This is a genomic window from Oscillospiraceae bacterium (genome assembly GCA_025758045.1).
Taxonomy (GTDB): domain Bacteria; phylum Bacillota; class Clostridia; order Oscillospirales; family Ruminococcaceae; genus Gemmiger.
In genome coordinates, this window is record CP107208.1 from 2,817,348 (window position 1) to 2,872,675 (window position 55,328).

At 57.7% G+C, this 55,328-nt stretch carries 56 protein-coding genes, 9 tRNA genes and 1 pseudogene (1 of these 66 only partly in view); 17 read left to right on the forward strand and 49 right to left on the reverse strand.

Features of this window, described 5'->3' with window-relative positions; genetic code table 11:
• Positions 1–628 carry the 5' portion of a LacI family transcriptional regulator gene (locus OGM81_13235; protein UYJ43275.1) on the reverse strand. The gene continues 404 nt to the left of window position 1, outside the view, so only the first 628 of its 1,032 coding nucleotides appear in the window; it begins with the start codon at positions 626–628; its stop codon lies off the left edge, out of view.
• 225 nt (positions 629–853) lie between these two features.
• On the opposite strand from OGM81_13235, the gene OGM81_13240 reads away from it, so the two are divergent.
• From OGM81_13240 to OGM81_13255, 4 genes and pseudogenes are all read left to right on the forward strand, one after another.
• A complete protein-coding gene (locus tag OGM81_13240) occupies positions 854–2,641 on the forward strand; it encodes a glycoside hydrolase family 125 protein (protein UYJ43276.1) in 1,788 nt (595 codons plus the stop codon).
• Between the two features lie 19 nt (positions 2,642–2,660).
• Positions 2,661–4,799 carry a glycoside hydrolase family 65 protein gene (locus tag OGM81_13245; protein ID UYJ43277.1) on the forward strand — a complete coding sequence of 713 codons (2,139 nt, stop codon included), beginning with the start codon at positions 2,661–2,663 and terminating at the stop codon, positions 4,797–4,799.
• A 276-nt stretch (positions 4,800–5,075) separates the two neighbouring features.
• Positions 5,076–5,984 carry a DUF4300 family protein gene (locus tag OGM81_13250; GenBank protein ID UYJ43278.1) on the forward strand — a complete coding sequence of 303 codons (909 nt, stop codon included), beginning with the start codon at positions 5,076–5,078 and terminating at the stop codon, positions 5,982–5,984.
• Positions 5,985–6,307: 323 nt separating this feature from the next.
• Positions 6,308–6,499: pseudogene (locus OGM81_13255) on the forward strand (IS3 family transposase).
• Positions 6,500–6,798: 299 nt separating this feature from the next.
• On the opposite strand, the gene OGM81_13260 reads toward OGM81_13255, so the two are convergent.
• From OGM81_13260 to OGM81_13310, 11 genes are all read right to left on the reverse strand, one after another.
• A tRNA-Cys gene (locus OGM81_13260) sits at positions 6,799–6,873 on the reverse strand.
• A gap of 47 nt (positions 6,874–6,920) precedes the next feature.
• Positions 6,921–6,996, reverse strand: a tRNA-Gly gene (locus OGM81_13265).
• Positions 6,997–7,034: 38 nt separating this feature from the next.
• Positions 7,035–7,110, reverse strand: a tRNA-Phe gene (locus tag OGM81_13270).
• 4 nt (positions 7,111–7,114) lie between these two features.
• Positions 7,115–7,191, reverse strand: a tRNA-Asp gene (locus OGM81_13275).
• A gap of 4 nt (positions 7,192–7,195) precedes the next feature.
• Positions 7,196–7,271: transfer RNA gene (locus tag OGM81_13280), tRNA-Val, on the reverse strand.
• A gap of 5 nt (positions 7,272–7,276) precedes the next feature.
• Positions 7,277–7,352: transfer RNA gene (locus OGM81_13285), tRNA-Gly, on the reverse strand.
• 105 nt (positions 7,353–7,457) lie between these two features.
• Positions 7,458–8,369 carry an Hsp33 family molecular chaperone HslO gene (hslO, locus tag OGM81_13290; protein ID UYJ43279.1) on the reverse strand — a complete coding sequence of 304 codons (912 nt, stop codon included), beginning with the start codon at positions 8,367–8,369 and terminating at the stop codon, positions 7,458–7,460.
• A complete protein-coding gene (locus OGM81_13295; GenBank protein ID UYJ43280.1) occupies positions 8,353–9,132 on the reverse strand; it encodes a class I SAM-dependent methyltransferase in 780 nt (259 codons plus the stop codon). Before OGM81_13295 ends, hslO begins: the two co-directional genes overlap by 17 nt.
• A gap of 3 nt (positions 9,133–9,135) precedes the next feature.
• Positions 9,136–9,723 (reverse strand): ribosome biogenesis GTP-binding protein YihA/YsxC, encoded by a 588-nt coding sequence (gene yihA, locus OGM81_13300; protein ID UYJ43281.1) that lies wholly within the window; start codon positions 9,721–9,723, stop codon positions 9,136–9,138.
• Positions 9,724–9,733: 10 nt separating this feature from the next.
• Positions 9,734–12,175: an endopeptidase La gene (gene lon, locus OGM81_13305; protein UYJ43282.1), complete on the reverse strand. Its 2,442-nt coding sequence runs from the start codon at positions 12,173–12,175 to the stop codon at positions 9,734–9,736.
• 3 nt (positions 12,176–12,178) lie between these two features.
• Positions 12,179–13,141 (reverse strand): YegS/Rv2252/BmrU family lipid kinase, encoded by a 963-nt coding sequence (locus OGM81_13310; protein UYJ43283.1) that lies wholly within the window; start codon positions 13,139–13,141, stop codon positions 12,179–12,181.
• A gap of 132 nt (positions 13,142–13,273) precedes the next feature.
• On the opposite strand from OGM81_13310, the gene OGM81_13315 reads away from it, so the two are divergent.
• Positions 13,274–13,963: a DUF421 domain-containing protein gene (locus OGM81_13315; GenBank protein UYJ43284.1), complete on the forward strand. Its 690-nt coding sequence runs from the start codon at positions 13,274–13,276 to the stop codon at positions 13,961–13,963.
• Between the two features lie 57 nt (positions 13,964–14,020).
• Here the strand turns inward: OGM81_13315 and OGM81_13320 are convergent, their stop codons facing one another.
• Both OGM81_13320 and OGM81_13325 read right to left on the reverse strand, forming a co-directional pair.
• Positions 14,021–14,557, reverse strand: a complete 537-nt coding sequence (locus OGM81_13320) for an NADH peroxidase (GenBank protein UYJ43285.1) — start codon at positions 14,555–14,557, stop codon at positions 14,021–14,023.
• A 142-nt stretch (positions 14,558–14,699) separates the two neighbouring features.
• Positions 14,700–15,239: a Gx transporter family protein gene (locus OGM81_13325; GenBank protein UYJ43286.1), complete on the reverse strand. Its 540-nt coding sequence runs from the start codon at positions 15,237–15,239 to the stop codon at positions 14,700–14,702.
• Between the two features lie 237 nt (positions 15,240–15,476).
• On the opposite strand from OGM81_13325, the gene OGM81_13330 reads away from it, so the two are divergent.
• The 3 genes from OGM81_13330 to OGM81_13340 all read left to right on the forward strand — a co-directional run bounded on the left by OGM81_13330 (position 15,477) and on the right by OGM81_13340 (position 18,746).
• On the forward strand, positions 15,477–16,073 hold the full coding sequence (locus OGM81_13330; GenBank protein UYJ43287.1) for a DUF4358 domain-containing protein: 597 nt from the start codon (positions 15,477–15,479) through the stop codon (positions 16,071–16,073).
• 80 nt (positions 16,074–16,153) lie between these two features.
• Positions 16,154–17,548, forward strand: a complete 1,395-nt coding sequence (locus tag OGM81_13335; protein UYJ43288.1) for an MBOAT family protein — start codon at positions 16,154–16,156, stop codon at positions 17,546–17,548.
• Positions 17,549–17,564: 16 nt separating this feature from the next.
• Positions 17,565–18,746, forward strand: coding sequence for a DHHW family protein (locus OGM81_13340; protein UYJ43289.1), 1,182 nt, complete (start codon positions 17,565–17,567; stop codon positions 18,744–18,746).
• Positions 18,747–18,812: 66 nt separating this feature from the next.
• Here the strand turns inward: OGM81_13340 and OGM81_13345 are convergent, their stop codons facing one another.
• The 3 genes from OGM81_13345 to OGM81_13355 are packed head-to-tail and all read right to left on the reverse strand — an operon-like array spanning position 18,813 to position 22,154.
• Positions 18,813–19,751, reverse strand: coding sequence for a hypothetical protein (locus OGM81_13345; GenBank protein UYJ43290.1), 939 nt, complete (start codon positions 19,749–19,751; stop codon positions 18,813–18,815).
• Positions 19,718–20,719 (reverse strand): hypothetical protein, encoded by a 1,002-nt coding sequence (locus OGM81_13350; protein UYJ43291.1) that lies wholly within the window; start codon positions 20,717–20,719, stop codon positions 19,718–19,720. The genes OGM81_13345 and OGM81_13350 overlap by 34 nt, the downstream gene beginning before the upstream one ends.
• The gene (locus OGM81_13355; GenBank protein ID UYJ43292.1) at positions 20,709–22,154 is read right to left on the reverse strand and encodes a spore germination protein; all 1,446 of its coding nucleotides are present in this window, start codon (positions 22,152–22,154) and stop codon (positions 20,709–20,711) included. Before OGM81_13355 ends, OGM81_13350 begins: the two co-directional genes overlap by 11 nt.
• A gap of 61 nt (positions 22,155–22,215) precedes the next feature.
• Here OGM81_13355 and OGM81_13360 point away from each other — a divergent pair, with 61 nt between their 5' ends.
• Positions 22,216–22,893 (forward strand): DUF421 domain-containing protein, encoded by a 678-nt coding sequence (locus tag OGM81_13360; GenBank protein UYJ43293.1) that lies wholly within the window; start codon positions 22,216–22,218, stop codon positions 22,891–22,893.
• Positions 22,890–23,258 (forward strand): DUF4363 family protein, encoded by a 369-nt coding sequence (locus OGM81_13365; protein UYJ43294.1) that lies wholly within the window; start codon positions 22,890–22,892, stop codon positions 23,256–23,258. The genes OGM81_13360 and OGM81_13365 overlap by 4 nt, the downstream gene beginning before the upstream one ends.
• Here OGM81_13365 and nrdR read toward each other — a convergent pair.
• The 24 genes from nrdR to OGM81_13485 form a co-directional block, all read right to left on the reverse strand.
• Positions 23,238–23,711: a transcriptional regulator NrdR gene (gene nrdR / locus OGM81_13370; GenBank protein UYJ43295.1), complete on the reverse strand. Its 474-nt coding sequence runs from the start codon at positions 23,709–23,711 to the stop codon at positions 23,238–23,240. The genes OGM81_13365 and nrdR overlap by 21 nt on opposite strands.
• A 27-nt stretch (positions 23,712–23,738) precedes the next feature.
• Positions 23,739–26,054, reverse strand: coding sequence for a protein translocase subunit SecF (gene secF, locus OGM81_13375; GenBank protein UYJ43296.1), 2,316 nt, complete (start codon positions 26,052–26,054; stop codon positions 23,739–23,741).
• Positions 26,055–26,110: 56 nt separating this feature from the next.
• Positions 26,111–27,391, reverse strand: a complete 1,281-nt coding sequence (locus OGM81_13380) for an aminotransferase (GenBank protein UYJ43297.1) — start codon at positions 27,389–27,391, stop codon at positions 26,111–26,113.
• A 335-nt stretch (positions 27,392–27,726) separates the two neighbouring features.
• A tRNA-Leu gene (locus OGM81_13385) sits at positions 27,727–27,810 on the reverse strand.
• Between the two features lie 147 nt (positions 27,811–27,957).
• On the reverse strand, positions 27,958–29,625 hold the full coding sequence (recN, locus tag OGM81_13390; GenBank protein UYJ43298.1) for a DNA repair protein RecN: 1,668 nt from the start codon (positions 29,623–29,625) through the stop codon (positions 27,958–27,960).
• Positions 29,626–29,660: 35 nt separating this feature from the next.
• Positions 29,661–30,122 carry an arginine repressor gene (locus tag OGM81_13395; GenBank protein ID UYJ43299.1) on the reverse strand — a complete coding sequence of 154 codons (462 nt, stop codon included), beginning with the start codon at positions 30,120–30,122 and terminating at the stop codon, positions 29,661–29,663.
• Positions 30,123–30,128: 6 nt separating this feature from the next.
• Complete coding sequence (locus OGM81_13400) at positions 30,129–30,965, reverse strand: NAD(+)/NADH kinase (protein ID UYJ43300.1); 837 nt, start codon at positions 30,963–30,965, stop codon at positions 30,129–30,131.
• A gap of 19 nt (positions 30,966–30,984) precedes the next feature.
• Positions 30,985–31,806, reverse strand: a complete 822-nt coding sequence (locus tag OGM81_13405) for a TlyA family RNA methyltransferase (GenBank protein UYJ43301.1) — start codon at positions 31,804–31,806, stop codon at positions 30,985–30,987.
• A gap of 13 nt (positions 31,807–31,819) precedes the next feature.
• On the reverse strand, positions 31,820–33,682 hold the full coding sequence (dxs, locus tag OGM81_13410; GenBank protein ID UYJ43302.1) for a 1-deoxy-D-xylulose-5-phosphate synthase: 1,863 nt from the start codon (positions 33,680–33,682) through the stop codon (positions 31,820–31,822).
• Positions 33,683–33,712: 30 nt separating this feature from the next.
• Positions 33,713–34,180, reverse strand: coding sequence for a divergent PAP2 family protein (locus tag OGM81_13415; protein ID UYJ43303.1), 468 nt, complete (start codon positions 34,178–34,180; stop codon positions 33,713–33,715).
• A gap of 68 nt (positions 34,181–34,248) precedes the next feature.
• Complete coding sequence (locus OGM81_13420; protein UYJ43304.1) at positions 34,249–35,136, reverse strand: polyprenyl synthetase family protein; 888 nt, start codon at positions 35,134–35,136, stop codon at positions 34,249–34,251.
• A complete protein-coding gene (gene xseB, locus OGM81_13425; GenBank protein UYJ43305.1) occupies positions 35,133–35,348 on the reverse strand; it encodes an exodeoxyribonuclease VII small subunit in 216 nt (71 codons plus the stop codon). Before xseB ends, OGM81_13420 begins: the two co-directional genes overlap by 4 nt.
• Positions 35,345–36,565 carry an exodeoxyribonuclease VII large subunit gene (gene xseA, locus OGM81_13430; GenBank protein ID UYJ43306.1) on the reverse strand — a complete coding sequence of 407 codons (1,221 nt, stop codon included), beginning with the start codon at positions 36,563–36,565 and terminating at the stop codon, positions 35,345–35,347. Before xseA ends, xseB begins: the two co-directional genes overlap by 4 nt.
• Positions 36,544–37,491, reverse strand: coding sequence for a glycoprotease (locus OGM81_13435; GenBank protein ID UYJ43307.1), 948 nt, complete (start codon positions 37,489–37,491; stop codon positions 36,544–36,546). Before OGM81_13435 ends, xseA begins: the two co-directional genes overlap by 22 nt.
• Positions 37,485–37,916 (reverse strand): transcription antitermination factor NusB, encoded by a 432-nt coding sequence (nusB, locus tag OGM81_13440; protein ID UYJ43308.1) that lies wholly within the window; start codon positions 37,914–37,916, stop codon positions 37,485–37,487. Before nusB ends, OGM81_13435 begins: the two co-directional genes overlap by 7 nt.
• Positions 37,917–37,963: 47 nt before the next feature.
• Positions 37,964–38,323: an Asp23/Gls24 family envelope stress response protein gene (locus OGM81_13445; GenBank protein UYJ43309.1), complete on the reverse strand. Its 360-nt coding sequence runs from the start codon at positions 38,321–38,323 to the stop codon at positions 37,964–37,966.
• Between the two features lie 131 nt (positions 38,324–38,454).
• Entirely contained in the window at positions 38,455–39,108 is a 654-nt protein-coding gene (locus OGM81_13450) for a SpoIIIAH-like family protein (GenBank protein ID UYJ43310.1), read from the reverse strand.
• An 18-nt stretch (positions 39,109–39,126) separates the two neighbouring features.
• Positions 39,127–39,675, reverse strand: coding sequence for a stage III sporulation protein AG (locus OGM81_13455; protein ID UYJ43311.1), 549 nt, complete (start codon positions 39,673–39,675; stop codon positions 39,127–39,129).
• Positions 39,672–40,115, reverse strand: coding sequence for a hypothetical protein (locus OGM81_13460; protein ID UYJ43312.1), 444 nt, complete (start codon positions 40,113–40,115; stop codon positions 39,672–39,674). The genes OGM81_13455 and OGM81_13460 overlap by 4 nt, the downstream gene beginning before the upstream one ends.
• A gap of 2 nt (positions 40,116–40,117) precedes the next feature.
• A complete protein-coding gene (locus tag OGM81_13465) occupies positions 40,118–41,158 on the reverse strand; it encodes a stage III sporulation protein AE (GenBank protein UYJ43313.1) in 1,041 nt (346 codons plus the stop codon).
• Positions 41,134–41,514: a hypothetical protein gene (locus OGM81_13470; protein UYJ43314.1), complete on the reverse strand. Its 381-nt coding sequence runs from the start codon at positions 41,512–41,514 to the stop codon at positions 41,134–41,136. The genes OGM81_13465 and OGM81_13470 overlap by 25 nt, the downstream gene beginning before the upstream one ends.
• A 6-nt stretch (positions 41,515–41,520) precedes the next feature.
• A complete protein-coding gene (gene spoIIIAC, locus OGM81_13475; GenBank protein ID UYJ43315.1) occupies positions 41,521–41,715 on the reverse strand; it encodes a stage III sporulation protein AC in 195 nt (64 codons plus the stop codon).
• Between the two features lie 5 nt (positions 41,716–41,720).
• A complete protein-coding gene (locus tag OGM81_13480; GenBank protein UYJ43316.1) occupies positions 41,721–42,191 on the reverse strand; it encodes a hypothetical protein in 471 nt (156 codons plus the stop codon).
• Positions 42,188–43,075, reverse strand: coding sequence for an ATPase, T2SS/T4P/T4SS family (locus OGM81_13485; GenBank protein UYJ43317.1), 888 nt, complete (start codon positions 43,073–43,075; stop codon positions 42,188–42,190). The genes OGM81_13480 and OGM81_13485 overlap by 4 nt, the downstream gene beginning before the upstream one ends.
• A gap of 161 nt (positions 43,076–43,236) precedes the next feature.
• Between OGM81_13485 and OGM81_13490 the strand changes: the two genes are divergently transcribed.
• From OGM81_13490 to OGM81_13505, 4 genes are read left to right on the forward strand one after another with little or no spacing between them, the layout of a single operon-like run.
• A complete protein-coding gene (locus tag OGM81_13490) occupies positions 43,237–43,608 on the forward strand; it encodes a GntR family transcriptional regulator (protein UYJ43318.1) in 372 nt (123 codons plus the stop codon).
• A gap of 3 nt (positions 43,609–43,611) precedes the next feature.
• Positions 43,612–44,514 carry an ABC transporter ATP-binding protein gene (locus OGM81_13495; protein ID UYJ45012.1) on the forward strand — a complete coding sequence of 301 codons (903 nt, stop codon included), beginning with the start codon at positions 43,612–43,614 and terminating at the stop codon, positions 44,512–44,514.
• A 3-nt stretch (positions 44,515–44,517) separates the two neighbouring features.
• The gene (locus OGM81_13500; GenBank protein UYJ43319.1) at positions 44,518–45,168 is read left to right on the forward strand and encodes a hypothetical protein; all 651 of its coding nucleotides are present in this window, start codon (positions 44,518–44,520) and stop codon (positions 45,166–45,168) included.
• Between the two features lie 15 nt (positions 45,169–45,183).
• On the forward strand, positions 45,184–45,834 hold the full coding sequence (locus tag OGM81_13505) for a hypothetical protein (GenBank protein UYJ43320.1): 651 nt from the start codon (positions 45,184–45,186) through the stop codon (positions 45,832–45,834).
• Between the two features lie 121 nt (positions 45,835–45,955).
• Here OGM81_13505 and ligA read toward each other — a convergent pair whose 3' ends face one another.
• Together ligA and OGM81_13515 are read right to left on the reverse strand one after the other, a co-directional pair.
• On the reverse strand, positions 45,956–47,950 hold the full coding sequence (gene ligA / locus OGM81_13510) for an NAD-dependent DNA ligase LigA (protein ID UYJ43321.1): 1,995 nt from the start codon (positions 47,948–47,950) through the stop codon (positions 45,956–45,958).
• A 60-nt stretch (positions 47,951–48,010) separates the two neighbouring features.
• The gene (locus tag OGM81_13515) at positions 48,011–48,646 is read right to left on the reverse strand and encodes a hypothetical protein (GenBank protein UYJ43322.1); all 636 of its coding nucleotides are present in this window, start codon (positions 48,644–48,646) and stop codon (positions 48,011–48,013) included.
• A gap of 133 nt (positions 48,647–48,779) precedes the next feature.
• Here OGM81_13515 and OGM81_13520 point away from each other — a divergent pair.
• Positions 48,780–48,855: transfer RNA gene (locus OGM81_13520), tRNA-Ala, on the forward strand.
• A gap of 281 nt (positions 48,856–49,136) precedes the next feature.
• Positions 49,137–49,212: transfer RNA gene (locus tag OGM81_13525), tRNA-Ala, on the forward strand.
• Between the two features lie 110 nt (positions 49,213–49,322).
• Here OGM81_13525 and OGM81_13530 read toward each other — a convergent pair.
• Genes OGM81_13530 through OGM81_13555 form a run of 6 tightly spaced genes read right to left on the reverse strand, consistent with a single transcriptional unit; the run spans position 49,323 to position 54,256 of the window.
• Complete coding sequence (locus tag OGM81_13530) at positions 49,323–50,714, reverse strand: aminopeptidase (protein ID UYJ43323.1); 1,392 nt, start codon at positions 50,712–50,714, stop codon at positions 49,323–49,325.
• Positions 50,715–50,729: 15 nt separating this feature from the next.
• Positions 50,730–51,326 carry a lytic transglycosylase domain-containing protein gene (locus OGM81_13535; GenBank protein UYJ43324.1) on the reverse strand — a complete coding sequence of 199 codons (597 nt, stop codon included), beginning with the start codon at positions 51,324–51,326 and terminating at the stop codon, positions 50,730–50,732.
• A gap of 10 nt (positions 51,327–51,336) precedes the next feature.
• Positions 51,337–51,924 (reverse strand): dephospho-CoA kinase, encoded by a 588-nt coding sequence (coaE, locus tag OGM81_13540; GenBank protein ID UYJ43325.1) that lies wholly within the window; start codon positions 51,922–51,924, stop codon positions 51,337–51,339.
• The gene (locus OGM81_13545) at positions 51,921–52,940 is read right to left on the reverse strand and encodes an L-threonylcarbamoyladenylate synthase (protein UYJ43326.1); all 1,020 of its coding nucleotides are present in this window, start codon (positions 52,938–52,940) and stop codon (positions 51,921–51,923) included. Before OGM81_13545 ends, coaE begins: the two co-directional genes overlap by 4 nt.
• The gene (prfA, locus tag OGM81_13550; GenBank protein ID UYJ43327.1) at positions 52,940–54,022 is read right to left on the reverse strand and encodes a peptide chain release factor 1; all 1,083 of its coding nucleotides are present in this window, start codon (positions 54,020–54,022) and stop codon (positions 52,940–52,942) included. The genes OGM81_13545 and prfA overlap by 1 nt, the downstream gene beginning before the upstream one ends.
• Positions 54,023–54,067: 45 nt before the next feature.
• Positions 54,068–54,256, reverse strand: a complete 189-nt coding sequence (locus OGM81_13555) for a DUF951 domain-containing protein (protein UYJ43328.1) — start codon at positions 54,254–54,256, stop codon at positions 54,068–54,070.
• Positions 54,257–54,403: 147 nt separating this feature from the next.
• Here OGM81_13555 and OGM81_13560 point away from each other — a divergent pair, with 147 nt between their 5' ends.
• Positions 54,404–55,312, forward strand: coding sequence for a S1 RNA-binding domain-containing protein (locus OGM81_13560; GenBank protein UYJ43329.1), 909 nt, complete (start codon positions 54,404–54,406; stop codon positions 55,310–55,312).
• The last annotated feature ends 16 nt before the right edge of the window (positions 55,313–55,328 follow it).

The following is a 55,328-nucleotide window of genomic DNA, read 5'->3' on the forward strand; positions in this document are numbered from 1 at the left end:
CCAGTGCCTGTTGGTAGCCGCAGAGCCTTTTCTTTATGACACCGTTTTCTTTGATCTGACCGCAGAAAAAAGCAATTTTTTTATGCCCATATCCAATCACATGATTGGTAGCCAGATAACTTCCATAGGCATCATCAATTCGTATGCTATGGTAATAATGATCGTTACAGTAGCTGTCAATCAATACAATGGGGATTTGTGTTTTCTTCATTTGACGGTAAAAGTCATCCGGGTACATACCGATAACAATAATCCCGTCAAGGTTCCGTTCTTTAGCCAAAGTCAAGTAGCTTTCATTTACATCTGTGGCCGAAATAATCACATGATAGCCATGCTGTCTTGCGTGATACTCAATGCTGCCAACGATTTCACTGTAAAAATCATTTTGCAGCATCAGTTTGCTGCCGGGCTCGGTCTGTGGAATGACAATTCCAATCAGCTTTGAATCTCTACTGGACAGGCTTCGCGCACTGAGATCGGGAACATAATTCAAATCCCGAATCGCATCGTACACACGGGTCTTGGTCTGCTCGGAGATTGATTTCTTGTCATTCAAAACATAAGACACCGTAGCCGTACTGACTTGGGCACGCTCTGCCACATCTTTTAGTGTTGCGCGTCTTGCCATATCGACTCCACCAATCTTACGGATTTAGTTTAAGCGTTTAACTCTTTTCTCTGGCATTACAATACCACGCGGGCAGCAAAATGTCAACAGTTAATTAAATTAACCTGTTATTTGTAAAAAAATATTGTTGACTACGCCGAACATTCCTGTTATATTGATGATAGCAACAAGGTTAATCGCTTAATCTTATTTGTGTGCTTATTTCACTTTATAAGGGGATTCACTATGGACAAGTATCTGCCAACCGGCAATGATTTCGTTTCTTTGCCCCGCATCAACGAACGAACAGGCGGGATAGAGGACATAACATTCCTATATATGGCTGCAAAAGGGCTTATAGATATTCGCGGGAGCGAATCCACACCTTTGATTCAGCCTTATGTTCATTTAGATGGCGTCGGTTCCCTCTCTTCGGCTCATCTTGCGTGGACCCGGCTTGATGATTGGCTGCCCCAGTCTACCGCACAGCTTGGCAGCCTTGAACTCAAAACCCTTTACGTGCCTCCTATTGATGAACGCGGTTTCGCAATGCAGATGACGGTTCATAATACTTCTGAAAGCGCACAAGATGTTGTTATAGGGTTAAATGGATGCTGGGCCTCCTCTTGGCACTGTGTAAACGAGGACAAGCCGTTAAGTGGTAAAGCAACTTGTTTCCGCAGTGGCTGGAACAGCAGTTTGATTTTCGAATATCATGCAGGATTCCCGATGTTCTCCTTTGCTCCTATGGCCGATGCACAAACAGATTCTTCTTTTACCTGTTCCGATGATGGCAGTATTACCTACGATTTATCCCATCACTGTACAATTGCTGCCGATGGAACAGCCTCGGTCGTATTTTATTGGGGTCTCGGTTTCGAGGAAGTTGCTGCCGCAACAAGCGCCAAAGAAATGCTCCGGCAGACTTTCGATGCGGAACTCACAAAAACAAGGGCTTGGCTTCAAGAGCGTCGTGTCACCTTTAATGGTGATGCAAAGCTCACACAGCTCTACAATACGAATCTGTTCTTCTGTATGTTCTTCTCAACCGGCATTACACTTGACACCGAAGAGTTGGTGCTCGTTACCAGCAGAAGCCCCCGCTACTATGTAAGTGCCGCTTATTGGGATCGAGACAGTCTGCTTTGGAGTTTCCCGGCTATTTTGGACGCCGATTCCGAACGTGCCAAAGAAATGCTTTCCTATGTATTCGGCCGACAGCGCCGAAATTTTGGCATCCATTCACGATACATTGATGGCACTGTTTTGGAGCCTGGCTTTGAGCTGGACGAACTCGTTGCCCCTCTTCTGGCGCTTGAACGCTACATTAACAAAACCGACGACAAATCCATTTTGAATGATTCCGATATCGCTCAAGGCATAAGCCTCATTTTGAATTGCCTGCGGCAGCATGAAGCCGCATCTTGCAGATTGTATGATACTTTCCTGCAGCCAACAGACGATGAGCACGTTTACCCCTATATTACATACGATAATGTGCTTGTGTGGAAAGCACTCAAAGATTTGGCCCAACTCGCACCTCAATATGCACATCTTGAAAAAACTGCCGATGAAATCAAAGATGCTATTATGACGCATTGTGTCCAAAAGGACGCAGAGGGGAAACCTTATTTCGGATGGTCTATTGATTTGAACGGCAGCCATGATGTTTATGACGAGCCGCCGGGAAGTCTACAACTGCTTCCTTTGTTCGGCTTTTGCAGCCTCACCGATGAGGTATACCGCAATACCGTTGCAATGATTCGTTCGCCGGAATACAAATACAGCTTTGCTAACAGTCCAATCAACGAAATCGGGTGTCCACACGCACCTCACCCTTGGATCTTAAGTTTAGCCAATAGCTTGCTGTGCGGGCGTGTAGAACATTGCCGCGCCATTTTGGAAAAAATCTCTATGGACAATGGCATCGCATGCGAAAGCGTTGATGAAGTGACTGGTTACTGCACCACCGGCGAGGCTTTCGCTACCTGCGCAGGATTCCTTTGCCATTCTATCCGTGAAGCATTACTATAAAAGAAAGAAGGATGCTTTTATGCGTCAAGACACAATTTTGAAGCCTTGGCAAATTGAGCTTACGACAAATAGCACAAATGATAGTTTTGAAGAAAGCACTTTTTTCACCGGGAACGGCCGCATGGGCATCCGTGGATATCTTCCATTCTGGCAGGAGAAACGCACCTTTGAGACAGGTCTGTTCGTTGCCGGTATCTTCGGTGAAATCAAACCCGGCATCACCGATTTCGTGAACCTGCCCACTCCCGTCTGGGGAAATATCGAATGTGATGGACATCCCATTACACTTTCCTCTCCCGTATCCAGCACCCTAGATATGAAAACAGGCGTTCGCTCACAGTCTTTTTTAGCCAAAAGTGGTGAAACCGCTTTAAATATTGAGCATCATGTGTTCTGCAGTATGTCCGATCCCTCACTGCTCGTACAGCGGCTTTCTTTCTCCGCATCACGCACCTCCAATATCTCGGTATATGCAGGAATTCATACTGCTTGCTGCAACTGCCCTGTTCCGGATGATCAGGTAAAAGAAAATCACGAAACCATCAAACTTGCCGAGCCCACCCAGCATGACATGTGCAAGGATTCTGTTGATTGTACTTTCTCCATTTTAGGTACCGGCTTGATTGTAAGAGAACAGATGTCTTTCCATACTTCTTTTTCAGATTCTGAAGACTATATCTCTGATGATGTCCTTGGAAAGCAGTGGTGCGGGATTTTACAAAGCGGTCAAAATGTTGTTTTGGAAATCACCACGCGCATCACCACAAGTCGAGATATCGACCCACTTATTGGGAGCAACAAAATCTCTGACACTTATGATGAACTCTTTGCAAAATCCTCTCTGGCATGGGCCTCTCGGTGGAATGAGTCGGATATCGAAATCGATGGAGCTCCTGATGATCAGTCCGCTGTGCGGTACAACATTTTCCAGCTTATCACCAGCTGTTCTGCCCGCGACAGCAGCGTAAGTATCGGCGCTCGCGGATTGACGCACACACGGTATAAGGGATGCTATTTCTGGGATACCGATCTCTTTATGTTATCCTTCTTCCTGTATAGCCACCCCGAAGCCGCCAAAAACTTAATGGAATATCGCGTAAGAACCCTTCCGCAGGCGAAAGAGAACGCCCAAAAGATGAACAATGCCGGTGCCCGGTATCCTTGGATGACATCCTTTGACGGTTCTGAGCAGTGCGAAAGCTGGGACATTGGTGCCAGTGAGTTGCACATTACCGCGGATATTCCATTCGCTATGCAGCAGTACCTTGATGCAACAGGCGATGAAAGCTTTTACCTGCAGGCCCTGGAAGTCTACATCGAAACTGCTCGTTTCTGGTATAGCCGCTGCATCATTCATCCTGATGGCTCTGCTGACCTCATGTTCTGCAAGGGGCCTGATGAATATTGCGGCATTACCAACAACAATCTCTTTACCAATTGCATGGTAAAGTTTAATCTTGATTTGGCCATCAAGGCAGCGCTGAAACTCAAGGAAACCGATTCCAATCGGTATTCGAAGCTTTCCCTCAGCGATGAGGAAGTCCTTGCCTGGCATTCTCTGCGAGACAATTTGAAAGAATGTCGCGATCCGCAAACTGGCCGATATTTGCCGGATGAGACTTTTACTCGGTTAGAGCCCGTGGACATTAAAACGCTCAAAACCGATGACGGTGCCAGCTATCATCATGTTTGCTTTGACCGTCTGCAAAGGTATCAAGTTATCAAGCAGGCTGACACGTTGCTTCTGATGTCCCGGTTGCCTAAGAAGTTCACTCCCGAAGAGCGTCTGAACGCATGGGAAGATTTCGAGCCGTGCTGCTTGCACGATTCCACTCTGAGCTTCGCTAGCCATGCACTTTTTGCTGCACAAAACGGCCTGCAGGAGGCTGCCGAAAAATATTTCAAAAAAGCGCTGTATCTCGACCTACACGAAATCATGAACAACACCGGAAAAGAAGGTCTTCATCTTGCCTGCTTGGGCGAAACGTGGTCAAGTATCTTCTTTGGCTTCTTGGGAGCGAACTTTAATGGAGATACGCCAGCGTTCTCCCCTGTTTTGCCAACCGGCTGGAAAGCGCTCAGAATGAATTTCTATTGGCAAGGAAGAATCTATCACCTAGCTGTTTCAGATAATCATTACATAGTTACAATAGCCTAAAACATGGCCTATAAGGTTCACAGTGTTTACCTGCCTTGAATCTTATAGGCCTTTCCGTTTTGTTTTATTATACATTACATTCCCTTTTTAAACCCTCATTCCTTTCCCCAAAGTATATACTACAATATTATAATGCTCACACTTGTCAGATATCATTGATTTTCTTCATTTATCTGTGCTATCATTTATTGCGAAGCCAACACGATTATATCTTTCTCATATATTGGCATTTTCGATAGGAAAAATCTTCTCAAAAACACAGCGAGGTGATTATTTTTGAAATTCCGAACCTTTTTTGTCTGCACCGCTGCACTTTTTTGCGGTGCATTTCTGGCAGGATGCAGTAAAACCCCTTCTCTTCCAGTCCTTCAGCAGATTGAATATTCCAACTTAGCAGATGCGGATACGCAGAATCTTCTTTCCGATCTTTTGCAAAACGCCGGCGTATCTGACCTTCGGATACAAACCTTCTTTGAACATGTTCAAAAATTCAATAGCGCTGTAGATCCAGCATGGCTCACCACAGGATTTGAAACCTCAAAGCCTCTGGATTTGAAATATGATCCGTATTCTATGCAGGATGTATGGGCGGAAAAATATGGCACCTTCCCTGGCTGGAACTGTCGAATCACCGCCTGTGGACTTTTCGGTGATTTCATCACCGTCACTGGCGAAGCAGACTTCAATGCAGCCGAGGACACTTTATTTATGGACTATGAAACGCTGGATACTGACCCCGAGGCCCTTTGTGGTGACAACAGGCAGAAATTCGATGCGCTGTTTGCTCCCGTTAAAACTACCAACACAACCGACATTCCCACGCATTTAAAAGCAATTCAGCAGGAATGGAAAAGGCGCGGTCTATCCTTTGTAGAAGATGATAAAATTCGTCTTATCTCCGTAGTTCTACACGATCAGTTTTCTGAAACAGACAATTCCCTTATGATTGGCCATGTCGGCGTTATGCTTCCCACATCGGATGCCGTATATTTCGTGGAAAAGGTCGCTTTTCAGGAGCCATATCGTTTATTAAAATTCAAAAATCGAACTGAGTTGAGCGATTACCTGATGCTGAAATACGACAATTCCTGGGGGCAGGATACGGCTCACACTTTTATTATGGATAATGCGAATTTGATGGACGGCTGGCGCATTCTGGAAGAGCCGACTGCCTCTAACGGATAACGAAAACAAAAGGAGCTGTTGCACAGAGGAGACCCAAGTGCAGCAGCTCCTCGTTTTGTGTTGTTCATACATGTTAGTGATCTTGTATTTGCCGGGGAAACAAGTTTTCTCCAAATCCTCATTGATGATGTCGCCATTGAGGGACCACGTAATGTTCTTCTCCGCAGCCTCATCTAACACCTGCCGTACTGTATGCCGTGAGCAGTGAATCGTTGACTCAATCATCCGTTGCGTATAACCGAGATAATTAAGTCGCAAAATCTCCAAACTATTTGCCATTTTGGAGCCTCCATAATGAATAGTCGCAGAAATTTACTGCGCCAAATGCTGTGATAGAAAATTTCTTCGGGCTGCTCAAAAGTGAGCTGCTGTATTTGCAGGAGTTCCGCTCCATGGAACACTTCAAACTGGAACTGATCGAATATCTAGACTACTACAACAACCGCAGGATCAAGGCAAAGCTAAAGGGCTTGCCGCCTGCAATTCACAGACAGCAAGCCCTTTCGGCTGCTTGAACAATTTTTACTTCAGAATATTGTCTAACTTTTTGGGGTCACTTCAGAAAATTGGCTACGAGGAAATTGAAAACATTCTGAAAGCAGCAGGATTTATTCTGTTTTTTCTCAAAAAAATTGCCCCCTCCCCTGCCAAATTCCAGAAAGCGGCAGAAAAGTGGGAATCAAGGTGGGCAAACCGCCCCAAAATGGTTGGACAACACTGTAAAACCGTGTCCAAAAATTGGTTGGCGAAATCACTGATTTTCGACGCTACAACAAAGAAAAAAGACTGTGACATCTTTTTCATCACAGTCTTATGGAGGTGACGACCAGATTTGAACTGGTGAATGAAGGTTTTGCAGACCTTTGCCTTACCACTTGGCCACGTCACCATAATGAGTGAAAAACCGGCTTTTGGAGCCGGTTTCCACTATTTGTCTGGAGCGGCCGACGAGGCTCGAACTCGCTACCTCCACCTTGGCAAGGTGGCGCTCTACCAGATGAGCTACGGCCGCATAAAAAGTGCATTCTTTGCGAAGAATACACAAGAAAATGGTGCCTCCGATCGGAATCGAACCAATGACACGGGGATTTTCAGTCCCCTGCTCTACCGACTGAGCTACAGAGGCATAATGGCGACCCGAATCAGGCTCGAACTGACGACCTCTAGCGTGACAGGCTAGCGTTCTAACCAACTGAACTACCGGGCCACATTGGTGGAAGTTAACGGGCTCGAACCGCTGACCCTCTGCTTGTAAGGCAGATGCTCTCCCAGCTGAGCTAAACTTCCCCATATGGAGCGGCCGACGAGGCTCGAACTCGCTACCTCCACCTTGGCAAGGTGGCGCTCTACCAGATGAGCTACGGCCGCATGTTGGAGAGGTTTTGCTCAGCCGCTCTCTCCGGGCGACGTATGTTATTATAGCTGACAACGAGCGAAAAGTCAAGCATTTTTTCTAATTTTTTTGCGATTTTTTCAGGTTTTTTCAATTTCCTGCTTTTCATCGCTGGCAGGCCATTTTTTGAGCAGTTCGTTCAGGTCCACCTTATAATTCTTGTTGCAGAACTGGCAATTCACCTCAGCAATGGGGTCTTCATCCCGCAGCTTTTCCACTTCTTTTTTGCCCAGGCTGCGGATCATATTCTCCACACGCTCCTCGCTGCAATCGCAGCGGTAGGTCACGTGGTAGCTGTCGAGAATATCCGGCTGAAAACCTTCCAGCGCCAGCGCCAGCATATCGCGGACAGTCTTGCCCTCCTCCAGCATAGTGGTGACACTGGGCATAGCCTTGATGTTCTTTTCCAGGTGGTTGATTTCGTCCTCGGTAGCGCCGGGCAGCAGCTGCACGATGAAGCCGCCTGCACAGCGCACGCTCAGGTCCTTATCTACCAGTACGCCCAGGGCGCAGACCGTGGGGATCTGTTCGCTGATGGCAAAGTAGGTGGTGACGTCCTCAGCGATCTCACCAGAGGTCAGGGGCACCTGGCCGATGTACGGTTCGCGCATGCCCAGGTCACGGATCACGTCCAGCGTGCCGTCCTTACCCACGGCCGCGCCCACGTTCAGGTGGCCGTCAACCCGCGGAGGAAGCTCTACAACAGGGTTCTCCACATAGCCTTTAACGTTGCCGGTACCATCGGAAACGGCCAGCAGACGACCTGCGGGGCCGCCGCCCTTGATCTGCAGGGTGACAGAATCCTGGGTGCTTTTGAGCATAATGCCCATCATGGAGGCAGCCGTCAGCAGGCGGCCCAACGCGGCCGTGGTGACGGCGCTGGTCTTGTGTAGGCGCTCCATCTCGCACACGATCTCGGTGGAATCCACGCCGTAAAAGACAATGCCGCCGTTCTCGGAGATGCCGCGCAGCATGTTATGATTCTGTTCCATTTATTCTTTTCCCCTCCTGGGTGTATTGTTTGACAGCCGTGATGATCCAGCGCGGGCTGTCGGGCCGCACAAGGCCAAAGTCCTCGCCGTCGGCAACCTTGGCCACGGTGAAGCCATATTTTTCCAGCAGCGACGTTACCAGATCCAGCGGGTAGCTGTACTCGCTGAAGGACTCCTTAAAGTGTTCGCCGGTCTCGTGGTAGTCTATGTCGATGGTAATGTCCACCCGGCCGGTGGCTGCATCAAAATGGTTGGTCCAGTGGCACTCGGCGTCCTCGGCCTCGATGTCGAAGGTCTCCCCCGCCAGAATTTTCTGGTGCTTATACGGAGTGTTCAGGTCAAAGATGAAAACGCCGTCTTTTTCCATAAAGTAGGCCGCTTTGCGGATGGCTTTTTCAAACTGATCCACCGGGCCGATATGGTTGTAGGTATCAAAGGTGGAGACCGCCGCGCGGATGGTGCCGTACAGGTCCAGCGAGAGCAGGTCCTGCCGCAGCAGCAAAATACGGCCAGTCATGTCCAGCTCATCGGCTTTTTCCCGCAGGACGCTGAGCATCTCTTCGGAGCGGTCGATGCCGATGACGTCATAGCCCGCCTGGGCCAGCATCAGGGTCAAATCGCCGGTACCGCAGCCCAGGTCGGCCAGGATGCCGTCGCGGATACCGTGGGCCGCCAGTTCGTCGGTGACATAGCGGTAAAGGGCGTCGTAGTCGGCCTCGCTGTTGAGTTCATCATAAAAATAGGCAAATTCGTTGTAGGCCATGGGTCACTCCGTTACTGCGGCGGCTTCCAGCAGAGTGCGCAGTTCTTCCATGCCCAGGCCATTCTCGGCACTGGTCAGGATGACTTTCTGGCAGCCGTAGGGCGCACAGATCTCCTCAAACTCAGCCTGGCGGGCGGCCATCTCGCTCTTTTTCAGCTTATCGCCCTTCGTCAGGGCGGCCACAAACGGGATACGATGGTAGTGCAAATACTCCAGCATCTGCACGTCGTCGGCACTGGGAGCGTGGCGGCTGTCCAGCAATTGCACCAGCAGGCAGACGCTGCGGTCGTCCTCGAAATAGGTATTGATCAACTCGTCCCAGCGTTCGCGCTCGGCGTTGGAGACCTTGGCGTAGCCGTAGCCGGGCAGGTCCACAAAGTAGGCCTTATCCACTTTATAAAAGTTGATGGTGGCCGTTTTGCCTGGGGTAGCGCTGACGCGGGCCAGTTTGCGGCGGTTGCACAGCTTATTGATGAGGCTGGATTTTCCCACATTGGAGCGGCCGGAAAAAACGATCTCCGGCCGGTCGCTGTCCGGCAACTGGCGGGACAAGCCGTAGGATGCGAGAAATTCGCAGTTATTGTAGTTCATAGTGGTTCCTTTACATTACAGTGGCCGGGTCCTTGGCGACGGGCTTTTCGCCGGCAATCAGGTTGGTGGCCTGGGGCATGGCGTGGGCACTGCGGGCGGCAGCATGGCCGGGCATGATGAGTGCATGCTTAAGCACCTGGGACAGGCGCTCCACCGGGATGAAGTGGATCTTCTCCTTGACCTCGGCATCGACTTCGTAGAGGTCGGTGGCGTTCTCTTTGGGGATCAGCACAGTGGAGATACCTTCGCGGAAGGCGGCCATGCTCTTTTCCTTCAGGCCGCCGATGGGCAGCACATTGCCGTGCAGCGTAATTTCGCCGGTCATGGCCAGGTCATGGCGCACCGGGATGCCGGACAGGGCCGAGACCAGCGCCGTGGTCAGCGTGACACCGGCGGAAGGGCCGTCCTTGGGCACAGCGCCCTCGGGGGCGTGGATGTGCAGGTCGGTGTTCTTGAAGCGGTCGGGAGCGATGCCGTACTCCTCGGCATGGACACGGGCATAGGTGACGGCAAGCTGAGCGCTTTCCTTCATCACGTCGCCCAGGCTGCCGGTGATTTCGATCTTGCCGGTGCCGTTGGGGATGACCGCCACTTCGACGGGCAGCATCTCTCCGCCGACACTGGTCCAGGCCAAGCCGTTGGCGATGCCGACGGAGTCGGTGCGGGAGATGAAGGTCGGCTTGACCTTCTCGGGGCCGAGCAGCGACTTGACCATCGTGCCGGAGACGCTGATCTTTTCGGTCTCGCCTGCGGCAATTTTCTGGGCACACTTGCGCAGCACCGAGGTGATGGTGCGCTCCAGGTTACGTACACCGGCTTCGCGGGTGTAGCCGTCGATGATCTCATAAATCGCGCCGGAGGTCATGGTGACCTTGCCGTCCAGGCCGTTGTTTTTCAGCTGTTTGGGCAGCAGATGGCGCTTGGCAATGTTGAACTTTTCGGTGCGGGTATAACTGGGCAGTTCGATGACATCCATACGGTCATAGAGTGGGCCGGGAATCGTGGAGGCATCGTTGGCGGTGGTGATGAAGAGCACCTCGCTCAAATCGAACGGGATGTCGAGGTAGTTATCCTTAAAGGTGCGGTTCTGCTCGGGGTCCAGCACCTCCAGCAGGGCGCTGGAGGGGTCGCCCTTGTAGTCCCCCGCCAGCTTGTCGATCTCGTCCAGCAGGATGACCGGGTTGGAGGACTTGGCGGAGTTGATGGCGCTGATGATGCGGCCCGGCATGGCGCCGATGTAGGTGCGGCGGTGGCCGCGGATCTCGGCCTCGTCATGTACGCCGCCCAGGCTCATGCGGGCGAACTTGCGGCCCATGCAGTCCGCAATGGAATGGGCGATACTGGTCTTGCCGACGCCCGGAGGGCCGACGAGGCAGACGATCTGGCCCTTGACCTCGGTGTTCAGCTTGCGCACGGCCAGCAGTTCCAGGATGCGCTCTTTGACTTTCTGCAAACCGTAATGTTCGCGGTCCAGCACCCTGCGGGCGTGGGCCTGGTCGAGGTCATCCTCGGTGGTGATGTGCCAGGGTAGGCCCAGGCAGGTATCCAGATAGCTGCGGATAACGCCGCTTTCGGCGGAGTTGGACTGCATACGGGCCAGACGGTCGCACTCTTTCAGCAGCTTTTCGGTGGATTCGTCGTCCAGCTTGAGGGCGGCGATCTTCTGGCGGTAGGTATCGGCTTCGGCGCGGGTATCTTCGGAATCGCCCAACTCTTCGCTGATGATGTGCATCTGCTCTCGCAGGTAGTATTCCCGCTGGCCTTTGTCCAAAGAGGCGTTGACCTTATCATCAAGGTCGCGCTCGATTTCCAACACCTGGCACTCCTGACGCAGCAGCATCAGCAGTTTTTCCAAGCGGCTCAGCAGCGAGGACTCATTCAGGATGGTCTGCTTATCCTCGTATTTCAGCAAGAGGTTCGCGGGCATGTACTCGCTCAGGAACAGCGGGCTGTCTGAGCTGACGATGTTATAGATGATGTCCTTGGAGATCTGCGGGCTGTAGGAGAGGTACTCCTCAAAGCAGTCTTTCAGACTACGAACGAGGGCCTCGGTCTGGGTGCGTTTATCGGCACCGATGCCGCGCACCGGCACCGGGCGCACGCTGGCCTGCAGGAAGTCGCCATCGTTCAGTTCCAGCAGGCGGGCGCGGGTCTTGCCCTCCACCAGCACCTTGACGAGGTCGTCGGAAACGCGCAGCACCTGCTTGATCTCGGCGATGACACCGTAGCCGTAGAGGTCAGGCATCGTGGGTTCTTCCACGTCCATCTCTTTCTGGGCGACAAGGAAAACGCTGCTGTTGGCGTGCATGGCAGCCTCGATGGCGGCGATGGATTTGGCGCGGCCCACCTCAAAGTGGACGATATTATTGGGGAAAACCACCAGCCCGCGCAGGGCGATAGCCGGCAGTACACTGACATTGCGGGTGATTTTGACTTTTACTTTCTCAGACATTGCTTACTCTCCCATGACCTGCAGAACAGGTGCGTTGTATGCGAGTTTTGGCGGCAAAAGGATATGGGCGCTGCGCCGTGCCGTCTCGGCGTACAGCGTTTTCTGGGGCGAACATTCGCCGTCCAGGGTGGTGATCATCGGCTTTGGATCCAGCACCCGGATGTCGATGGCCGATGTGCGGAAGTACGTTAAGTACGGGCGGAACTTTTCGGTCACCGTACCGTCCGGCGTAAGGTGCTCGCCTTTTTTGTAGCCGCCCAAAAGGCCGGGCAGCTTCAGGCGCGGCACCGGCTTTAGCAGCACCACGTCCAGCAGGCCGTCGTCCAGGCTGGCGTTGGGGGCGGCACAGTAGCCGCCGCCGTACATGCGGGCGTTGCAGATAGCCAGCATCATGTAGACGCCGTCCAGTTCCCGGTCATCAGCCTGAATATGCAGGTGATGCCTGAAGCTGCTGCAGACGGCTTCGAGGATGGACAGGGTGTACGCGGTGGTCCCGCCGCACAGCGGGATGCGCCGCCACTTGGGGATACCGTTGGCCACCTGGGCGTCGATGCCTGCGGCGTAGATGTCGATGCCGTAGCCCTGGGGCGTTGCCAGCAGATCCACCGGGAAGGCTTCGGCTGCCAGCTGGGCATCCATATCCAAGAAATCCGCCGGGGCGCCGAAGTTGCGCACATAGTCGTTGCCGCTGCCGCAGGGAATGCAGCCCACCGCGATATTGGGGTGGTTGGCCGTGCCTTGCAGCACTTCGTTCATCGTGCCGTCGCCGCCTGCCGCGTAGATATGTACTTCTTCCCCGCTGGCTGCGGCGGCTTCGGCCAATTGGCGGGCGTGGCCGCGGCTGCGGGTGATCTCGATCTGCACGTCCACCCCGGCGCGGGCAGCGGCCGCCTGGATCTGGGGCACCAGCACCACGCTGGCGTCGGTCTTGCCGGCCGCGGGATTGATGATAAACAACTGCTGCATGGTGCGCCCCTTTCCCCTATGCTTCCTGATAGTAACAGGTATATTTATTGTAGCGGTTTCTTGCAAAAAGTGCAAGGGTTTGGGATAAACTGCTAGCCCCCGGCCCAAAATATTGTGCAGGAGGGGTTTTGTATGGCAGATGTTTTTGTGGAAATCGGGCAAGTCGTCATTACCAGCCTTGTATCATTGATGGGGATGTTTTTGCTGACGCGGTGGGGCGGCAAGCGGCAAATTTCCCAGATGAGCCCCTTTGACTATCTGAACGCCGTGACCACCGGTTCTATCGCTGCCGAGCTGGCGACAAATCTGGAACAGTGGTACCGCCCTGTCACCGCCATGGTCGTGTACGGGCTGGTGACCTGGGTCGTGCATTTTACTGCCTGCCGCAGTATCTTTATGCGCAGTTTGTGGAGCGGGCGGTCGCTGGTATTGATGGAGAGCGGCACCATTTTTAAGGAGAATCTTTCCCGCGCGTCCATTGATTTGAACGAGTTTTTGGGCCAGGCCCGCGTGGCCGGGTATTTTGACCCCAACGAAATACAAACCGCCATTTTGGAAACGAACGGCCAGATCAGCTTTTTGCCCAAGAGCGGCAGCCGCCCCGTCACCCCGCAGGACTTGCAGCTGACGCCGGAGCCGGTGAGTGCGTGGTATGACCTGATTCTGGACGGACAGCTGATGGAAGATAACCTGAAAGCCTCCGGCCGCAGCGTAAGCTGGCTGGAAAGCCAGCTGCACAGCGTGGGCATCGGGCAGAAAAGCGAGGTATTTTACGCGGGCTGCAACCAGCAGGGCACATTCTTCGCCTGCCGCGGTGGGTAAGCAAAAGGGCCGAAGCCCGAAGCTTCGACCCTTTTGTATTAGGCGATGTGGCCCAGATTATTTGAAGTAGCGATCCAGCAGGCCCTGCATACCGCGGCCATGGCGGGCCTCATCCTTTGCCATCTCGTGGACGGTGTCATGGATGGCGTCCAGGTTCAGTTCCTTGGCCTTCTTGGCCAGGTCCATCTTGCCGGCGCAGGCGCCGCACTCGGCGTCAACACGCATCTGCAGGTTCTTTTTGGTGCTGTCGGTCAGGACCTCGCCCAGCAGCTCAGCGAACTTGGAAGCATGCTCAGCTTCCTCAAAGGCGTAGCGCTTCCAGGCCTCGGCGATCTCGGGGTAGCCTTCGCGGTCAGCCACGCGGCTCATGGCCAGGTACATGCCAACTTCGCTGCACTCGCCGTTGAAGTTCTCGCGCAGACCCTGCTTGATTTCCTCGGGCACGTCCTTGGCGATGCCGACAACATGCTCGGTTACATAGGTGTTGTCCTTCTTCTCGATGAACTTGGAAGCCGGGGCCTTGCAGACCGGGCAGAACTCGGGGATGGTGCCTTCAGCGATATAACCACAAACGGTGCAAACATACTTCGTCATAATAAATTGCCTCCTGTAATTTTGGATTTTCCGTTTTATTGCTCTTATTTGCTCCTGAGACAAGTTCCTGTCTCATTGCCTATATTATACGGAACTATACCACTTTTGTCAATAGTCTTTTTCATATTTTTAAGAATAAATCTTATTTTTTAAAAAGTTTGTATTGGTTTCCTCTCCCCGGCGCATTTTTGGGCATAGCAGCAAACAAAGCTTTGGAGAGCACACAGCTCAACGCCCCCACGCACAGCCCGGCCACCAGCAGCACCGGCGCATAGCCTAATGCCATCGCACTGGACAGCAGTACCGAGGCTCCCAGCAATTGGCCGATATTATGGGCCAGCGCACCGCTGACCGTGAAGATGAACTCTCCCGGCGAGGCGGGCAGGTGCAGCAGCCCCCACAATACAAGGAAGGACAGCACGCCGCCGCACAGGGATAAAAAGCCAGCTGTCGGCCCGCGGGTCAACAGGGCAAACAGAGCCTTGAGCAGCACCAGCTCCGCCGCTGTACGAGCGTTTAAGAAAAGCAGCGCGTACATGACCACCAGGTTGGAAAGGCCCAGCTTCATGGCGGGCATCAGGCCCAGCAGCGGCGTGATGGCGGATTCTAAAAATGACAGTGCGATGGCCAGGGCAAACAGCATGCCCGTCCAGGCGACCTCTCGGGATTTTTGGCTGCGCATAGGGTAGTCTCCCCTTTCTTGCAAGCAGGATTACTATAATAAGGTAGCAGCCCGCGCAGACTACCTAAAAAATTTACAATTTTCACACAGCTTTTCCGGCGTGGATTCGAGCCAAACGGCTTGAAAAAAACAGGGATATGGTGTATCCTATTAGAGTATCGGTATAGCATGCCGATGCTTATTTTTAAAAGCATACCATACCATTATGAAAAAGATATGAAAAAGGAGATCCTACTCATGAAAAAGTTACTTCCTATCCTGCTGTGCGCTGCCCTGCTGGCTGGCTGCGGCAGTTCCGCCAGCTCCGCTGCTTCTTCGGCTGCGGAGAGCACCGTAGCTTCTGAGTCTGTTGCCGAGTCCACCGCAGAGAGCACCATCGGCGGTGCTGACAGCGAGACCGACATTGTCGTGAGCGATGATGCCAAAGCCAATACCGCCAATCTGGACGCTGCTGTATCCGCTTTGGAAGAGGTCAACCCCATCGCCAACCCCCGCGCACTGGACGACTTCTCTGTTGAGAACGAGCTGATGCTGACCATGGACAACATTGCCGGCTACAAGGGCGATGTGACCAACGACCAGGCTGACTGCGGCCTCGTGTTTGTGGCCCAGGCCAAGCCCGGCAAGGCCGCTGATGTCGAGAGCGAACTGCAGGCTTACAAAGACAGCCTGTCTGCCAACGACCTGTATGCCGAGTTTGCCGACAAGGTCGCCCTGGCCAAGGATGCCCGCATCGTGACCAATGGCGACTATGTTGCCATCGTCATCGCCGGCATTTCGAACCCTGACTACAGCGCCATTGATACCGCCCTGGAGACGGCACTGAACTTCTAAACTATCGTATGGATGCAACAGGCCGCTACCCCGCTGGGTAACGGCCTGTTCTTGTAAACAAAAGAAAGGAGATCGCGCGGATGGTTTTTAACAGCGTTGTGTTCCTGTTCTGCTTTTTGCCGCTGGCGCTGCTTGCGTACTACCTCATCCCCGGGCGGGGCAAAAATGTGGTGCTGCTGGTGGAAAGCCTGCTGTTCTACTGCTGGACCGGTGTAGAATATCTGCCGCTGATTGTCTGCCTGATCGTATTCAACTACCTGTGGGGGCTGCTGACAGCGCGCACCAAAGCCAAACTGAAAGGTCTGCTGCCTGCCGTGGCGGTGCTGGTCAACCTGGCGGCGCTGGTCTACTTTAAGTATGCCAATTTCCTGATCGATACCCTGAACCACATCGGGAATTTTGGTCTGGCCGCCCTGGATGTAGGTGCGGTGCTGCCCCTGGGCATCAGCTACTACATCTTTAAAATTATCAGCTACGAAGCCGACGTTTACACCGGCAAGGTAGAGGCCGAGAAAGACCCCATCGCCTTTGCGGCGTATGTGCTGTTCTTCCCGCAATTGATTGTAGGCCCCATCATCAAGTACCGTGATATGGCCCCGCAGCTGCACAACTACAAAAACCGCTGCAATGCGGCGCTGATGGAGCGCGGCGTGGAACTGTTTTTGTTTGGCCTTGCCAAAAAGGTGATCTTGGCGGATTCCATCGGTGCGCTGTGGACCGATATTATCAGCACGGGCGGCGTGGGGCTAAGCAATGTTTCCACCCCGCTGGCCTGGCTGGGCATCATTGCCTACTCGCTGCAGCTGTACTTTGACTTTGCCGGGTACAGCGAGATGAGCAACGGCCTCGCTGCCCTGATGGGCTTTGACTGTGCCGCCAACTTTGATTTGCCGTATATTTCTGCCAGCATTACGGAGTTCTGGCGGCGATGGCACATTTCCCTGTCCGGCTGGTTCCGGGATTACATCTACATTCCGCTGGGCGGCAACCGCAAGGGCGCCGCGCGGCAGATGCTTAACATGTTCCTCGTCTGGGCCGCCACTGGCATCTGGCACGGCGCCAACTGGAACTTCATCGTGTGGGGGCTGTACTATTTTGTGCTGCTGGTCATCGAGAAGAATTTTCTGCTGAAATTCCTGAAGAAATGCCCGCTTGCGGCCCATATTTACACGCTGTTCTTTGTGGTGCTGGGCTGGGGCATCTTTACCGCCAACCAGCCCGGTGCGCCGCTGGGGCTGCTGCTCAACAAGCTGTTTGTACCCCAGGGCGGCATCTCGCCGGTGTATTATCTGCGCAACTACGGCGTATTTTTGGTGCTGGGCTGCGTGTGTTCGTCGGTGCTGCCCCGCTGGCTGTGGGAGCGCATCAGCCGCAATACGGCGGTAAAAGCGGTGGTCTCGGCCCTGCTGGCGCTGCTGTGCATTGCCTATGTAGTGGCCGCCACCAACACGACGGCCCTGTACGCCAATTTCTGAAAGGAGGAACGGGATCATGGGAAAAGTTGTATACCGCAAAGAAAAAAAGAGCCGTTCCCCCTATCCGCTGCTGATTCTGGGCGCGGTGGTCGTGTTTGGGTTTTCGCTGGTGAATCTGGTGTTTCCCAAGCGCGACCAGCTGGAACTGGAAAACCGCAAGGCCGCGCAGCTGCCGGCGTTCAGCGTTTCGGCACTGCTGGACGGCAGCTGGCAGAGCGGGTTTGCCCGCTGGATGCAGGACCAGTTTGCCCTGCGTGATGTCTGGGTCAACACCCAGCGCGCGGCGGACGAAATCGTTTTCCAGAAAGTCGAGGAGGGCGGCATCCTGCTGGGCAAGGACCACTGGATGTATACGAAGCTCTTTACCGTGGACGATGCCACCCAGAAGCAGCTTGCTAAGAACGTGCAGGCTGTCAGCGATTTTGCGGCGGCTCATCCCGGTAAGGTGACGTTTTTGCTGGCGCCCTCGGCCAGTGTGATCTATCCCGAGGAGCTGCCCACCGGTGCCCCGATGGCGGACGAGAACGCGATGCTGGACGATATTTTTACTACGGTTGGTCAAAATGCCAGCGTGTTGGACCTGCGCCCCACCTTTACCGCCGACAAGAACGAGTACCTGTACTTTAAGACCGACCACCACTGGACGCCCAACGGCGCCTACCGCGCGTATGAGCAGTTCTGCGCAATGAAGGGCCTGACGCCTTTTGACCGTGACGCCCATGAGTCGATCACGGTGACGGATTTCCAAGGCACCCACTATTCGGCCACACGGCTGTGGAACGTGGAGAACGACGAGATCACCTACTACCCGCTGAAAAACGAGATGACCATTTACCGCATCACCGGCGAGGCCTCCTATGAGCCGGAGACCACTGAGAACCTCATCAACACGATGAAGTTCAACACACGGGACAAGTACGCCGCATTTTTGGACGGCAACAACGGCTACTCGGTCATCGAGGGCGACGGCGAGGGCAGCATTTTGGTAGTGAAGGACAGCTACGCCAATAGCTTTATCCCCTACCTGACCGCCAACTATGGCAAGATCGGCGTGGTGGATTTCCGCAACTTTAAGTATGGGCTGGACTCCACCATTGAGCAGGAAGGCTACGATGAAGTGCTGATCTTGTACAACTTCCAGACTTTTATCGCCGATTCCAACCTGATTTATATCTCCCGTCCCAGCACCTTGCAGTAAATTATAACGACACACGGCCTTTCCTTTTGCGGTTTGCAAAGGGAAAGGCCGTTTTTTATTGCATCGTTATTCCCACAAAATTTGCAGGGTGGGTGTTTTAGGTGCTGCGTTGGGGCCGTAGACGCATTGCTGCCAGAAGCTAAAGTGGAAAAGGTCACTGGCGGCGGTGGCTTTGGTTAAAACTGCAAAAGAGGTTTGCAGATCGGCTTCCAGGGCCTTGCGTAGGGCAGCTTCGTCTGCCGGGGCGGCCAGGCTGCGCAGGTCAGCACCGTGCAGGTGGAGCTGGACCGTACTGCCGTAGGCTGTCACCTCGGCGCGGGCGGTGCAGGCGGCGGTGTCGGCGGCGTAAGTGGTTTCCAGGCGGGTGGTCTGCCCGGCCAGGAACGCAGCCAGCTGGGCCGTCAGGCCTGTACAGCGGCGGGGTGCGGCCTTTTCCTTTTGAGCCAGCAGGGTGAAGTCATACCCGCCGCCTTGCGGTAAGGCCGGGACGGCGCAGCCCGCGTGCTGGGTGAAAAGCTGCTGCAGGCCGCAGTGGACTTTGTAGTGGTCCTCGATGGCCTGCATCCGCTCATATAAGCCTTGGGCATCCTGCTGCCAATCGTGGTCGGCGCTGTCCAGAAGAAAGACCGAAAGTTCCGGTGCAGGCTGGGCGCGGTCGTAGAGTAACAGGCCGATCTCCTGCGCTTGTTCCCAATCAGCCCCGGCAGGCAGGGCGGCGGCGTCCAGCAGACCGTAGTAGACGGTGCCCGGCAGGGTCGCAGCGGCGTTTTCCAGCGCCTGGGCCGGGGTGGGCGCGGCGGCGCTGGCGGTTTTAAAGGCAGACTCGCCCTCCGGGGCGTTCTGGTCGGCCAGCAGCAGGCAGACAGAATAGTGTTCACCCTGCTGTGCAAAAAAGACGGCGCGGACGATTTCCCGCTTGGAAAGCGGCTGGCCGCCACAGCCGCAAAGCAGCAGGCTGCAAAGCAACACCATCAGGAGCAGCGCCGGAATTTTTGGCATAGCCATGCCGCAGCACCCCCGATCCAGGCAAGAAGTACAAAGCCCCAGGTGAACGCACTGCGCCAGCGCAGGGCGGCGTCCACATCCAGCCCACGCAGCAGCAGGCAGACCGTGGGCAGTAACAGCAGGTACACGCAGAACGGCCCCAAGTTGGCGGCGGCATTCTCCTGCCGGGCCTCACCACCCAGCAGGCGCGTCATGGCGTAAAAGTAGAGCGCCAGCTTGACCGTAACGGCCATAACCCACAAAATCAATTGAAGCCATTCCATCCGCGTAAAGACCGAGAGTGCCCCGCAGCGGGCGGCGGCGTGGAGCGGGTCGGCCCGCAGGGGCATGGCCGCGCCGTAAAACAGCTCCAGCATCGCGTGGATTGTCACATCAAAGCCAAGGGCGACACCGGCCAGCCACAGCAGCGTGTGGCGGCCGCGCTTTTGCGGTTCCGGCCAGAGGACGGGCAGTAGATATTCCGGGTATAGTGTCAGCTGGTCGCGGGCGGCGTCGGCGAAATCCGGCCAGATCAGCGCGGCATTTTGCAGGTTGGTGATGTGCAGCCGCGGAAAGACCGACAGCAGCATTCCCGCCGTGGCGATGCAGAGCAGGCACAGCACCACGTAGGCCGTCTGCGAAATAGCCGAGACGCGGCGCAGGTAGAGAATCGGCAGCAGCACCAGCAGGCAGAGTGCCAGCTGGGTGACGGCACCGGGATATAACCGCTGCGTGAGGTTCCACAGGCGCAGCAGTTCCAGCACCGAGGTGCCCGCCAGCAGCAGGGCAAACAGCAGGCGCAATAGCGGCGTAGCCCCCTGCCGCCAGCTGACGGCAAACAGTGCGCCTACTGCGGCCAGCACCGGCGCACAAACCAGTGCGGCCGCCGCCCCGGCGCGGCACCAGTAGGCCGTTTGGCTGCGCAGCAGCACGTTGACCAGCACCCCCACCAGCAGCGCGGCGTACAGGCTGGGATGTTCACATTTCATGGCGGCCGATCACCTCCCCGGCTTTGGCCAGCTCGGACCAGATACTGCGCACAAAACCGTCCCGGACGCTGGCTTTGCCCGGGGGCATCAGCGGGTAGAGATAGTCGTACCCGAAGGGCTCGCTGCCGCAGGCCATGGCTAAGATCATCAGTGCGGCGCAGGTCAGCCCCAGCACGCCGAACAGCCCGGCCAGCAGGATGACGCAGAAGCGAAACAAAATGCTTTGCTCGTACAGAGAAGGCACAGCCAGCGTGGCGATGGTGGCGGCCGCCGCCATGGTAAGCACCGGCACACTGACGATGCCGGCATTGACGGCTGTCTCGCCAATAATGAGTGCGCCCACAATACTGACCGTGTGGCTGATGGATTGAGGCGCACGCAGACCCGCCTCTCGGACGATTTCCAGCAGCAAGGTCACCGCCAGCATTTCCAGCATCGGCGGCAAGGGTGTCTGGGCTTCGGCCTGGGCAAGTTTCGTCAACAGCTGCGCGGGGATGATCTCCGGTGCAAAGGCCACCGCCATTACGTACAGTCCAGGGCCGAACACCGACAGAAGGAACGCCAGATATTTTAAAAGCCGGATCAGCCCCGCGAAGACCGCGCCCGAGGCGTAGTCGTCCAGGCACTCGAAATGCTCGGCAAAAAAGCTGGGCACCACCATAGCGTAGGGGCAGCCTGCCACCAGCACCACGGCTTTGCCCTCGCACAGGCGTGCGCAGGCGGTGGCGGGGCGCTCGGTGTAGGCGGCGGCCGGGAACAGGTTGAGTTTATCCTGCTTTAAAAAAGAGGCAAAGTAAGCACTGTCCAAAAGCACGGGCAGTTCGATTTTTTCCAGACGGTCCCGAAGGGCATGAATGGTTTCAGCCGGGGCCAGGGCGCTGTCATAGCACAGGCAGTATTCGGTCTTGGCGCGGGTATGGGCGGTGGCAATTTCCGCCACCAGCGTGCCAGAACGGAATTGGCGGCGCAGCAGGGATACGTTATTGCGCAACAGTTCGGTGAATGCCTCCTGCGAGCCGCGCATGTTGCCCTCACCGCTGGGGGTGCTGATGCTGCGCTGGGGCATTTCCTGGGTGGAGAACACAACTGCCTGGTCACAGTCATCAATAAGCAGCAGTGACATGCCGTTGGCCAGCAGTTCCCCGATTTCTTCTATATCTGAGGCTGGCTGCGGCTCGGCGGGGATAAGGCTTTGTTTAAGCAGATAGTCGCACAGCCCCGGCCCACCGCCGAAAAAGGCCGGGTCGCGATCCAGCATATCAAGGGCTAACCGGCAGAGTTTTTCCGGCGAGGAAATTCCTGTAAACATAATGATGGCGCAGCGGATGCCGCCCACCGAGAGCTTTTTGGTATAGAAATCGTCCGAGCCGCCAAATCTATCTTGCAGAACCGCAAGATTTTGGGCCAGGGCCCGGCACAAGGCTGGTTTTTGCATGGCGTTCCCTCCTGCCCTTTAGTCTTGCCCGGCGTTTGGGATTTTATGAGGGGGGTCCGCTATGCTTGCCAGCGTTTTTCGCACTGTCATTGTTTATGTTGCCGTTATCACCGCCATGCGGCTGATGGGCAAGCGGCAGCTGGGGGAATTGCAGCCCGCCGAGCTGGTGACCACCTTTCTCATCTCCAACGTAGCGTCCATCTGCATCGATGAGCCGGATTTGCCGCTGGCGGCCAGCATCGTGCCGATTTTTTTGCTTACAGCGCTGGAGATTTTGAACTCTACTCTGGCCTGGTTCTGTCCCCGGTATGCGCGGCTGCTGTTCGGCAAGCCGATCACCGTCATTGTGCGGGGTGAAATTCGGCAGCAGGCATTGCAGGAGCTGCGCATCACGGCATCCGACTTGATGGAAGCACTGCGGGGCAAGGAGTACTTTTCCCCTACTGAACTGCTGTGGGCCACGGTGGAGCCAAACGGCAGTATCAGCACCGCACCGGTGCCTCAAAACAGCGAAGCCCCGCCCATGCTGCCGCTGCTGCTGGAAGGCACGGTTTACCGGGAGAACCTGGCCTTTTTTGGCGTGGATGAGCCTTGGCTGGATGACCGCCTTGCCGAAAAGCAGCTGACCCGGCCACAGGTGTTGCTGCTGCTTTATAATGGCAAAGACCTGCTGATCGTGCCCCGGCAAAACACAAAAGGGCCGCCCCCGAAGGGGCGGCCCGGAAAGGACGCGGTATGAGTCGAAACCGATATGCGGTGATCCTGTTGGTAGTGCTGGCGCTGACTTTATGGCTGGCGGGGCGGTACGTGAACCGCACCACGGCCACCCTTTGCAATGAGCTGCAAACCGCCTGCACCCTGGCCGAGACCGGCCAAATGTCGCAGGCACAGCAAGCTTACCGAGCGGCTGCGGATAACGCTGCCCAGGCCAGCAAGGTGCTGGGGATGCTGGTGCGGCGCAATCTCATCGACCAGATGAACCAGACCTTAAGCCTGCTGCCCGGCTGTGCCAAAGAAGAGAACCTTACGGACCTCACCCTAGAGACGGACCGGGCCTGCTGCCAGCTGCAACAGATACAGCAATCATTTTTCGGCAGTTTTTGATCGGCTGTCCAGCATGTCCTTCAATTCTTCCATAAAGGTGTTGACGTCGCTGAACTGGCGGTAGACGGAGGCGAAGCGCACATAGGCGACATCATCCATCTGCTTGAGCTCCTGCATAGCCAGATCGCCGATATGGATGGAAGAGACTTCGCGGTCATAGGAGTTGAGCAACAGCTGCTCGATCCGGCTGACAGCGTCGTCCAACTGCTGGTAGCTGACGGGGCGCTTTTCGCAGGCGCGCAGCATACCGTTCAGCAGCTTCTGGCGGTCAAATACCTCACGGGAGTGGTCTTTCTTGACGACCATCAAGGGCACCGTCTCGACGATCTCGTAGGTCGTAAAACGCTTTTTGCAGTTCAGACATTCGCGGCGGCGGCGGATCTTTTCACCGTCCTCAGTCGGGCGGGAGTCAATAACTTTGGAATCCACTTCCCCACAATACGGGCATTTCATAGCTGTCTCCTTACTTGTACAGGGTCATCAGGCTTCCTTTTTGGCAGCCTTTTTCTTGGACTTCCAGTCGACCCACAGCGGCGTAGCGATGCAGATCGTGCTGTACACACCACTGACCATGCCGAACAGCAGCGGGAACGCGAAGGTGTAGATGCTGTCCAGACGGTAGATGACGGACACAACGCAGACGACACCCAGCGCCAGGCAGGTGGTGATGGAGGTCATCAACGAACGGGAGAAGCTCTGGTTGACGGACAGGTTGACCAGCTCGGCCAGGCCCATCTGCTTTTTGCTGTACAGGGCACTGTTCTCGCGGATACGATCATAGATAACGACGGTATCGTTGATGGAGTAGCCCAGGATGGTCAGCACGGCAGCGATGAAGTTGCCGTTCAGAGGAATACGCAGGATGACAAAGACGCCGAAGACGACGAACATATCATGCAGCAGGGCCACGATGGCGGTGGAACCAGCCTTGAGACCGCCGATCTTGCGGAAGCGGAAGGCCACGTAAGCCAGGATCAGCACGCAGGCCGCGACCAGGGCGACCAGGCTCTTGAACAGGAACTCCTTACCGATGGTGGCGTTGACATTGCTGACCTCGTTCTGCTCGAAGTTGTTTTCGGGGTGAGTTTCGTTGATGGCGGTCAGCATATCGTCCAGCTGCTCGGTGGTCAGGGTCTGGCTGCCCGGCAGGGTCACGGTCAAGGTCTGGTTGCCGGAAATGTCGGAACCGGTCTGGAGTGTCAGGTCGCTCTGGCCCAGCTGGCTGCCGATCTCGCTCTTCAGGCTGGGCAGATCAACGTCGCCCTCATAGCTCAGGGTGACCATGGAGCCGCCCTTGAACTCGACGTCCATCTTGACGCCGAACACGGCGCAGAAGACGAGGACGATAGCGATCAGTGCGCAGGAGAAGGTGTAGAACTTCTTGCGGTTGCCGATGAAGTTGATGTGCGGGGTCTTGTACTCAGCAGTGCCATCCTTCTTGCCGCCGTACAGCCAGGGGTTGCGCAGGGCCTTGCAGTGGACGGCGCCGCGGATCATAACGCGGGTAGCCCAGACACCGAAGACGAAGTTGAGCAGCACGCTGGTGAGCAGTGTAAAGCCGAAGGAGTAGACAGTACCGGCGGTGGAGGGTCCGAACCAGAAGAAGATCGGGTTGAACACCTTAGCCCAGAAGCCGTCGGTGGGGCCGAAAGCGCCCATCAGGATAGCGGCGACGATGACGATGGTGACGTTGCCGTCGATGATGGGGGTCAGGCCCATCTTGAAGCCGCTCTTGACGGCGGCAGGCAGGGTCTTGTTCTTAGCGAGCTCTTCCTTGATACGCTCAGCGGTGATGACGTTGGCGTCAACGCCCATACCGATGCCCAGGATGATACCAGCGATGCCGGGCAGGGTCAGGGTAGAACCCGGGAACACAGTAAAGTAGCCGGAAACGACAGCCAGGGTAGCGGCCACCTGGCCAAACAAAGAGATGGTAGCGATGGTACCGGGCAGACGGTAACGCACAATCATCATCACAGCGACGAGCGCAAAAGCGATGATGCCAGCCAGAACCATGACCTCCAGGCTCTTAGCGCCCAGGGACGGGCTGATGGTGGAGTAGCTCTCGGCAGACAGGGCGAAAGGCAGTGCGCCGGAATTGATCTGGTTGGCCAGCGTGGAAGCGCTGTCCTGATCAAAGTTGCCCTTGATGATGGCCTCACCGCCGGTGATGGCCTCGTTGACTGTGGCGGTGGAGATGTTTTCATCGTCCAGCCAGATGGAGATCGTACCGTTGTTGGCGGCTTGTTCGGTGGTAGCATCGGCAAAAGCAGCAGCACCAGCGGAATTGAACTTCAGCTGAACGACCCAGCCCTCCGTCTCGTTATACGCGGCATTGGCGGAAGTCACGTCGTCACCGCTGAGGATTTCTTCCCCATCTACGGTGGAACCCTTGCGGAACACCATCTTGGCGGTGGTGCCGATCTCATCGATAGCCGTCTGCGGGTTGAAATCAGCCTCGCCGGTCTTCCATGGGAAACGGACGATGATACGATCCTTGTTACTGTCAACATAGCTCTCGTAGTCCGTAATGCCCAGGCCGACCAGACGGTCCTCGATAACGGTTTTTGCCGCCGTCATCTGTTCGGGGGTGGCATCCACATCACCGGCGGGCATAAAGGTAACATCGACACCGCCGCGGATATCGATACCGAAGCGGATATCCGAAGCACCCTTGATGTAGATGTTCTTAGTGTCGCCGTACTGATAGCTTACGCCGAAGATCGCAGTCAGGGAAAACACCACGATCAGAATTGCCACGACAAACAGCGGCCATGACTTCCCTTTCTTGTTCATAGAAACCTCCAAAAATATGCCCGCGCCTGCGGGCGGGATAGATTTATGCGCCGGAATTACTGCTGATCCGCCAGCAGCTTTTCGACGACCGCCAGACGTACACAGACGCACAGCAGAGCCGATGCAGTCTCGACTTCGTCAAGGCTGGGATAGGTCGGCGCAATGCGCAGGTGAGAGTCCTCGGGGTCCTTGTGGTAGGGGTAAGCGGAGCCTGCCCCGGTCAGCGTGAGGCCGCAGTCTTTGCACAGCTGGGCAACGCGCTTGGCACAGCCCGGCATAACGTACAGGCTGATGAAGTAACCGCCCTTGGGGTTGGTCCAGTGGGCAATGTTGCCGCAGGGGGTCAGCTCGGTGGCAAAAGCGGTCTTAACGGCGTCAAAGCAAGGCACCAGGCGGCGGCGATGCTTGGCCATGTGGGCGAGTACGCCCGCTTTGTTCTTGAGGAAACGGACATGGCGCAGCTGGTTCATCTTGTCATAGCTGATGATCATGGTAGAGAAGCGCTTGCACATGTACTTCATCGAGTTCTCACTGCAGGCGATGGCAGAGACACCGGCACCAGGGAAAGTGATCTTGCTGGTGGAAGTGAACATGAAGACGCGATCCTCATTGCCGTACTTCTTGGCCTCGTTCAGCAGCACAGGGGTCTCGATGATTTCATCGGTCAGGTGGTGCACGATGTAGGCCTCGTCCCAGAAGATCTTGAAATCCGGGGCAGCGGTCTTGAGTGCGGCAAAGCGGCGAATGGTCTCATCGCTGTAAGTGTAGCCATCTGGGTTGGAGTACTGCGGCACGCACCAGATGCCTTTGATGGTGTCATCCTCAGCCACGAGCTTCTCGATCATGTCCATATCGGGGCCGTCTGGGCTCATAGGGACGCTGATGAGGTCAAAGCCCATTTCCTCGGTGATGGCGAAGTGGCGGTCATAGCCGGGCACCGGGCAGAGGAACTTGCGCTTCTCTACCTGGGACCAGGGGCACGGAGAATCCTGGAAGCCAAACATATAACCGATGGCTACCAGGTTGTACATCAGCTGCAGGCTGGAGTTGCCGCCTACAAAAACCTCCGCGGGCTTTACGCCAAACACATCGGCAAACAGTTCGCGAGCCTCCTGCAGGCCTTCCAATTCGCCATAGTTGCGGGCGTCGAAGCCGTCATCGGTGGTGTAGTCGTCCATCTTCAGCAGATCCATCGCCAGATCCATCTGGTGAGGGCCAGGCTTGCCGCGGGCCATGTTGAGTTTCAGGCCCATATCCTGAAACTTCTTGTACTGTGCTTCCAGCGCAGTTTTCTCTGCGGTCAGCTCGTCACGATTCATTGACAGGTAATCAGCCATAATCAAAGTCCCCCTATATCATTTTCCCACACGCTGTATCCCCTCTATTTTGATACAGCACATGCGTACATTACATTATATACGGTTTTGAGCAAAAGAACAAGCGTTTTTGCCGCATTTTTGCCCGCAAAACGCAAATAGTGTACCAAAAAGCGGGATATTTTTGCATTTTTAAAAAGTCAGAAGCCGTTTTTACTGAATTGACGAGAGATTTTCTACGGATTTTTGACGAGAGATTGCAGGGACAGACTTGCTGCAGGGCGGCTTTTTGATATGCCGGATGCCAAAAGGAAAGAGCCTATATTCAACTGCAAAACGTTGAATATAGGCTCTCATGCCGCCGACCGGGATCGAACCGGTACGGTATCGCTACCGAGGGATTTTAAGTCCCTTGCGTCTGCCAGTTCCGCCACGGCGGCACAATGTACAGCTAACTTTAGCATACATACGCGCAATTGTCAAGCTGTACGGTGGGCGAGGTGTCCCCTGCTTATCGAAAATTGTCACCTTGGAACGTTAAATTTTATTGCATGTTCCCTGCCCGCGGATTTTTATTTAGGCCCTGCTTATTTTGATTTTTCAATCAGCTCCCGGGCGTTGGCCAGGCTCAACTCGGTGACTTTATCGCCGGAGATCATGCGGGCCAGCACTTCCACGCGGCCGTTCATATCAAGGGTATGGATCTCAGTAAAGGTGCGGTCATCGCGTACGTTTTTCTGGATGAGCAGCTGGTTATCGGCAAAAGCGGCCACCTGCGGCGTATGGGTGATGCAAAGCACCTGATGGCCTGCCGCTGTCTGGTGCAGCAGCTGGCCGATGCGCCCCGCCGCCAGGCCAGAAACACCGGTGTCGATCTCATCGTAGATGACGGTGGGCAGGGCGTCGCGGTCGGCCAGGGCACTCTTGAACGCCAGCATAATACGGGAAAGTTCACCGCCCGAGGCGATTTTGGCCAGGGGCTTGGGGGCCTCGCCAGGGTTGGTGGAGATGAGGAATTCCACCGTATCCTGCCCGTGGGAGGACAGCGGCCCCCGTGCATGCTTGAGGGCAAAGCGGATGCCCGGCATGTTCAGAAATTCCAGCGCCGCCCGCATCTCTTTATTCATTGCCGTAAAGCCCTTTAAGCGGCTCTGGGTCAGGGCTTCCGCGGCCTTTTTGGCGTCGGCATATAAGGCCTGCACCTGAGTCTTCAGTTCGGCAATCTTTTGGCCGGAGGACTGGAAGTTTTCCAACTCCGCCGCGGCGGCTTCCCGCCAGGCCAGCAGTTCTTCCACTTCCATGCCAAACTTTTGCTTAATGCGGTAGATCGTGTCGAGGCGGCTCTCGATCATGTCCAGTTCGCCGGGGTCAAAGCCGTAGGCGTCCAGGCGGTCGGCCAGCTCGGTGGCCAGGTCGCGAGCGCTATAGTACAAGTCGTTGAGGCGTTCGGACAGCGGGGCCAGCGTTTCGTCCAACCGGGCGCTGTTCTGCAATCCCTCGACCGCGCCGCCCAACAAGTCGGCGGCACCGGGCTGTTCACCGTCCTCGTCCCCTGCCAGCGCCAGGTGGGCGGCGGTGATGCCGTCCAAAATGCCTTGGGCGTGGGTGATGACGGTCTTGCGCTCCTGCAGGTTTTTCTCCTCACCGGGCTGTAATGCGGCGGCATCGATGGCGTCGATTTCAGCGGTCAGTGCTTCGATCTTGCGCTGCTTGTCGGCCTCGCTGGCATTGAGGGCGTCCAGCTGGCGCTTGACGGTGATCAGCTCACGGTAGCGGCGGTAGTAATCTGCAAACAAATCACGGTTCTGGGCATACTGGTCCAGCAGACCCAGGTGCAGGGCAGGATTCGTCAGGCTTTGGCTGTCGTGCTGGCCGTGGATGGACAGCAGCCCTGCGGAAATATCCCGCACGACGGCGGCGGTAGCGGGCATGCCGTTGACGCGGCAGCTGCCCTTGCCCTCAGCGTTGATCTCGCGGTAGAGCAAAAGGTCTTCGTTGGCCTCATAGCCGCACTTTTCCAGCTGCTTTTTCACCGACTGGGGGATATTTTCAAAGGTTGCCCAGATGCAGGCTTTCTGTGCGCCGCTGCGCACCAGTTCCCGCGAGGTGCGGTTGCCCAGGATGGCGTTGATGGAATCGATCAGGATCGATTTGCCTGCGCCGGTCTCGCCGGTAAGCACGTTAAAGCCGGGGGTAAAATTCACCTCGGCTTTTTCGATCACGGCTACATTTTCAATTTTCAGGTTTGCCAGCATGGGCCAGCCCTCCCCCGTCCGTTGTTATGCTTTGCTTAGCCGCGGCGGACATACTGCTGCAAAGACTTGCAGATCTCGGCCGCGCCATCCTCGGTACGCATGAGGATAAAGAACGTATCGTCGCCGGAAAGCGTGCCGACAACCCCATTCCACTGTTTTGCGTCAAACACTTCGCAGGCGGCGTTGGCCATGCCGGAGAAGCACTTGACCAGCACCAGATGCCCGGCGTAGTCGACCTTGAGGACTGACTCGCGGAAGATCATCTCGAACCGGCTGGGCGAATGGGTCACCTTACCGGAGGCTGCGGCGGGCATGTAACGGTAATGGCCGTCGGCATCGGCCACCTTGACCAACTGCAGGTCACGGATGTCGCGGGAAACGGTGGCCTGGGTCACATCGAACCCCTCCTCCCGCAGGTGGGCCAGCAGGTCCTCCTGACGGTCGATGGGATGTTTTTCGATCAGATCGAGAATTGCCTGATGACGCGCGCTTTTCAAGTGAGATCAACTCCTCATCAATTTATTTTCAATGGCGTGGAACTGCTCGGAATCATAAAATGTGATCAGCTGCAATTTTTGGGGCGCAGCTGTTACGGTAAGTACATCGCCGGGCTGCAGATCGCACTGGGCGGTGCTGTCAGCGCAGGCATAGCAGGTATCGCGGTTTTCGGCATCAGCCACCAGCTCCAGCCTGCGGCCTGCGGCAAACACCAGCGGGGCCACCTGGGCGTTGTGGGCGCAGACAGGCGTCAACACCACCACATCAGCGGCGGCATCCAGCACCGGGCCACCCGCTGAGAAGGAGTAGGCCGTGGAGCCGGTGGGCGTTGCCAGGATCAATCCATCGCTGCGGTAGCTGCTGACAAAGCAGCCGTCGCAGTAGACTTTATAGTCCATTGGGTGCATGCGGGTGCGGCCGAAAAGCACCACATCGTTGATGGCTTCGGCCTGCCAGCCGTTGGCAGACCTTGCCAGCAGCAGGCCGCGCGGGTCGAGAGTATAGCGGCCCTCGGCCAGCAGACGCAGCTTTTCGGGCATCTCCTCCACCTCGCAGGTGGCCAAAAAGCCCGTGCGGCCCAGGTTGACGCCCAGCACCGGCTTGCCATAATGCACACAGTCCAGCCCGGCTTTCAGCAGCGTACCGTCACCGCCGATGGTGATGACGAAATCGGCTTCGCGGTAGGCTTCTTCCTCAGGCAGAAAGCGGATGGGCACCTTGGATTCAAAGACCGGCTGGGCCATGACCACGGCCACACCCAACTCATGCAGCAGCGCGGCCGCCTGGCCGGTGACTGCATAGCCGCTGTCCTTGGTAGGGTTTGTTACCAGTAAAACCGTCATTGCGGGTACACCCTCTTACTCAGTGCAGATTCGGGGCCTTATCCAGCGTTTCGTGGGCTTGGGCCACGGTTTGCTCGATCAGGCTCTCAGGCAGCGGCTGCGGATTTTCGCAGTGCTGCACGTACATCAAAAACTCGATGTTGCCCTCGGGTCCCTTGATGGGCGAAAAATCCAGGCCCGCCGGGGTAAAATGGTTGGCCATGGCATAGCCCTGGGCCATCTCCAGCACCTCACGGTGGGTGGCAGGCTCACGCACGACGCCTTTTTTTCCTACTTTCTCGCGCCCGGCCTCAAACTGGGGCTTGACCAGGCAGACGCCTACGGCGTCCGGCGTGGTAATGGCATCAGCCACCGGGAAGATATGTTTGAGCGAAATAAACGATACATCAACGCTGAAGAACGCCACCGGCTCTGACAAGTCCTCGGGCTTTACATTGCGGATGTTGGTGCGTTCCATGTTGACGACGCGCTCATCGGTGCGCAGGCTCCAGGCCAGCTGGCCGTAGCCCACGTCCACCGCGTAAACTTTTACCGCGCCATTTTGCAGCATGCAGTCGGTAAAGCCACCGGTGGAGGCACCTATGTCCATGCAGACTTTGCCATCCGGCCGCATGGGAAAGACCTGCATCGCCTTTTCCAGTTTAAGACCACCGCGGCTGACATAGCCGATGTCGTGCCCGCGCACTTCGACTTTAGCGTCGGGGCTGATCATCTCACCGGCCTTATCCACCTTCTGCTCGTCCACAAATACAATGCCGGACATGATGAGGGCTTTGGCGCGCTCTCGGCTTTGGACAAGGCCGTTCTGGCAAAGGTACTGGTCAAGACGGATCTTACTCATGCTTGGGTTCTCCTTACTTTATACAGGCAAGGACGTCCGCAGCCAAGGCGGCGGCATCCAGGTTTTGGTCTTTGCGCAGCTCTGCCACACTGGCGTGGAGCAGATGGGAATTATCGACAGCGTGCAGCAGGTATTTTCCCTGCCAGCCGGCCTGCTGCAGGGCAAAGCCCAGCTGCTGGCCGATGCCGCCGGTGCGGATGGCATCCTCGGCAAACAAAATCGTATCGTAATCGGCCAAGGCTTCGCACAGACCTTCCGGCAGCGGGAAGATGCGGGTCAGCTTGTAGGCGTCAGCGGCCACTTTCTTTTGCAGCAGCAAATCGGTGGCAGCGATGATTTCTTCACTTTCGGCGCCATAGCTGACGAGGGCGACTTTTGCGCCCGGCCGGGTGTCGATCTTATCAAACAGGTTGCCCGTGCAGCCAAGAGCCACCAGGGCTTCTTTCTCATTGCCGCGGGCGTAGCGGATGGCGCGGGGACCGGTCATATCCTTGACAAGGTGCGGCAGCCAGTATTTCAGCTCCGCATAGTTGGCGGGGGCGAATACGGGGATGCCGATCTGGCTGAAGAAAGCCGGGTCATAGATACCCTGGTGGGTCTCGCCGTCGCCAGGGACAAGGCCCGCACGGTCAACGCCAAACAGCACGTTCAGGTGCATCAGGCTGACATCGTGGATAATCTGGTCGTAGGCACGCTGGAAAAAGGTGGAGTAGATGGCCACCGTGGGCAGCAGCCCTTGGCTGGCCAAGCCCGCTGCAAAGCTGACGGCGTGCTCCTCGGCCATGCCGACATCATAGAACCGCTCTTTGTGGCGGTGCTTGAAGAAGTTGAGGCCGGTGCCGTACTTCATGGCCGCCGTGATGGCGCAGAGTTCCGGCACATCGTCGCCGATCTCGGCCAATGTGGAGCCGAACACCGTCGAGAAGGAATCCTTGGGCGACAGCTCCGGGTCGGTCAGGTGGCTTAAATCGATGGAAGAAACAGCGTGGAACTCGCCGGGGTTTTCCTCGGCGGGCTTTAAGCCCTTACCTTTTTGGGTGACCACGTGCAGGAAGATGGGTGCGAACTGCTCCTGCAGGTTCGTGAACATCTGTTCCATCAGCAGCACATCGTGGCCGTCCACAGGGCCGATATACTGGAAGCCCATCTCCTCGAACATCGTGGAGTGGTAGATGCCCCGGCGCACCAGCTGTTTGCCGCCCTGCAGCACCTTGACCATGGCATTGCCCGCCACAGGAATACGCTCCAGCGCGGTTTCCATCTGGGCCTTAACGTGGAAATATTTTGGGTCGGTGCGCAGTTTGGTCAGATAATTGGCCATCTGGCCGACGTTTTTCGAGATCGACATCTTGTTGTCGTTCAGGATGCAGATCAGGTTGTTCAGCTGGCTGACGTTGTTCATGCCCTCGTAGACCATGCCGCCCGTAAAGGCGCCGTCGCCCACGATGACGACCACTTTGCCCGGCTCGCCTTTGAGCTTTTTGGCACGGGCAATGCCGATGGCGGTGGACAGCGCCGCGCTGCCATGACCTGCAATGAAGGTATCACAGGGGCTTTCCTTCGGGTTGGGGAAACCGGACAGGCCGTTTTTCTGGCGCAGCTCGGCAAAGCCAGCCATGCGGCCGGTGAGCAGTTTATGAGTATAGCACTGGTGGCCAACGTCAAACAAAATTTTATCCTGCGGCAGGTCCAGGGCGCGGTGCAGAGCCACCGTAAGCTCTACCACACCCAGGTTGGAGGACAAGTGCCCCCCTGTTGCGGAAACGCTCTCAATCAAAAATTGACGAATTTCCTCGCACAGGGCAGGCAGTTCACTCTCCTGCAGCCGCTTCACATCGCCGGGCGCCTGAATGCGCCCTAAAAGCGGATAGGTCATTGATAAGCACCTCGCTGTAAATTTACGCGCTCATACCATGGGCATTGCAAACCCAAGTGCGATGCCGAGTACAGCACCCGTCAGCACTTCGATCGGGGTATGGCCGACCATTTCCTTTAATTTTTTACCACCCAGGAACGGCAGGGCGTTCACGCCCTGGTCCATCCACTCGTTAAACATCCGGTTCAGCAGTTTGGCCTGCTCGCCCGTTTCGTAGCGCACACCCATGGCATCGTACATAACGATGATGGACACGACCGCCGCAAGGGCGAACTCTGTCGAAGTGACGCCGCAGTAGCGCCCGGTAGCCACTACCATGGCGCATACGGTGGCCGAGTGGGAGCTGGGCATGCCGCCCGCACCCCACATACGCTCCGGGATAAAACGATGGAAGATGAAAAGGTTCAGGATCACCTTGATGAATTGCGCCAGAAAAGAACCGCACAGCGCTGTTACCAGCACGTAGTTCCACTCCAGCGCGGCGTGCAGCAGTGGCATGGTATCCTCACTTCCTATTGGCAAAACCGCAGGGCCGTTTTGGCGGCGCGTGCGGGATTCGTCTGTTTTTACTTTTTGCGCTGCAGCAGTTCCCCTGCCAGCAGGCGCAGGAAATCCTCCTGCGCACCAAACCCATCCAGGGCCGCCATGGCGGTATCGTTATGCTGCTTTGCCAGCGCACGTGCCCCGTCCAGGCCGTAGAGGGTGATAAAGGTCGTTTTGTCGTTATCGGCATCGCTGCCGACGGGCTTGCCCAGTTCTTCGGTGGTAGAGGTCACATCGAGGATGTCGTCCACGATCTGGAACACAAGGCCCACTTCGGCCGCATACTGCACAAGAGCCTTGCGCAGGGCGGGCGCGGCATTGGCAGCCGTACAGCCCAGTTCCACTGCTACGATGATGAGTGCACCGGTCTTGTTGCGGTGCAGTTCTAACAGCTGGTCCTCAGTGGCACGAATGGTCTCGTAGTGTTTGTCAAGTTCCTGCCCGTAGAGCATACCACGGGCACCGCCCCCTTTGGCCAGAATGGCGGCAGCTTCTACCCGGCTCTCGGCGGGCAGGTCGGCGTGGGCGATGACCTCAAATGCGGCGGTGACCAAAGCATCCGCCGCCAGCAGGGCCGTGGATTCGCCAAACTGCTTGTGGCAGCTAGGGCGGCCGCGGCGGAAATCATCGTTGTCCATGCAGGGCATGTCGTCGTGGATGAGCGAATAGCAGTGCAGCATTTCCAGCGCACAGGCGTAGTCCAACGCCTTTTCCGGCGCGGTGCCGCTCAGTTCACAGGCGGCCAGCGCCAGCACGGCGCGGATGCGTTTGCCGCCGCCCAGCAGGCTGTAGCGGGCGGCTTTTGCAATTTCCTCGTGTGGGGGGAGAAATTCATCGCACAGTTCGCCCAGGCGCTGCTCGGTCAGGGCAGCCCAGGCGGTAAACTTAGCCTTATAGTCCTCGTAATTCATTGCACGTCCTCCGCCTTTGCCAGCAGGCTGGCATCGATCTCATTGATCTGCAGCTTGGCCGCGTCCAGCGTCTGCTTGCAATAGCTGATAAGTCCCGCCGCCTCGGCATACAGTTTGACGGACTGCGCCAGCGGCGTGGATTCATCCTGCAGTGCCGTCAGCAATTCCTGCAGACGGGCCAGGCCTTCTTCAAAGGATTTTGGCTGTTTCATAGGGTCATACCTCCCTGCGCATTTTTGTGCACGCTCTGCACCACGCAATCGGCCCGGACGGCCGCACCGCGCAGGGTGATGGCGTCGCCCGGCTGCAGTGCGGCGACCTCTCTGACCGCGCCGTCCTTCTCGACCATGGCATAGCCGCGGGCCAGCACACCGTAGGGGTTCAGCGATTCGGCCATCGCGGCGGCGTGGCGCAGGCTCGTCTCGGCGTCCGTAAAGCGGCGGACGGCGGCGCCCTGCACAGCCTCGCTCAAGCGGGCAAGGTCAGTTTCCCTGCGCTGCATGGCCTGTTTCTGGCGCTGCATGGTCTGGGATGCTGCCAGGGCGTTTACCTTATTATAGCATACTTCGCAGCGATTCTGTATATTTTTTTGAATATTTTGCTGTAAAATGAATATTTTCTGCCGCCATTCTTCCCGGTCCGGCACACAGAGTTCGGCGGCCGCCGAGGGGGTCGGTGCGCGCAGGTCGGCCACATAGTCCAAAATGGTGGTGTCGATCTCGTGCCCGACAGCGGAAACTACGGGTTTGCGGCAGGCCGCGGCAGCGCGGGCGATGCGCTCGCTGTTGAAGACCCAGAGATCCTCCTTACTGCCGCCGCCTCGGGTGACCAAAATCAAGTCCGGGCGCTTATCCGCATCCAGTGCGCGGATGCCCGCCACGATGCTGCGCTCGGCTTCGATGCCCTGCACGTTGACAGGGGCCAGCAGCAGCTTGACCATCGGCCAGCGGCGGCCGATGACGTTCTGCACATCCTGCCAGGCTGCGCCGGTCTTGCTGGTGACCACACCGATGCACTGGGGCACCGGCGGCAGCGGACGTTTGCGCTCGGGGGCGAAAAGGCCCTCGGCGTCCAGCTTTTTGTACAGAGCGTCAAAGGCCATCTGGGCCGCACCGGCGCCAAAGGGCTTCATATAATCCACGTACAGCTGGAACGCACCGTCCCGCTCGTAAATGGTGGCGTGGCCGTAGGCCAGCACCAGCATGCCGTTCTGCGGCTGGAAGTTAAGCAGCTGGGCAGAATTACGGAACATCACGCTTTTTACGCTGGCGGTCTCGTCCTTTAAGGTAAAGTACATATGACCGCTTTTGTAGTGGCGCACAAAACCAGAGATCTCGCCGCAGACGATTAAATCGTTCAGCGGCTCGCACTGGGCAAGCACCTGCCTGGCCAGGCGGTTCAGGCTGGTTACATTGATGTAGTCTGCCATGCTCCCTGCTCCCTTGCGGCCAAGATCGACACGCCGATGGCGTTATCGCTGGCGAATTTACCGGGCACGAACCGTGCGCCGGGCACTCGGGCCGATACGTAGGTGCGGATGAGGTCGCTGCTCATCACGCCGCCGGCAAACACCACAGGCAGGCCGGGATGGCCTTCCAGCGCGGCGCGGGCCATACGGGTCAGCGTTTCGGCCACGCAGATCAGACAGTATTTGCAGACGTAGGCGGGATCCTTGCCTTCGGCCAGCAATTTGGTATACTGGTTTTCCAGCCCGGAAAGGCTGCAGTTGACACCCTTTACGCTGACTTTGGGGTGCACTTTCTCAGTGCACTGGGCCGCCTGCTCACTGACATAGACGCCCGCCGGGAATGGATAGCCCAGCTTAACGCCCAAGCGGTCCACCGCCTGCCCGGCGTAGAGATCCTGGCTGGTACCCAGCGGCGTGATGCGCTCGGCCCCTTGGCAGAGCAAAAGGTCCGTGGTGCCGCCGGAGACGTGGAAAACAAGGTTTTCCTGCTCGAACAGCTCACGTTCCCCTGTGGCAAACAAGGCAGCGGCGATATGTCCCTGCTGGTGGGTGGTGTGTATCAGCGGGATGCCCTTGCCCAGCGCAAAGGCCGCAGCGGCGTTGACGCCCGCCAAAAAGCAGGGCATGTAGGAACCCTCCACCGGGCGGGGCTTGGCGGAAACGCCCACCGCACCGATTTGGGTCAGATCTGCTTTGGTGCCAAGTTCAGCCAGCAGGTCCGGCAGGGCGGCGGTGTGGTGGAACAGTGCGTCACTTTGGCGCAGGCCCAACTGGCCCGCCTTGACCGGCAAAAACTTTTTGCAATCGCAAACAACCTCTCCGGCGTTTGTGTCAAACACAGCCAGAGAGGTTGCATAATTGCTGGTATCGATGCCCAGCGTCAGCATTGCGGCTGGGCGGCTTCGGCAACAGGCTGCTCGCCGCGCTCCCGTGCAACGGCCCCCAACAGGCCGTTGACGAACTGGTAGTCGTTGTCAGCTCCGTACTTTTTGACAAGCTCAACAGCTTCGTTGATGGCGACACCGGTCTTCTGCTCCTCGCCATACAGCATCTCAGCCAAGCCGAGGCGCAGGGCCACCAGGCTGACGCGGGGCACGCGGGCCAGCGTCCAGCCCTTGAGATGGGCAGTGATGATCTCGTCGAGTTCGGCGGCGTGGTCGTTCATTGCGGCCAGCAGCTGGGTGGCGAAGGCATCCGGTGCGGCCGATTCGGTTTCGGCGGGCACCAGCGGGGTCTCCGGCTCAAAGGTGGCGGCAAATGCCGTCAGAAACGCCGTCTCGCGGGATTCGCGGCGGGTCTGCTTTTTTTCCATACTTGGTTCCTGTCTTTCCTTTTCTCTACGAATTCTCTACTAAACGCTCAGGCCTGGGCGGCAGGCTCGGCCAGGCCGACGACCAGCACATCCACGCGGGCCACCGTGATGCCGGTCATGTTCTGGATGGTCTGCTTGACATTTTCCTGCACTTTCTCGCAAAGGGGCATGATCTTGCTGCCGTATACAGCGGTCAGGTGTACGGTAACGGTGGCAATGCCATCCTCCAGCACCACGTTGACCGGCTTCTGCAAGCCGGTACGGCCCAGCAGGCCGCGGACATTCTGGCTGCCGCCGGTCGTCACTTCGGCCACGCCGTCAATTTCCAGGGCCGCCAGCCTGGCGATCTTAGCAAGAACTTCGGTAGATATTTGCAAGCTGCCGCCGATGGTCTTCTGTACATCCATGTTGTGTACCCTCCCGTTGCATGCGGTTTGCAAAACTGCTGTTGCAGCTTACAATTGCCGCCATTTTAGATAGTATAGTTTAGTTTACCACAAAACCATGCCATTTGCAACCGATACACAAGTTTTCACGGTTATTTTACTTCTACGATCGTGATGTCCTGGGCCGCCAGCCCTTCGCACTGGCTGAGCAGGGCATCCCGGATGCGGGTGACCTCGGCGGCAGTGAGGGCGTCGTTTTCTGTCATGACGGTAACGTTGGCTTTTTTGCCCTCTAAATCCACCACGCAATCGGCAAAGCCTTTGGATTTTATTAAAGTTTCCAGCTTGGTTTCAAGAGTGATGCTGCTTACTTGCGCGGCCAGGTCCTCTGTCAGCTTTTTCTTCTCAGCATCGCTGAGTTTGGCGTCTTTCAGGGATTTTTTCAGAGTGTCCAGTGCTTCATCCCGGGCTTTTGTGCGGGCCAGGCGGGCAGACTCGAAAAACTCTGCGCCCGAATCTTTGCTTACGCTGACCATCTGGGCCTCCCCGTAGTTTTTGCCGGTGGGGGCCTGGGTATCGGTGGTGTCCACAGCCGCGGCGGTTTCTACGGCGGTGTCATCGGTCAGCGGGTCAATGACGGCGGAGACCTCCTGCGCGGTACCGTCGGCAATCGCACCCACCGTTAGATCCTGGGGTGCGGCTCGGGCAAAGGACCAGTTCAGGTAGACAGCCGCCCCCAGCGCCAGGGCCAGAACAGCCGCCGTAGCCTGCCGGGTACGGTTCTTTTTTACGGGATTCGGTTTCATAGCAGTCCCTCCCTTGGGTCAGTTGTGGGGTATTGCGTCGGCCAGCGCCGCCACAGTAACATGGTTGGCCCCCACCCCGGTCAACGCCTGTACCAGGGCGGTGATGCGCGTCTGGACGGCGGGGTCTTCGCCGCCCTGGCAGAGCACGGCCACGCCCTGCACCTGGGGCGTCTGGATAGTTTCAACAAGGCCGGTGCCGCCCGTGATGACATGCTTGCTGGCAGCGGTGCCGTCAGCGGAAGTCTCGGTGTCGGCGGCGTAGATGCTCTCCTCGCCGCATTGCAGGGTGACCATCACACGGGTCTCGCCCGCCCCGGCAAGATTGGAGATAAGCGTTTGCAGGCGGGCTTCGAGGTGGGATTCGTAGTCCGAGGTGATCGTGTTTTGCGGCATTGGGGCGGTGGTTTCGGGCTTGGATTTAGCGGGCAGCCAGCTGGAAACCCCCAGCAGGACAAGGCCCAGCAGTCCCACCGCCACCAACAGGCCGGTACGCTTTTGCTCGTCAGCCAGCAGGGCGGCGGTACGTTTGGTAAGGGTTTGCCACAGGGCGGAAAGGTCCACTTTCATGGTGCCGTCCCCCCTGCCGTGATTTCATAGGGGATCGTGCCGCAGTTGGCCGCAAGCAGGGCTTCGGCCTTTTGGCCGTCCGCTGCATGCACCAGCGTGACCTGCCAGCCGGTATCCGTGCGGGCAATGGCCGCTTCGATGCCGCTGGCGGCAAGGACATCCCGCAACGCCTGGGCGGCGGCTTCGTCGGTCAGAGTGCGGCGGTAAGCGCCGACCTCGCTGTCGGATACGGACGAACTGTCGGATGCCGGGGCCAGCTCGGCAGCAATGCCCGCCCAATCCGCCACACGGATGATCTGCACCGCCGCCGTTATAATATACAAAGCCAGCACCGCATTTATGACAGGTTTGAAGCCGTTTTCCGGCCAGAAGATCCGCACCAGCCCTGCCACGGTGGAAAGCACACAGCAGCCAAAGGCAGCCGAACGCACAGCAGCCATTTTTACACCCCATTTCCTGCAAGCAGTAAAAGCGCCGTGGATAAAAACACGAGGAAAAAGTAAAGCACCAGCACCGAGCCGCACAGCCCCGCGCCCTCGGCATACAAACGGCACAGCCGTCCGCACTGCTTTTGCCCGCCTGCCAGTGCGGCGATGCCTGCACCGGAAAAGGCCAGGCTGTACAAAAGGCAGTGTAATAGTATCGGCGTAAAGGATGCCCCCAGCGCCAGCAGTGCCGCTAAGGCCAGCGAGCCTTTGAGCAGCTGCACGGCGGCGGCCGCGCCGGTCAGGGCCGCAGCGGCGGCATCCCCCACCACCGGCACTGCGCCCTGCAAGACACTTTTGCCGGTGCGCAGGGCGGCGGAATCCGCCGTGCCAGCCAGCACGCTTTGCAGGCCCAGCACAAAGCTGAACACCGCGCCGCAGACCTTTAACAGCCAATGCAGGCACTTGGAGAAAAGGGCGGCGGTTTCCTCCACCGCGCGGCTGCCCCAGACGCAGGCACAGGCCGCAAAGCAGAAGTAAATTTCCAGCACCGGCAAAAGCAGTTTGCCGATGACCGCTGCCAAAAACTGTGCCATGGCGAAGAACATACCACTGTAGACCAGTGCCCCGGCGGTCTGCCCGCCTGCCGCCGCAATGCCGCTGTAGACCGGCACGAAGGCGATAAGGTAGTTCTGGCAATCTTGCGCCGTGTCCCCCGCGGCGCGCACCAGGTCGATGCCCGCCGCCAAGCTCATGGCGGCGAAGCCCAGCACGGCGACGGCGTCAATGCAGCGCCTCCAGTTGTTGGCCCCGGCCAGCAGGCCCAGCACGCCCGCCACCAGCAAGTACCCTGCCGCCCGCAAGCCAAAGGCCAGTGGCTCGCCGATGTTGGCGGCAAGGTAATCTTTCGCCATCTGCCATAATTCGGCAAAGCCCCAGCCTGCGGCCTGCTGTAGGGTGGGCACACCGTCCAAAAGCCGGGCAGCATTTTGCTGTAAGCTTTCCGCCCCGGCAGGCAGGGGCAGCGCGGCGGCTATTGCAAGTAGCCCGCAAAGCAATCCAGCAGTTCTTGCAAAAGCGGCAGGGCCTGCAAAAGTGCCAGGATGCGCCCTCCCAGTTCGGCAGCGGTGGCCGCGGCAGCCATACCGGCCTCGCGGCAGGTATCGGCGGCAAACTGCGCCGCCAGCGCGATGCCCAAAACGCGCACCAGGCACCCCAGCCCGGCCCCCTGGAAATAGCCGCCCCAGGTATCCAGCCAATCCAGCACCGGCTGGGCCTGATGCAGTACTGCCGCCAGCACCCCTGCCGCCGCACAGACGGAGACGAGGAACGCGAAGGCGGGCTGGTCCTTTTTGAGGGTCAGGCAGAGCACGGCGGCGGTAAAGGTCAGCGCGGCAAGTTGAAAGATCAGCATAGCGCATCACAGTTCAAACAGTGCTTTGATGAGCACAAACAGGTCACTGATCTGCCGCACCAGCATGCTCAACACCACGATCAGCCCTGCCAGCGTGGTCATCATGGCCTGATCCTCCCGTCCGGAGCGGATGAGCAGCTGGTTGAGCACGGCCACGATGATACCGGTGGCGGCGATCTTGAAAACGAGATCAATATCCATCTTCTTCACCACAAAAGGATGGCCAGCAGCAGCCCCGCACAGCCGCCCAGGCGCGGCCACAGCGCCATGGCACGGGCCATGCAGTCAGCCTGGCGGTCGGCTTCCCGGCGGCAGAGATCTGCCATGCGGCGCAGTTCGGCACAGGCAGCAGCGCGGTCGCTGTGCCCCAGGGCGGCCAAGCTGGCGTGCAGCTCCCCTGCCAGCGCTTTGGGCAAGTTTGGCAGGGGTAAGGCCGACAGCGTACAATCGCTATCCGCCGGGAGGGCCAGCGCCGCAAAGGCAGGGTTTTCGGCAGCGGCGTGCAGCAGCATGGGGCCGGTCAGGGCACGGCAGGCCAGCAGTTCTTCTAAGTAAGTCCACAGGCGGGACAGCAGGCGGATACGCTTTTCCACCGCCTGCCGCCGCACAGCACCGCAGACACCCAGCCCGGCCCCAGCGCAGGCCAGCAGCAGCGTGCCCAGAAGCCGCGCCGTCATAGCTCCACCCACTGGGCCCCTGTGCCGGGACGGCTGCGGCCTGTAAGGAACACCGCCGCGCCAAAGGCCCCCGTAGCCAGCAGCCGCGCCAATTGGGGCTTGCGGGTCAGGCTTTCGGGAGCATCACAGTGGACGGAGGCGAGGAAGGTCGCCCCCGAGGCGATACCTTCTTCCAGCGCGGCGGCATCGGCGGCGGTGCCCAGCTCGTCGCAGACGATGTACTGCGGGTTCATGCAGCGCAGTGCCATGCAGACGGCCTGCGCCTTGGGAAAGCGGGTGTAGACATCGCAGGGCACATCCGCCCCGGCGGTAAAGCCATCGCTCTCCCCGGCCAATAGCTCACCCCGCTCGTCGATGACGCTGACAAGGGCATCTTTTTCGCAGAGATAGCGGATGAGCGTGCGCAGGAACGTTGTTTTTCCGCTGCCCGGTGGGCCGGCCACCAGTAAGCCGCCGGTGTTTTTCTGCAAAAATGCGGGCACTTCAGGCGGCAGGCCGCAGGTGATGGGCCGGGCAATACGCAGGTTGAGGGAGGTTACTGCAGAGAAGCCGCCCGGCCCCCAGCTACCCGCCACGCCCACCCGACAGCCGCCACGGATAGTGAAAAAGCCCTGGCGGAGTTCTTCTTCATAGGCAAAGACCGAATCCCTGCAAAGGTGCTGGAAACAGTCCTGCACCTCTTTGGCTGTGAGCCTGCGCAGCCTGTCCGCCCGGGGCAGGTACTTGGCCGCCGGGCTTACCCGGCCATTGACCGTAAACAGCATAGACTGCCCGGCCCGCAGGCGGATCTCCTGCACATAGGGCGCACAGCGTATGGGCAGGGCGGCCAGCTCGGCCGCGTAGGGCTGGGGCAGACATTGTGCCAGGCGATAATACTCGTCCATTTTTCGCTTCACCTCACACTGCCACTGTATGTGCAGCGGGGCGGGTACAGAACCCACCGCCAAAAATTACAGCCAAATGCTTGACAAAACGCCGCCCAGGTGCTATGGTTAGTTACACAAGTAATGAACCACTTAACCATGTATGGAAAGGCGGTGAGCACTTGCCCCCGACATTGAATGAACAGACTTCGATTTATCTGCAGATTGCCAAAATGCTGGAGGATGGCATTTTGCGCGGCATCTACCCCGAGGATACGCAGGTTCCCAGCACCAACGAGCTGGCGCGTACTTTGTGCATCAACCCGGCCACGGCGGCCAAAGGCCTGAACCTGCTGACCGAGGACGGCATCCTGTACAAGCGCCGCGGCATTGGCATGTTTGTAGCCCCCCGCGCGGCCGAAAAGATACGCGCCAAGCGCAAGCAGACATTTTTTGAGCAGTATGTCCGCCCCCTGGCGGCCGAAGCTAAGAACATTGGCATCACCCCTGCGGAACTGCAGGCCATGCTGGCCCAGGCCAGCGAAAAGGAGTAAATGATGGAAGCAAAAGTTTTAACAGCCCAAAGCCTTTGCAAGCGCTACGGCACGCTGGACGCTTTGGACCATGTAGACCTGACGCTGGAGCCTGGGCACATCTACGGGCTGATCGGCCGCAACGGCGCGGGCAAGACGACACTGCTCTCAGCCCTGACGGCGCAGATGCCGGTGGATGCGGGCACCGTGACCTACGGCGGCGCGCCTGTGTGGGAGAATGAGGCTGTTCTGGGCGAGCTGTGCTTCAGCCGGGAATTAGGCAGCACCGTCGGCGGGATGAACAACGCCTTGAAAGTGAAGGATTATCTGAACGCCGGGCGGCTGTTTTATCCCCATTGGGACGAAGCCTATGCCCAAAAGCTGATAACACAGTTTAAGCTGGCCCCCAAAAAGAGGATCAGCGCCCTGTCCAAGGGCATGGCCAGCATGCTGACCATCGTGCTGGCGCTGGCCAGCCGCGCCCCCATCACCTTTATGGATGAGCCGGTAGCCGGGCTGGACGTGGTAGCGCGGGAGGATTTTTACCGCCTGTTGCTGGACGATTACGCCGAGACCGGGCGCACGTTCGTTATCTCCACCCACATTTTGGAGGAAGCCTCGAACGTGTTTGAGAAGGTGCTCATCATGAAAGAGGGGCGCTTGATCGAGGCCTGCGATGCCGACGAACTGCTGGCGCAGTTCTGCGCCGTGACCGGGCGGGACGATGTGGTGAACGAAGCCTGCGCCGGGCTGAACATCCTGCATACCGAAACATTGGGGCGGCAGAAGTCCTGCGTGGTGCGGGTGCCTGCCGAGACCATGGCCGCCAAGGGGCTGGATGTAGATTGCACGAGCCTGCCCCTGCAAAAGGTGTTTGTGGCGCTGTGCGGCCACGAGCAAGAACTCCAGGAACATCGGGAGGGCTAAGCGATGAAAGGCACTGTTAAAACGCTGCGCTTTTTTGCCTGGCCGCTTGCCCAGATGCTGGGCATTGCTACCCTGTTTTACTTTGGCACCCTGGTGTTAGGTGGGCTGACGAAGATGGTCATCTTCTCCGATTATGCAATTTCTTTCTGCTTTTTGTATGGCATTTTTCTGTACATTTCGTTTTGGCAGTTTTCCGCTGCCTACAGTCAGCTGGCGCTGAGTTTTGGCGCCACGCGGCAAAGCATCCGCCGGGCCATTTTGGTGCTTTGGGTGGTGGGCAGTCTGTTTGCCGAGGCTTTTACCGTGCTGGCGGCCCAGCTTTCGCTGTGGATGCCGATGAATGAACCAGCCGGACGCAATGTATTTTTGCTGCAATGCGGGCTGCACCCAGTGGGCGGCTTTTGCCTGATGCTGTTTTTGGCGGCGACCGGCTCTGCGGCCGGTACAGCCTTGCCCGCCGCCTGGCCGCGGACGCTGTGCCTGACCGCAAAGATCCTTTTGTATATTGTGGCGTTTGCCCAGATCTTTGTGTTTATGCTGCTGGCGTACTTTTGTCCGCAGTGGTTTGTGCCCTACTGCGCGGCGCTGGTCGTGGCTGGCTGCCTGTTGATGGCCGCCGCCCTGCGGGCACTGCGCCACATAGCGGTGCGCTGATGTGAGGTGTTTGTGATGAAACGAATGATTTCCGCTTGCCTGCGCTTTGAAGCGCCGGACCTTTGGCTGGCGGTGCCCGCCGCGCTGTTCCCGGTACTGGTGGTCGAAGTGACCGCACTGATGATAGCCGCCACCGAGGATGACCCCGAAGCGCTGGTATTGCTGCCCGGCGTGGGTATGATTTTGACCGTGGTTCTTTGCTGTGTGCTGGGGGTCGTGTACCTGTGCAGCAACTTTCCCCTGCTGCTGCAGTTCAGCGCCAGCAGGCGTGGATCGTTGGCGGGGCTGTGCCTGCATATTCTGCGGATGACCGTACTGGCCGAAGTGATCGCCGCTGCAGCTACTATGGCTCTGGGCGCTGTGAACCATGGGTTCTTCCCACGATTTGCCGTTGGCGAGTTATGGCGGGGCATCCCGGTTTTTGTGTGGCTTGTCTGCGCCGTGCTGCCGGTGCTGGTGGGGCTCGTGTGGGCAGGCGTACTCACCCGGTTTGGCCGCACCGGCGGCTGGGTGCTATACTTTTTGTTTATTGGCGGGTGTTTCAGCACAGACAAATGGCTGCACCCGCTGGCAGAGCAGCCGTGGATGGTGGTGTTTCCCGTGGGCGTGCTGGCGGCACTGGCCGTGTGCGGGGCAAAGTGGTTGATGAAAGCGGCGGTGAAATAGTTACCCTGCTTGTGTAGGGGCTGATGCTTGCACCAGCCTGCGGGTCGCTGCAAGCATCGCCCCCCTACAAATAAAGAAGGCTCCCTCGCCGTGAGGGGGCCTTTTGTGTTTGTGCTGTTTTTTATTCTTCTCCCCCATTTTCGATGAGGGCGTACAGTCCTGCTTCATCGATGACGGGGATACCGAGGGTCTGGGCTTTCGTCAGTTTAGAGCCGGCGGCCTCACCGGCGACCACGTAGCTGGTCTTTTTGCTGACCGAGCCTGCAGCCTTGCCGCCGTTTTGGGTGATGAGGGCTTCGGCCTCCTGGCGGGAGAGCGTGGGCAGCGTGCCGGTTACCACCAGCGTTTTACCGGCCAGGGCAGTGCCCTTCTTCTCGCCGGTCCACTGCATGTTGACCCCGGCGGCGGCCAGGCGAGCCAGCAAGTCCTTGGTACCGTCCTTGGCAAAGAACTCCACCACGCTCTGGGCCATGACTTCTCCGAAGCCGTCGATCTCGCACATCTGCTCCGGCGTGGCCTCCCGCAGGGCGTCCATGCTGCCGAAATGCTCACCCAGCAGGGCGGCGGCCTTATCGCCGATGTTGCGGATGCCAAGGCCAAACAGCAACTTATCCAGATTATTGCGCTTGGAACCCTCGATGGCGGTGAGGAGGTTCTGGGCGCTCTTTTTCTTGAATTTATCGAGGGTCAGCAGGTCATCCTCGGTCAGGGTATACAGATCCGCCACCGTGTGTACCAGCCCCTTGTCGGACAGCTGGATGGCCACTGCCTCGCCCAGACCATCGATGGCCATGGCGTTGCGGGAGGCAAAGTGGATGAGGTTGCGCAGGCTCTGGGCCGGGCACTCGGGGTTGACGCAGCGCAGGGCGGTCTCGTCCTGCAAATGCACCACCGGTGCGCCGCAGGACGGGCAGACCGTGGGCATCTGGAAGGGCTGTACGCCGGGCAGATGGGCCGATACAGCAATGACCTCGGGGATAATATCGCCTGCCTTGCGTACCTGGACGGTATCGCCGATGCCGACGCCCAGGTTGGCGATGATGTCGCCGTTGTGCAGGCTGGCGCGGGACACGCTGGTGCCCGCCAGGAAAATTGGGTCAAACACGGCGGTGGGTGTCAGCACACCGGTGCGGCCGACCGTGACCTCGATGTCGCGAACGACGCTCTCCTTGACCTCGGGCGGGTACTTAAATGCAATGGCCCAGCGCGGGAACTTGTTGGTGCTGCCTAAGGTGCGGCGGGCGGCCAGGTCGTTGACCTTGATGACCGCGCCGTCAATATCAAATTCCAGCGTGCCGCGGGCTTCGCCGATGGCCTGAATCTCTTTAATGGCGTCCTCGATGTTTTCAAACACGCTGTAGCGCGGCGAGACCGGAAAGCCCAGCGCCTTGATATAATCCAGCGTTTCGTGGTGGGTCACAAAGCTGCGTCCCTCGCACTGCTGGAGGTTGAACACAAAGATGGACAGCCCACGGGAGGCCGTGATGGAGGGGTCCTTTTGGCGCAGCGAGCCGGCAGCGGCGTTGCGCGGGTTTTTAAAGGGCGTTTTATCCTCCAGCTCCTGCTGCTCTTTCAGCTTGAAAAAGGCGCTGTGAGGCATGTAGACCTCGCCGCGCACCTCCAAAAATTCGGGGGCGTCGGGCAGTTCGTGGGGGATGTCTTTGATGGTGGCGATGTTCTCGGTGACGTCCTCGCCTACCACGCCGTCGCCGCGGGTGGAGCCGCGCACCAGCTGCCCCATGCGGTATTCCAGGCTGACCGACAGGCCGTCGATCTTGGCCTCGACGACATATTCCGGCTTAACGCCCGCTTCGCGGACGCGGGCATCGAACTCCCGCAGCTCATCAAAGGAGAACGCATCCTGTAAACTCTCCATCTTGACCGCGTGGGTCACTTTGCTGAATTTGCTGCTGGCCGTGCCGCCCACATGCTGGGTAGGCGAATTGGCCGTGACCAGTTCGGGGTACTCCTTCTCAATGGCTTTCAGTTCGCGCGTCATGGCGTCGTACTCGAAGTCTTCCAGTTCGGGGGCGTCCTGATCGTAGTACAGCCGGTTATTTTTCTCTATGATAACGCGCAGTTCTTCAGCGCGTTTGCGTGCCTGCTCCAGTTCCATTGTCTGCTCCATTTCATTTTGCTGAATATAGGGATAGTATACCACATTTCGGGCGCGGACTCAATCGAAATTACTGGCATAGGCGCTGGGCGTGTCGCCGCAGATGAGCACACTGGCCAGGGGCACGGTGTCAGTCACGGTCAGGGTCGCGGTGCGGCCGTCCAGCACCATATTGACGGTGACGGTCAGCTCCAGCACGGCGGTGCAGCGGGTGGTGTTGATGGAAAGGGACTCAGCGGTTTCCCGGACAGCCCCCTGCACATAGCCCTGGGGTTGCAGGGTGAACTCCCACCCTGGGCCCAGGCCGCTGAGCAGGCTGTTGTTGGTCAGGCTGCCAAAAGGGATCAGATAGTCGGTTTTCGGCAGGGCGGCCAGACTTTGCTGCACGGCCGCGGTCAGCTGCACTTCAGCGGCGTTGGCGCGGGCGGTGTCCAACTGGACAAGCTCCCCCCGCTGGATGTAGAGGGCTTCGCACAGCGTGGGCATTGTTTGCAGTTGGGCGCTGACGGCGGATTGCATCGCCTGCACGGTAGCGGCACGGGCTTCGTACTCGGCCAGCTGGTGCAGGGTCGGTTTGACAGTGGTATTGACATAGCGGCTGAACTGCCCTAGGGCCAGTGCCGCCAGCACCAGCGTGGCAGATACGTAAAATTTGATGAATGTACGGCGTTTTAGCGGCTGTTTTCTGCGTGGCATCGACCCCACCCCCGTACCCATACTACGCGCGGAAAAAACTTTTTGATTTTTTTGCAAAAATCTGTTGACAAACCCAACCGCCTTTGCTATAATAATCAGCATCGTCAGGAAATCATCCTGCGCCGAACAGTCTGGGGGATTAGCTCAGCTGGGAGAGCGCTTGCATGGCATGCAAGAGGTCACCGGTTCGATCCCGGTATTCTCCACCAGATCAAGACCGCAACGGAAGTTGCGGTCTTTTTTATTTGTATCGCCTGTTTGGTTCGATTGCACGGGCGGATATGGAATCCACCCCTACGGGTATGCAGCCGGGGTGCGCAGGCAGCGGGCCGATGGCGGGCATAGGCACCCTACAAAGCTATAGCAAGGAGCGCCTGCGCGAAAATCCCGCAAATATTTTCAGTTTTTTTCAGTTTTTGCAAAAACAGGCTTGACAGGGCAAAGCCTGTCTGCTATACTAAGTAAGCTGTAACGAAAGACACGCACTTCTGGGGGATTAGCTCAGCTGGGAGAGCGCTTGCATGGCATGCAAGAGGTCACCGGTTCGATCCCGGTATTCTCCACCACAAAAAGCTGCAACATTGGTTGCGGCTTTTTTCTTTTATCTTGCGTATAACATAAAGGGGACCGGCGCGTTTGCGTCGATCCCCTTTTACTGTTTATAAAGCTTTACAAATTACTCCGCATCCTCGCAGAAAGCCTTGAAGGTCAGGTAAGCCATGTAGACGTCGGCCTTGGAGACGACCTCAAACGGGGCGTGCATCGAGAGCACGGGCACGCCGATGTCGATGGTGTCGATGTCCTGGTTGGCCACGTACTTGGCAACGGTGCCGCCGCCGCCCAGGTCCAGCTTGCCCATCTCGCCGATCTGCCAAACGACGTTATTCTTCTCCAGCAGGCGGGTCAGGTAGCTGACCATCTCGGCACAGGCATCGCTGGTGCCGGACTTACCGCGGGCTCCGGTGTATTTGTAGATGGCCACGCCGTTGCCTGCATAGGTGGCGTTGTCCGGCTCAAAGGCATCGGCAAAGGTCGGGTCATAGGCAGCGGTAACGTCGGCAGACAGGCACTTGCCAGCCTTACAGGCGGTGATGTAGTCAGCACCCTGGCCGGCGCAGAGTTGCTGGATGAAGTGGAAGGTGTACATGCTGTTCAGGCCGGTGACGCCGTCGGAGCCGGTCTCCTCTTTATCGGTCAGCACGCAGATGGTGGTGTAGGCCGGAGCTGTGATGCCGATCTCGGCCATCAGGGCCGGGTAAGCATCCACGCGGTCATCGTGGCCGTAGGCACCGATCATAGCGCGGTCCAGGCCGATGTCGCGGGCCTTGTGGGCAGGCACGACCTCGATCTCGGCGCGGGTGAAGTCGCGCTCGGTGATGCCGTAAGCCTCGTTGAGCATGCCCAGGATGTTCAGCTTGATGCGCTGCTCGGCATCCTTATCAGCGATGGGCTGAGAGGCAATCAGCACGTTCAGCTCCTCGGCGGTAATGCCTTCCGCCAGGGTCTTGGTGTTCTGCTTGGCACCCAGGTGCGGCAGCAGGTCGGTGATGCAGAAAACAGGGTCGCTGTCCTTCTCGCCGATGCAGATCTCGGCGCAGGTGCCGTCAGCGCGGTAAACAACGCCGTGCAGGGCCAGGGGGATGGTGGGCCACTGGTACTTACGGATGCCGCCATAGTAATGGGTGCGCAGATAGCCGATACCGGTCTTTTCAAACACGGGCACGGGGCGCAGGTCCAGGCGCGGAGAGTCGATGTGGGCGATGTTCAGGTGGAAGCCCGCTTCCAGGCTCTTGGTGCCGATGGTGGCGGCCAGGATGCACTTTTCGCGGTTGATGGTGTAGACCTTGGTGCCGGGGGCCAGCTTCTCGCCGGGGACGAACTTTTTGTAGCCGGCGTCCAGCAGCAGCTTCTCGCTGGTGCGGACAGCCTCGCGCTCAGTCTTGGCGTTATCCAGGAAGGTCTTGTAGCCTTCGCAGAAATCCTGGGCGGCCTGCAGGGCGTCCGGGGCAGCGTCGGCTACCGTTTCATTTTTGTAAAGCAGTGCTTTGAGTTCCTCAGTGGTCTTCATGGGAAACTTCCTTTCTTATTTTTCGTTATAGATGTCCTGATAGCGTTGGTAGCTATTGGTTATCTTACGTACATATAGCCGCATCTGCGGGTAGGGGTAATGGTCCAGCGTTTCGCCGTCGGAGGAATATTCTGCCTGGGACAGCAGGTTATCCACGGTCCCCCATCCGCTGTGGTAGGCCGCAGCGGCGGTGGCCAGGTCATCATGGTAGCGCAGCAGGCAGTAGCTGACGAAGTAAGTACCGAAACGGATGTTGGTTTCGGGGTCGTAGAGATCGTCAAAGGTCAGATCCTCGCTGGGGGCGATCTTCAGCTTGATCCAGTCGAAGGTCTCCTCGGTGATCTGCATCAGGCCGCGGGCGCCCACGTTGGATTGAGCGTTTGGATTAAAGTTGCTCTCGGTACGGATGAAGGAGTATAAGATCAGCGGGTCGATATTGTACTTGCCTGCGTAGTATTCCACATACTCGTTGTAGCGGCAGGGATACTCCATCGTATCGACCTGGCGGCGGAAAACGGTAAACAAAAGGGTCGCGGCCAGCGCCAGGACCACCAGCACCGCAAGCAGGGTGCGCAGCAGGCCGGGGCGGCGGGACTTTGCTTTTTTAGCCATGCTCCTCCTTTCACAGCTGCTGTAAAACGGCGTGCATTTTTTCTGCCAGCTGTTCGGCGGTGCCATCGTTGACGACCTCATGGGTAGCAGCGGCGCGCAGCGTTTCGATGGGCGTCTGCGCGTCCAAGCGGCGGCGGGCCATTTCGGGCGCGATGCCGTCACGGGCACAAATGCGGGCCACGCTGGTATCGTAGGGGGCGCTGATAAGTACCAGTGCGTCACAGCGGGCCTCGAACGGCGTGCCGACGATGACTGCACCGTCCACAAAGGCCAGTTCTGCCCCGCCCTGCTCGGCTTCTTGCAGGCGCGTTTCAATGCGGTGCAAAATTTCCGGCTGGGTGATGGCTGTTAAGGCCCGGGTGCCCGCCGGGGTGGCAAAGGCGCGGTCTGCCAGCAGACGGCGGCGGACATTGCCATTTTCGTCAGCGATGTCGGCACCGAATTTTTCTTGCAATTGGGCAATGCAGGGCGAGCCGGGCAGCAGCATCTCGCGGGCGATAAGGTCCGCGTCAATACAAGGATACCCCTGCCCTGCTAAAAATTTTGTCGCACTGGATTTACCGCAGCCGGAGCGGCCGGTGATGCCTATGACTTTCATAGTTCGACCACCCGGAACGCCGCGGCGCGGATGAGGCGGTTGTAGACCGCCATGGAGACACCGTCCTGCTCAGGGCAGCGGGCGTAGACGATCTCGGCACCATGCTTGTCCAAGTCGCGCAGGGCGGTGAACAGGTGGTGCGCCTGGGTGACGCCATCGTGATTTTTGCCGTACTCGATAAAGGGCACGGGCAACTGGGCGCCCTCGCCATCAAAGCAGAGCGCCCACACGCCGGGGGCCGCGTGCTGCTCGACATAGGCCTTATACTTAGCGAAATCACCGCGTAAAATCGTGACCTGCGCCTTGGGGGCGTAGTGCTTGTACTTCATGCCGGGAGAGCGGGCCACTTCCCCATCCTTGAGCTTTTCCAGAATCGCGGGGCTGACGAGGACTTCTTCGCCCAGGACCTCTTCCATCTGCTCTTTCGTTACGTAGCCGGGGCGCAGCAGCATCGGGTGTTCGCCGGTAACAGCCACGACCGTGGACTCGACACCGACAGCGCTCTCGCCGCCGTCCAGGATCAGCGGCAGGCGGCCGTCCATATCCACCAGGGTATCCTGGGCGTTGGTGGGGCTGGGCTTGCCAGAGAGGTTGGCAGACGGCGCAGCAAACGCCACACCGCTGGCCTTGATGACAGCCTGTACCACCGGGTGGGACGGCATGCGCACGCCCACGGTATCCAGCCCTGCACAGGTCACGTCGCTGACCTCCCCGCCCCGGGGCATGACCATCGTCAGTGGGCCGGGCCAAAAGGCTTTGGCCAGCTTGTAGGCACGGTCGGGCACCTCGGACACGATGCCCTTGAGCATCTCCATGCCGTAGATGTGCACGATCAGGGGGTTATCCTGGGGGCGGCCCTTGGCCTCAAAAATCTTTTTGACTGCTTCGCCATTGCGGGCGTCGGCCGCGATGCCGTAGACCGTCTCGGTCGGCAGGGCGACCAGCTCGCCTTTTTGCAGCAGTTCTGCCGCCAGTGCAATGCTTTTGTCATTCACTGGCAAAACCTGTGTATTCATTATGCGTCACCTTTGTTTGCTTTGAGTTTTTCTTCACGGTCGGCCAAAATCAGCGGGTCCAGCACCCGGTCCAGGTCACCGTCCAGCACGCTTTGCAGGTTGCGCAGCGTTAAACCGATGCGGTGGTCGGTCACGCGATCCTGCGGGAAGTTGTAGGTGCGGATCTTTTCGCTGCGATCACCGCTTCCCACCTGGCTTTGCCGCTGGGCGTTATAGGCTTCATCGTAGGCGGCCTGCTTTTGCTGCAGCAGGCGGCTGCGCAGGACTTTTAAAGCGCGGTCTTTGTTTTCCCGCTGGCTGCGCTGATCCTGACATTCTACCACCATACCGGTAGGCAGGTGGGTCACGCGGATGGCCGAGGACGTTTTGTTGATGTGCTGACCGCCTGCGCCCGAAGAACGGAAGGTATCGATGCGCAGATCCTTGGGGTCCAATTCAAACTCCACTTCCTCGGCTTCGGGCATGACGGCCACCGTGACGGTAGAGGTGTGGATGCGGCCCTGGGTCTCGGTCTCCGGCACGCGCTGGACGCGGTGGACGCCGCTTTCAAACTTCAGGCGGCTGTAGACATCGGGGCCTTCTACAGAAAAGACGATTTCCTTTACGCCTCCCAGCTCGGTGGGGTTCTCGCTGATGGTCTCGCACTTCCAGCCGCGTTTGGCAGCGTACATGTTGTACATCCGCCACAGGCTGTGGGCAAAGAGCGCGGCTTCTTCGCCGCCCGCACCGGCACGAATTTCCAGAATGACGCTTTTTTCGTCATCGGCATCCTTGGGGATGAGCAGCAGGCGGAGATTCTCTTCGCTCAGTGCCAGATTCCGGGCGATTTCGCAAAGTTCCTGCTGTACCATAGCGGTAAACGCCGGGTCGGAGTCCTGCTGCAGGACCTCTTTGGCCTCCTGCTCATCTTTTTGCAGGGCCGTATAGCGGCGGTATTCTTCCATCAGGGGGGTCAGTTCCTTGTAGTCACGCATCATCTGGGCGTAGGCGTCTGCATCGGCAGCAGCCTCCGGCGTGGACATTTTATAGGCCAGTTCTTCGTACCGGCGCTCGATCTCGTGCAGTTCAGAAAAAGGCTGCATGGTTCCTCCTTTGGGGTATCGGGTTGTGGCGGGCAAAAATCACCGCTACTGTTCCCCGCCCCGCAGGACTTTTTTGATGTTGCGCTCGATCTTGGCACGCGGCAGCATGATCTCGTGCCCGCAGCCCTGGCAGCGGATTTTGAAATCCATGCCGACACGCAGCACATCAAAACGGTTGGCACCACAGGGGTGCGGTTTCTTGGTCTGGATCACATCGCCGACCTGTACATCCATGGCAGCACACCGCCCTTTCTTTGCTAAAATTCAGTACCCTTTATTATAGTACATCACGGTTTGTTTTGCAAACCCACTGCATAAAAGTTTACAAGGGTCCCCGGCCCTGCCGGGGGCATACACCATACAAGAAAAGAGGAGCCGAAAATGCTGGAATATCGTGCCGAAGGTCTTTGCCGCAACGCCAACCATCTGCGCCGTGAGGAGCTGTATCACTGCATCACCACCGGCGAAGTATTGCAGAGCACCGCCCTTGCCTTTGATACCGAGCGCCGCCTGCGCTTTGAGCTGGGCGGCCAGCGGGCCTACATGCCCTTTGAGGAATGTGTGGATGTCGGCCCGCAGGAGGAGATCAAGGATATTGCCGTGCTGACCCGGGTGGGCCGCCCCACCTGCTTTGTCATCACCGGCACCGAGGTGGACGAGAATGGCGAGGAGGTGTTTCTGCTCTCCCGTTCGCTGGCCCAGCGGCTGTGCCGTCGGCAGTATCTGGATACCTTGGAAGCCGGCAGTGTCATTCCCTGCACGGTGACGCACATCGAGAATTTTGGCGCGTTCTGCGATATTGGCTGCGGCATTGCAGCACTGCTGCCCATTGATTGTTTGTCGGTGTCGCGCATTTCCTCGCCTGCCGACCGGGTACAGGTGGGCCAGCAATTGCTGTGTGCCATCAAGAACCGGGACCCCCAGGGACGCATCGTGCTGACGCTGCGGGAACTGCTGGGCACCTGGAGCGAGAACGCCGCCTGCTTTGCCCCCGGCGAGACCGTGGTGGGCATTGTGCGCAGTGTGGAGGATTACGGCGTGTTTATTGAGATCGCGCCCAACCTGGCGGGGCTGGCCGAGGCCGACCGCAGTCTGCATCCCGGCCAGGCCGTGAGTGTGTACATTAAAAACATCCTGCCGGACAAGATGAAGATCAAGCTGGTGGTGGTGAACAAAAATCTCGCCCAGCCGCTTCGGTTTGAGCCGCACTACTTTGTCACCCGCGGGCGTATCAAAAAGTGGACCTACTCCACCCCGCAGAGCCGCAAGCAGATCGAGACGGTGTTTTAAGCTTTAAACAAATCCG

Bases quoted from the DNA above. Each gene is read 5' to 3' on its own strand.
- OGM81_13240 (UYJ43276.1), top strand. From the start codon at position 854: ATGGACAAGTATCTGCCAACCGGCAATGATTTCGTTTCTTTGCCCCGC.
- OGM81_13245 (UYJ43277.1), top strand. From the start codon at position 2,661: ATGCGTCAAGACACAATTTTGAAGCCTTGGCAAATTGAGCTTACGACA.
- hslO (UYJ43279.1), bottom strand. From the start codon at position 8,369: ATGGAACAGAATCATAACATGCTGCGCGGCATCTCCGAGAACGGCGGC.
- OGM81_13295 (UYJ43280.1), bottom strand. From the start codon at position 9,132: ATGGCCTACAACGAATTTGCCTATTTTTATGATGAACTCAACAGCGAG.
- yihA (UYJ43281.1), bottom strand. From the start codon at position 9,723: ATGAACTACAATAACTGCGAATTTCTCGCATCCTACGGCTTGTCCCGC.
- lon (UYJ43282.1), bottom strand. From the start codon at position 12,175: ATGTCTGAGAAAGTAAAAGTCAAAATCACCCGCAATGTCAGTGTACTG.
- OGM81_13310 (UYJ43283.1), bottom strand. From the start codon at position 13,141: ATGCAGCAGTTGTTTATCATCAATCCCGCGGCCGGCAAGACCGACGCC.
- OGM81_13315 (UYJ43284.1), top strand. From the start codon at position 13,274: ATGGCAGATGTTTTTGTGGAAATCGGGCAAGTCGTCATTACCAGCCTT.
- OGM81_13320 (UYJ43285.1), bottom strand. From the start codon at position 14,557: ATGACGAAGTATGTTTGCACCGTTTGTGGTTATATCGCTGAAGGCACC.
- OGM81_13325 (UYJ43286.1), bottom strand. From the start codon at position 15,239: ATGCGCAGCCAAAAATCCCGAGAGGTCGCCTGGACGGGCATGCTGTTT.
- OGM81_13330 (UYJ43287.1), top strand. From the start codon at position 15,477: ATGAAAAAGTTACTTCCTATCCTGCTGTGCGCTGCCCTGCTGGCTGGC.
- OGM81_13335 (UYJ43288.1), top strand. From the start codon at position 16,154: ATGGTTTTTAACAGCGTTGTGTTCCTGTTCTGCTTTTTGCCGCTGGCG.
- OGM81_13340 (UYJ43289.1), top strand. From the start codon at position 17,565: ATGGGAAAAGTTGTATACCGCAAAGAAAAAAAGAGCCGTTCCCCCTAT.
- OGM81_13345 (UYJ43290.1), bottom strand. From the start codon at position 19,751: ATGGCTATGCCAAAAATTCCGGCGCTGCTCCTGATGGTGTTGCTTTGC.
- OGM81_13350 (UYJ43291.1), bottom strand. From the start codon at position 20,719: ATGAAATGTGAACATCCCAGCCTGTACGCCGCGCTGCTGGTGGGGGTG.
- OGM81_13355 (UYJ43292.1), bottom strand. From the start codon at position 22,154: ATGCAAAAACCAGCCTTGTGCCGGGCCCTGGCCCAAAATCTTGCGGTT.
- OGM81_13360 (UYJ43293.1), top strand. From the start codon at position 22,216: ATGCTTGCCAGCGTTTTTCGCACTGTCATTGTTTATGTTGCCGTTATC.
- OGM81_13365 (UYJ43294.1), top strand. From the start codon at position 22,890: ATGAGTCGAAACCGATATGCGGTGATCCTGTTGGTAGTGCTGGCGCTG.
- nrdR (UYJ43295.1), bottom strand. From the start codon at position 23,711: ATGAAATGCCCGTATTGTGGGGAAGTGGATTCCAAAGTTATTGACTCC.
- secF (UYJ43296.1), bottom strand. From the start codon at position 26,054: ATGAACAAGAAAGGGAAGTCATGGCCGCTGTTTGTCGTGGCAATTCTG.
- OGM81_13380 (UYJ43297.1), bottom strand. From the start codon at position 27,391: ATGGCTGATTACCTGTCAATGAATCGTGACGAGCTGACCGCAGAGAAA.
- recN (UYJ43298.1), bottom strand. From the start codon at position 29,625: ATGCTGGCAAACCTGAAAATTGAAAATGTAGCCGTGATCGAAAAAGCC.
- OGM81_13400 (UYJ43300.1), bottom strand. From the start codon at position 30,965: ATGACGGTTTTACTGGTAACAAACCCTACCAAGGACAGCGGCTATGCA.
- OGM81_13405 (UYJ43301.1), bottom strand. From the start codon at position 31,806: ATGAGTAAGATCCGTCTTGACCAGTACCTTTGCCAGAACGGCCTTGTC.
- dxs (UYJ43302.1), bottom strand. From the start codon at position 33,682: ATGACCTATCCGCTTTTAGGGCGCATTCAGGCGCCCGGCGATGTGAAG.
- OGM81_13415 (UYJ43303.1), bottom strand. From the start codon at position 34,180: ATGCCACTGCTGCACGCCGCGCTGGAGTGGAACTACGTGCTGGTAACA.
- OGM81_13420 (UYJ43304.1), bottom strand. From the start codon at position 35,136: ATGAATTACGAGGACTATAAGGCTAAGTTTACCGCCTGGGCTGCCCTG.
- xseB (UYJ43305.1), bottom strand. From the start codon at position 35,348: ATGAAACAGCCAAAATCCTTTGAAGAAGGCCTGGCCCGTCTGCAGGAA.
- xseA (UYJ43306.1), bottom strand. From the start codon at position 36,565: ATGGCAGACTACATCAATGTAACCAGCCTGAACCGCCTGGCCAGGCAG.
- OGM81_13435 (UYJ43307.1), bottom strand. From the start codon at position 37,491: ATGCTGACGCTGGGCATCGATACCAGCAATTATGCAACCTCTCTGGCT.
- nusB (UYJ43308.1), bottom strand. From the start codon at position 37,916: ATGGAAAAAAAGCAGACCCGCCGCGAATCCCGCGAGACGGCGTTTCTG.
- OGM81_13445 (UYJ43309.1), bottom strand. From the start codon at position 38,323: ATGGATGTACAGAAGACCATCGGCGGCAGCTTGCAAATATCTACCGAA.
- OGM81_13450 (UYJ43310.1), bottom strand. From the start codon at position 39,108: ATGAAACCGAATCCCGTAAAAAAGAACCGTACCCGGCAGGCTACGGCG.
- OGM81_13455 (UYJ43311.1), bottom strand. From the start codon at position 39,675: ATGAAAGTGGACCTTTCCGCCCTGTGGCAAACCCTTACCAAACGTACC.
- OGM81_13460 (UYJ43312.1), bottom strand. From the start codon at position 40,115: ATGGCTGCTGTGCGTTCGGCTGCCTTTGGCTGCTGTGTGCTTTCCACC.
- OGM81_13470 (UYJ43314.1), bottom strand. From the start codon at position 41,514: ATGCTGATCTTTCAACTTGCCGCGCTGACCTTTACCGCCGCCGTGCTC.
- spoIIIAC (UYJ43315.1), bottom strand. From the start codon at position 41,715: ATGGATATTGATCTCGTTTTCAAGATCGCCGCCACCGGTATCATCGTG.
- OGM81_13480 (UYJ43316.1), bottom strand. From the start codon at position 42,191: ATGACGGCGCGGCTTCTGGGCACGCTGCTGCTGGCCTGCGCTGGGGCC.
- OGM81_13485 (UYJ43317.1), bottom strand. From the start codon at position 43,075: ATGGACGAGTATTATCGCCTGGCACAATGTCTGCCCCAGCCCTACGCG.
- OGM81_13495 (UYJ45012.1), top strand. From the start codon at position 43,612: ATGGAAGCAAAAGTTTTAACAGCCCAAAGCCTTTGCAAGCGCTACGGC.
- OGM81_13500 (UYJ43319.1), top strand. From the start codon at position 44,518: ATGAAAGGCACTGTTAAAACGCTGCGCTTTTTTGCCTGGCCGCTTGCC.
- OGM81_13505 (UYJ43320.1), top strand. From the start codon at position 45,184: ATGAAACGAATGATTTCCGCTTGCCTGCGCTTTGAAGCGCCGGACCTT.
- ligA (UYJ43321.1), bottom strand. From the start codon at position 47,950: ATGGAACTGGAGCAGGCACGCAAACGCGCTGAAGAACTGCGCGTTATC.
- OGM81_13515 (UYJ43322.1), bottom strand. From the start codon at position 48,646: ATGCCACGCAGAAAACAGCCGCTAAAACGCCGTACATTCATCAAATTT.
- OGM81_13530 (UYJ43323.1), bottom strand. From the start codon at position 50,714: ATGAAGACCACTGAGGAACTCAAAGCACTGCTTTACAAAAATGAAACG.
- OGM81_13535 (UYJ43324.1), bottom strand. From the start codon at position 51,326: ATGGCTAAAAAAGCAAAGTCCCGCCGCCCCGGCCTGCTGCGCACCCTG.
- coaE (UYJ43325.1), bottom strand. From the start codon at position 51,924: ATGAAAGTCATAGGCATCACCGGCCGCTCCGGCTGCGGTAAATCCAGT.
- OGM81_13545 (UYJ43326.1), bottom strand. From the start codon at position 52,940: ATGAATACACAGGTTTTGCCAGTGAATGACAAAAGCATTGCACTGGCG.
- prfA (UYJ43327.1), bottom strand. From the start codon at position 54,022: ATGCAGCCTTTTTCTGAACTGCACGAGATCGAGCGCCGGTACGAAGAA.
- OGM81_13555 (UYJ43328.1), bottom strand. From the start codon at position 54,256: ATGGATGTACAGGTCGGCGATGTGATCCAGACCAAGAAACCGCACCCC.
- OGM81_13560 (UYJ43329.1), top strand. From the start codon at position 54,404: ATGCTGGAATATCGTGCCGAAGGTCTTTGCCGCAACGCCAACCATCTG.